Origin of the sequence: Haladaptatus litoreus (assembly GCF_900156425.1) — an archaeon.
In the GTDB taxonomy this organism is placed as follows: Archaea; Halobacteriota; Halobacteria; order Halobacteriales; family Haladaptataceae; genus Haladaptatus; species Haladaptatus litoreus.
This window is the reverse complement of sequence record NZ_FTNO01000002.1, coordinates 439,238-495,417: the sequence shown is the minus strand read 5'-3', so window position 1 is coordinate 495,417 and position 56,180 is coordinate 439,238. Positions and strand designations below refer to the sequence as shown.

General features: G+C 58.3%; 57 protein-coding genes (2 of these 57 running past the window's edge). 25 read left to right on the top strand and 32 right to left on the bottom strand.

Translation table 11 applies throughout. The features are described from left to right. From BW974_RS13615 to BW974_RS13605, 3 genes are all read left to right on the top strand, one after another. Nucleotides 1–204, top strand: the end of a protein-coding gene (locus tag BW974_RS13615) for a DUF3238 domain-containing protein (protein WP_076430801.1). The gene continues 384 nt to the left of window position 1, outside the view; 204 of the gene's 588 nt are visible here — the last part of the coding sequence; the start codon falls outside the window, past its left edge; its stop codon occupies nt 202–204. A gap of 79 nt (nt 205–283) precedes the next feature. Then, nucleotides 284–1,360, top strand: a complete 1,077-nt coding sequence (locus BW974_RS13610; protein WP_076430800.1) for an ABC transporter ATP-binding protein — start codon at nt 284–286, stop codon at nt 1,358–1,360. Then, the gene (locus BW974_RS13605; protein ID WP_076430799.1) at nt 1,357–2,238 is read left to right on the top strand and encodes an ABC transporter permease; all 882 of its coding nucleotides are present in this window, start codon (nt 1,357–1,359) and stop codon (nt 2,236–2,238) included. Before BW974_RS13610 ends, BW974_RS13605 begins: the two co-directional genes overlap by 4 nt. 90 nt (nt 2,239–2,328) lie before the next feature. Here the strand turns inward: BW974_RS13605 and fer are convergent, their stop codons facing one another. Continuing rightward, entirely contained in the window at nt 2,329–2,718 is a 390-nt protein-coding gene (gene fer / locus BW974_RS13600; RefSeq protein ID WP_076430798.1) for a ferredoxin Fer, read from the bottom strand. Between the two features lie 72 nt (nt 2,719–2,790). Then, complete coding sequence (locus tag BW974_RS13595; RefSeq protein ID WP_076430797.1) at nt 2,791–3,978, bottom strand: inorganic phosphate transporter; 1,188 nt, start codon at nt 3,976–3,978, stop codon at nt 2,791–2,793. Between the two features lie 76 nt (nt 3,979–4,054). Between BW974_RS13595 and hisA the strand changes: the two genes are divergently transcribed. Beyond that, complete coding sequence (hisA, locus tag BW974_RS13590) at nt 4,055–4,777, top strand: 1-(5-phosphoribosyl)-5-[(5-phosphoribosylamino)methylideneamino]imidazole-4-carboxamide isomerase (protein ID WP_076430796.1); 723 nt, start codon at nt 4,055–4,057, stop codon at nt 4,775–4,777. Here hisA and BW974_RS25700 read toward each other — a convergent pair. Beyond that, nucleotides 4,774–4,950, bottom strand: coding sequence for a hypothetical protein (locus BW974_RS25700; protein WP_175609699.1), 177 nt, complete (start codon nt 4,948–4,950; stop codon nt 4,774–4,776). The genes hisA and BW974_RS25700 overlap by 4 nt on opposite strands. 102 nt (nt 4,951–5,052) lie before the next feature. Here BW974_RS25700 and hisB point away from each other — a divergent pair, with 102 nt between their 5' ends. Continuing rightward, nucleotides 5,053–5,640 (top strand): imidazoleglycerol-phosphate dehydratase HisB, encoded by a 588-nt coding sequence (hisB, locus tag BW974_RS13585; protein ID WP_076430795.1) that lies wholly within the window; start codon nt 5,053–5,055, stop codon nt 5,638–5,640. Between the two features lie 361 nt (nt 5,641–6,001). Here the strand turns inward: hisB and BW974_RS13575 are convergent, their stop codons facing one another. After that, nucleotides 6,002–6,571 carry a putative glycolipid-binding domain-containing protein gene (locus BW974_RS13575; RefSeq protein WP_076430961.1) on the bottom strand — a complete coding sequence of 190 codons (570 nt, stop codon included), beginning with the start codon at nt 6,569–6,571 and terminating at the stop codon, nt 6,002–6,004. A gap of 101 nt (nt 6,572–6,672) precedes the next feature. On the opposite strand from BW974_RS13575, the gene BW974_RS13570 reads away from it, so the two are divergent. Together BW974_RS13570 and BW974_RS13565 are read left to right on the top strand one after the other, a co-directional pair. Then, nucleotides 6,673–7,176, top strand: a complete 504-nt coding sequence (locus BW974_RS13570) for a TrpY family transcription regulator (protein WP_076430793.1) — start codon at nt 6,673–6,675, stop codon at nt 7,174–7,176. A gap of 82 nt (nt 7,177–7,258) precedes the next feature. After that, nucleotides 7,259–7,909, top strand: a complete 651-nt coding sequence (locus tag BW974_RS13565; protein ID WP_076430792.1) for an IMPACT family protein — start codon at nt 7,259–7,261, stop codon at nt 7,907–7,909. Between the two features lie 21 nt (nt 7,910–7,930). Here BW974_RS13565 and BW974_RS13560 read toward each other — a convergent pair whose 3' ends face one another. The 4 genes from BW974_RS13560 to BW974_RS13545 all read right to left on the bottom strand — a co-directional run bounded on the left by BW974_RS13560 (nt 7,931) and on the right by BW974_RS13545 (nt 10,990). Next, complete coding sequence (locus tag BW974_RS13560; protein WP_076430791.1) at nt 7,931–9,118, bottom strand: inorganic phosphate transporter; 1,188 nt, start codon at nt 9,116–9,118, stop codon at nt 7,931–7,933. A 59-nt stretch (nt 9,119–9,177) separates the two neighbouring features. Further along, nucleotides 9,178–9,867 (bottom strand): DUF5828 family protein, encoded by a 690-nt coding sequence (locus tag BW974_RS13555; protein ID WP_076430790.1) that lies wholly within the window; start codon nt 9,865–9,867, stop codon nt 9,178–9,180. 108 nt (nt 9,868–9,975) lie between these two features. Then, nucleotides 9,976–10,200, bottom strand: coding sequence for a DUF8007 family protein (locus BW974_RS13550; RefSeq protein WP_076430789.1), 225 nt, complete (start codon nt 10,198–10,200; stop codon nt 9,976–9,978). A 25-nt stretch (nt 10,201–10,225) separates the two neighbouring features. Beyond that, nucleotides 10,226–10,990, bottom strand: a complete 765-nt coding sequence (locus tag BW974_RS13545) for a class I SAM-dependent methyltransferase (protein ID WP_076430788.1) — start codon at nt 10,988–10,990, stop codon at nt 10,226–10,228. Nucleotides 10,991–11,095: 105 nt separating this feature from the next. On the opposite strand from BW974_RS13545, the gene BW974_RS13540 reads away from it, so the two are divergent. Further along, nucleotides 11,096–11,719, top strand: a complete 624-nt coding sequence (locus BW974_RS13540) for a DUF8052 family protein (RefSeq protein WP_076430787.1) — start codon at nt 11,096–11,098, stop codon at nt 11,717–11,719. A gap of 21 nt (nt 11,720–11,740) precedes the next feature. Here BW974_RS13540 and BW974_RS13535 read toward each other — a convergent pair whose 3' ends face one another. From BW974_RS13535 to BW974_RS13525, 3 genes are all read right to left on the bottom strand, one after another. Next, nucleotides 11,741–13,516: a carbon starvation CstA family protein gene (locus BW974_RS13535; protein WP_245800081.1), complete on the bottom strand. Its 1,776-nt coding sequence runs from the start codon at nt 13,514–13,516 to the stop codon at nt 11,741–11,743. Nucleotides 13,517–13,618: 102 nt separating this feature from the next. Beyond that, complete coding sequence (locus BW974_RS13530; RefSeq protein WP_076430785.1) at nt 13,619–14,593, bottom strand: ArsA family ATPase; 975 nt, start codon at nt 14,591–14,593, stop codon at nt 13,619–13,621. 22 nt (nt 14,594–14,615) lie between these two features. Continuing rightward, nucleotides 14,616–14,912: a DUF7990 family protein gene (locus BW974_RS13525; protein WP_076430784.1), complete on the bottom strand. Its 297-nt coding sequence runs from the start codon at nt 14,910–14,912 to the stop codon at nt 14,616–14,618. Nucleotides 14,913–15,033: 121 nt separating this feature from the next. Between BW974_RS13525 and BW974_RS13520 the strand changes: the two genes are divergently transcribed. The 5 genes from BW974_RS13520 (at nt 15,034) to BW974_RS13500 (ending at nt 19,636) form a co-directional block, all read left to right on the top strand. Continuing rightward, nucleotides 15,034–16,323, top strand: coding sequence for a GTP-binding protein (locus tag BW974_RS13520; RefSeq protein ID WP_076430783.1), 1,290 nt, complete (start codon nt 15,034–15,036; stop codon nt 16,321–16,323). 92 nt (nt 16,324–16,415) lie between these two features. Beyond that, nucleotides 16,416–17,093 (top strand): uracil phosphoribosyltransferase, encoded by a 678-nt coding sequence (upp, locus tag BW974_RS13515; protein ID WP_076430782.1) that lies wholly within the window; start codon nt 16,416–16,418, stop codon nt 17,091–17,093. A 96-nt stretch (nt 17,094–17,189) separates the two neighbouring features. Further along, entirely contained in the window at nt 17,190–18,056 is an 867-nt protein-coding gene (locus tag BW974_RS13510; RefSeq protein WP_076430781.1) for a polysaccharide deacetylase family protein, read from the top strand. Nucleotides 18,057–18,118: 62 nt separating this feature from the next. Continuing rightward, nucleotides 18,119–18,514, top strand: coding sequence for a phosphoribosyl-AMP cyclohydrolase (gene hisI, locus BW974_RS13505; protein ID WP_076430780.1), 396 nt, complete (start codon nt 18,119–18,121; stop codon nt 18,512–18,514). A gap of 9 nt (nt 18,515–18,523) precedes the next feature. After that, nucleotides 18,524–19,636 carry a DUF7118 family protein gene (locus tag BW974_RS13500; protein WP_076430779.1) on the top strand — a complete coding sequence of 371 codons (1,113 nt, stop codon included), beginning with the start codon at nt 18,524–18,526 and terminating at the stop codon, nt 19,634–19,636. A 20-nt stretch (nt 19,637–19,656) separates the two neighbouring features. On the opposite strand, the gene glmM is transcribed toward BW974_RS13500, so the two are convergent. Further along, the gene (glmM, locus tag BW974_RS13495) at nt 19,657–21,021 is read right to left on the bottom strand and encodes a phosphoglucosamine mutase (RefSeq protein ID WP_076430778.1); all 1,365 of its coding nucleotides are present in this window, start codon (nt 21,019–21,021) and stop codon (nt 19,657–19,659) included. Between the two features lie 47 nt (nt 21,022–21,068). After that, nucleotides 21,069–22,292 carry an MFS transporter gene (locus tag BW974_RS13490; protein ID WP_076430777.1) on the bottom strand — a complete coding sequence of 408 codons (1,224 nt, stop codon included), beginning with the start codon at nt 22,290–22,292 and terminating at the stop codon, nt 21,069–21,071. 108 nt (nt 22,293–22,400) lie between these two features. Here BW974_RS13490 and BW974_RS13485 point away from each other — a divergent pair, with 108 nt between their 5' ends. Together BW974_RS13485 and BW974_RS13480 are read left to right on the top strand one after the other, a co-directional pair. Beyond that, on the top strand, nt 22,401–23,270 hold the full coding sequence (locus BW974_RS13485; protein WP_076430776.1) for a DUF7351 domain-containing protein: 870 nt from the start codon (nt 22,401–22,403) through the stop codon (nt 23,268–23,270). Nucleotides 23,271–23,326: 56 nt separating this feature from the next. Further along, entirely contained in the window at nt 23,327–24,121 is a 795-nt protein-coding gene (locus BW974_RS13480) for an HVO_0234 family beta-propeller protein (RefSeq protein WP_076430775.1), read from the top strand. A gap of 32 nt (nt 24,122–24,153) precedes the next feature. On the opposite strand, the gene BW974_RS13475 is transcribed toward BW974_RS13480, so the two are convergent. Continuing rightward, nucleotides 24,154–24,654 (bottom strand): hypothetical protein, encoded by a 501-nt coding sequence (locus BW974_RS13475; RefSeq protein ID WP_076430774.1) that lies wholly within the window; start codon nt 24,652–24,654, stop codon nt 24,154–24,156. 184 nt (nt 24,655–24,838) lie between these two features. Here BW974_RS13475 and BW974_RS13470 point away from each other — a divergent pair, with 184 nt between their 5' ends. Next, a complete protein-coding gene (locus BW974_RS13470) occupies nt 24,839–25,687 on the top strand; it encodes a ribose-phosphate diphosphokinase (RefSeq protein ID WP_076430773.1) in 849 nt (282 codons plus the stop codon). A gap of 1 nt (nt 25,688) precedes the next feature. On the opposite strand, the gene BW974_RS13465 is transcribed toward BW974_RS13470, so the two are convergent. The 5 genes from BW974_RS13465 to BW974_RS13445 all read right to left on the bottom strand — a co-directional run bounded on the left by BW974_RS13465 (nt 25,689) and on the right by BW974_RS13445 (nt 32,743). Further along, entirely contained in the window at nt 25,689–27,782 is a 2,094-nt protein-coding gene (locus tag BW974_RS13465; protein ID WP_076430772.1) for a hypothetical protein, read from the bottom strand. Between the two features lie 144 nt (nt 27,783–27,926). Further along, nucleotides 27,927–31,124 carry an isoleucine--tRNA ligase gene (ileS, locus tag BW974_RS13460; protein WP_076430771.1) on the bottom strand — a complete coding sequence of 1,066 codons (3,198 nt, stop codon included), beginning with the start codon at nt 31,122–31,124 and terminating at the stop codon, nt 27,927–27,929. 181 nt (nt 31,125–31,305) lie between these two features. Then, the gene (locus tag BW974_RS13455; protein WP_076430770.1) at nt 31,306–31,764 is read right to left on the bottom strand and encodes a hypothetical protein; all 459 of its coding nucleotides are present in this window, start codon (nt 31,762–31,764) and stop codon (nt 31,306–31,308) included. Continuing rightward, the gene (locus BW974_RS13450) at nt 31,761–32,351 is read right to left on the bottom strand and encodes a hypothetical protein (RefSeq protein WP_139328875.1); all 591 of its coding nucleotides are present in this window, start codon (nt 32,349–32,351) and stop codon (nt 31,761–31,763) included. The genes BW974_RS13455 and BW974_RS13450 overlap by 4 nt, the downstream gene beginning before the upstream one ends. A 65-nt stretch (nt 32,352–32,416) precedes the next feature. Next, nucleotides 32,417–32,743, bottom strand: coding sequence for a hypothetical protein (locus BW974_RS13445; RefSeq protein ID WP_076430768.1), 327 nt, complete (start codon nt 32,741–32,743; stop codon nt 32,417–32,419). A 362-nt stretch (nt 32,744–33,105) separates the two neighbouring features. On the opposite strand from BW974_RS13445, the gene BW974_RS13440 reads away from it, so the two are divergent. After that, nucleotides 33,106–33,945: a hypothetical protein gene (locus tag BW974_RS13440; protein WP_076430767.1), complete on the top strand. Its 840-nt coding sequence runs from the start codon at nt 33,106–33,108 to the stop codon at nt 33,943–33,945. A 51-nt stretch (nt 33,946–33,996) separates the two neighbouring features. Here BW974_RS13440 and prf1 read toward each other — a convergent pair whose 3' ends face one another. The 3 genes from prf1 to BW974_RS13425 form a co-directional block, all read right to left on the bottom strand. Beyond that, a complete protein-coding gene (prf1, locus tag BW974_RS13435) occupies nt 33,997–35,238 on the bottom strand; it encodes a peptide chain release factor aRF-1 (protein ID WP_076430766.1) in 1,242 nt (413 codons plus the stop codon). Nucleotides 35,239–35,323: 85 nt separating this feature from the next. Then, nucleotides 35,324–35,905, bottom strand: coding sequence for a cysteine hydrolase family protein (locus BW974_RS13430; RefSeq protein WP_175609698.1), 582 nt, complete (start codon nt 35,903–35,905; stop codon nt 35,324–35,326). Beyond that, complete coding sequence (locus tag BW974_RS13425) at nt 35,902–36,696, bottom strand: YqcI/YcgG family protein (RefSeq protein ID WP_076430765.1); 795 nt, start codon at nt 36,694–36,696, stop codon at nt 35,902–35,904. The genes BW974_RS13430 and BW974_RS13425 overlap by 4 nt, the downstream gene beginning before the upstream one ends. Before the next feature lie 110 nt (nt 36,697–36,806). Between BW974_RS13425 and minD the strand changes: the two genes are divergently transcribed. Further along, complete coding sequence (gene minD / locus BW974_RS13420; protein WP_076430959.1) at nt 36,807–38,378, top strand: cell division ATPase MinD; 1,572 nt, start codon at nt 36,807–36,809, stop codon at nt 38,376–38,378. 165 nt (nt 38,379–38,543) lie between these two features. Here the strand turns inward: minD and argS are convergent, their stop codons facing one another. The 3 genes from argS to BW974_RS13405 all read right to left on the bottom strand — a co-directional run bounded on the left by argS (nt 38,544) and on the right by BW974_RS13405 (nt 42,620). Beyond that, a complete protein-coding gene (argS, locus tag BW974_RS13415) occupies nt 38,544–40,295 on the bottom strand; it encodes an arginine--tRNA ligase (RefSeq protein ID WP_076430764.1) in 1,752 nt (583 codons plus the stop codon). A gap of 62 nt (nt 40,296–40,357) precedes the next feature. Further along, a complete protein-coding gene (locus BW974_RS13410) occupies nt 40,358–42,211 on the bottom strand; it encodes a twin-arginine translocase subunit TatC (protein ID WP_245800080.1) in 1,854 nt (617 codons plus the stop codon). Between the two features lie 70 nt (nt 42,212–42,281). Continuing rightward, the gene (locus BW974_RS13405) at nt 42,282–42,620 is read right to left on the bottom strand and encodes a DUF8159 domain-containing protein (RefSeq protein WP_076430957.1); all 339 of its coding nucleotides are present in this window, start codon (nt 42,618–42,620) and stop codon (nt 42,282–42,284) included. 155 nt (nt 42,621–42,775) lie between these two features. On the opposite strand from BW974_RS13405, the gene BW974_RS13400 reads away from it, so the two are divergent. Together BW974_RS13400 and twy1 are read left to right on the top strand one after the other, a co-directional pair. After that, on the top strand, nt 42,776–43,573 hold the full coding sequence (locus BW974_RS13400) for a hypothetical protein (protein ID WP_076430763.1): 798 nt from the start codon (nt 42,776–42,778) through the stop codon (nt 43,571–43,573). 54 nt (nt 43,574–43,627) lie between these two features. Then, nucleotides 43,628–44,671 (top strand): 4-demethylwyosine synthase TYW1, encoded by a 1,044-nt coding sequence (gene twy1, locus BW974_RS13395; protein ID WP_076430762.1) that lies wholly within the window; start codon nt 43,628–43,630, stop codon nt 44,669–44,671. A gap of 30 nt (nt 44,672–44,701) precedes the next feature. Here twy1 and BW974_RS13390 read toward each other — a convergent pair whose 3' ends face one another. Continuing rightward, nucleotides 44,702–46,060: an alpha-amylase domain-containing protein gene (locus BW974_RS13390; protein ID WP_084186275.1), complete on the bottom strand. Its 1,359-nt coding sequence runs from the start codon at nt 46,058–46,060 to the stop codon at nt 44,702–44,704. A 245-nt stretch (nt 46,061–46,305) separates the two neighbouring features. On the opposite strand from BW974_RS13390, the gene BW974_RS13385 reads away from it, so the two are divergent. From BW974_RS13385 to BW974_RS13365, 5 genes are all read left to right on the top strand, one after another. After that, on the top strand, nt 46,306–47,010 hold the full coding sequence (locus BW974_RS13385; protein WP_076430761.1) for a DUF120 domain-containing protein: 705 nt from the start codon (nt 46,306–46,308) through the stop codon (nt 47,008–47,010). Continuing rightward, a complete protein-coding gene (gene ribB / locus BW974_RS13380; protein ID WP_076430760.1) occupies nt 47,007–47,666 on the top strand; it encodes a 3,4-dihydroxy-2-butanone-4-phosphate synthase in 660 nt (219 codons plus the stop codon). Before BW974_RS13385 ends, ribB begins: the two co-directional genes overlap by 4 nt. 137 nt (nt 47,667–47,803) lie before the next feature. Further along, entirely contained in the window at nt 47,804–48,202 is a 399-nt protein-coding gene (locus tag BW974_RS13375) for a DUF5518 domain-containing protein (protein ID WP_076430759.1), read from the top strand. A gap of 104 nt (nt 48,203–48,306) precedes the next feature. After that, nucleotides 48,307–49,092: a sugar phosphate isomerase/epimerase family protein gene (locus BW974_RS13370; protein WP_076430955.1), complete on the top strand. Its 786-nt coding sequence runs from the start codon at nt 48,307–48,309 to the stop codon at nt 49,090–49,092. 65 nt (nt 49,093–49,157) lie between these two features. Then, complete coding sequence (locus BW974_RS13365) at nt 49,158–50,087, top strand: branched-chain amino acid transaminase (RefSeq protein WP_076430758.1); 930 nt, start codon at nt 49,158–49,160, stop codon at nt 50,085–50,087. 397 nt (nt 50,088–50,484) lie between these two features. Here the strand turns inward: BW974_RS13365 and BW974_RS13360 are convergent, their stop codons facing one another. The 6 genes from BW974_RS13360 to BW974_RS13335 all read right to left on the bottom strand — a co-directional run. Then, nucleotides 50,485–51,177: a V-type ATP synthase subunit D gene (locus BW974_RS13360; RefSeq protein WP_076430757.1), complete on the bottom strand. Its 693-nt coding sequence runs from the start codon at nt 51,175–51,177 to the stop codon at nt 50,485–50,487. 153 nt (nt 51,178–51,330) lie between these two features. Next, nucleotides 51,331–52,743 (bottom strand): ATP synthase subunit B, encoded by a 1,413-nt coding sequence (locus BW974_RS13355; RefSeq protein WP_076430756.1) that lies wholly within the window; start codon nt 52,741–52,743, stop codon nt 51,331–51,333. Beyond that, nucleotides 52,743–54,503 (bottom strand): ATP synthase subunit A, encoded by a 1,761-nt coding sequence (locus BW974_RS13350; RefSeq protein WP_076430755.1) that lies wholly within the window; start codon nt 54,501–54,503, stop codon nt 52,743–52,745. Before BW974_RS13350 ends, BW974_RS13355 begins: the two co-directional genes overlap by 1 nt. Then, entirely contained in the window at nt 54,500–54,841 is a 342-nt protein-coding gene (locus BW974_RS13345) for a V-type ATP synthase subunit F (protein WP_076430754.1), read from the bottom strand. The genes BW974_RS13350 and BW974_RS13345 overlap by 4 nt, the downstream gene beginning before the upstream one ends. Then, nucleotides 54,838–55,893 (bottom strand): V-type ATP synthase subunit C, encoded by a 1,056-nt coding sequence (locus BW974_RS13340; protein ID WP_076430753.1) that lies wholly within the window; start codon nt 55,891–55,893, stop codon nt 54,838–54,840. The genes BW974_RS13345 and BW974_RS13340 overlap by 4 nt, the downstream gene beginning before the upstream one ends. Continuing rightward, nucleotides 55,890–56,180, bottom strand: the end of a protein-coding gene (locus BW974_RS13335) for a V-type ATP synthase subunit E (RefSeq protein ID WP_076430752.1). 291 nt of this gene lie beyond the right edge of the window; only the last 291 of its 582 coding nucleotides appear in the window; its start codon lies off the right edge, out of view; its stop codon occupies nt 55,890–55,892. Before BW974_RS13335 ends, BW974_RS13340 begins: the two co-directional genes overlap by 4 nt.

Below are 56,180 nucleotides of genomic sequence, written 5' to 3'. Positions count from 1 at the left end.
GTCGATTACGTCCTCGAACTCACGGTACGGCGCGATGGCGTCGAAGTTCGCGGGCAACACGACGGCTTCCCATGTTTCGAATTTTACGTCAAAACCGATTTCGGGCCGTTCGAGACGCTGTATCGCCACGATTTCCGCGAAACTGGCGACGAATCGACTGCGTTGGCGGGGGCGATGGAGTACGAGTTCGAAGCACACGTATAGGCGACCTGCTCCTGTCCAGGGGAAAATTTCACTCGGGCGTATTTGTGGCTCGTTCCCGTACCATACGTGAGGCACAGATATGACTACACGGGATTCAGCACTGGGTGAGCAAGGACACCCATCGAATGCGGAGCAAGAGACGAGGGGGGAGAAAGCGACGAGAGGGCCGCCAGCAATCGAAACAGACGGGTTAGAACTGACGTATTCCGATGGCACGCAAGCTGTAAAGAACGTTTCACTGACGGTACCGAGAGGGGAGTTTTTTGGCTTTCTCGGGCCGAACGGGGCCGGAAAAACGACGGCCATCAAGGTTCTAGCGACCTTGCTCCGACCCACGGCGGGGGAGGTACGAGTGAACGGGTTCGACGTACAAACTGAAGCGCGAAAGGTTCGCGAATCAATCGGCTACATGGCCCAAGAGACAAGCGTTGACCTCGAACTGACAGCCCGGGAAAACATCCAGTTCGCGTGTGAAGCATACGGTGTCCCTCGAAACGAGCGGTCACGCCGAATCGACGAGCTCCTCGACCTCGCGGATTTGGCAGACGTAGCCGACAAGCGAGCCGAGGATTTTTCGGGCGGAATGAAAAAACGCCTCGACACCGCAACTGCCCTCGTGCATCGGCCTCCGCTCGTCTTCTTGGACGAACCGACGACCGGCCTCGATCCGAAGGCGCGGTTGCGGCTGTGGGACTATTTCAGGCGCATAAACGACGAGGGAACCACGATATTTCTCACGACGCAGTATTTAGAGGAAGCAGACCAACTCTGTGATCGAATCGGCGTCATCCTCGACGGCGAAATCGTCGCCATGGGGTCGCCCGAAGCACTGAAACGGCGCGTCGGCGGCGAAATACTCGATCTCGAATTGGACGACGACGGCACCCGGGAACGTGCCATCGAAGTTGCCCGCAAATCGGGACTCTTCGGCTCGGATGCGACCATCGAGCGCACCGACGACGGAATCAGCGTGACGGCGCAGTCGGCACGGGCGAACGGCACCGACCTCCTCGTCGCACTCCGTGATGCCGGATTGACCGTCACAGGTTTCAACGTTCGCGCGCCGACGCTGGACGACGTATTCCTCGCGATTACGGGCGAACACGTCGAGGAGGCGGAACCGATGGCGGATTCGATGCAGGGAGGCGACCGATGAGTTCTCCAATGGGAGAGTCGCCGTCCACGACCGACGGCGTTCGTCGGTCGAGTAACTCCTTTTTCGGCGACGTGTGGGTAAACTTCAAACGCTGGAATCTCAAGGCGGTCAGAAACCCGTTCGTTCTCGTCGTCTCGCTCGTCCAACCGATAATCTTCCTCGTGCTGTTCACGCAGGTGTTCGGACAGGTCGCAACAGGCGCGGTCAACCGCGGCGGGTCGAGCATCTCCTACGAGACGTACCTCGTCCCGGCCATCTGTATTCAGGTCGCACTCGCCGCGGCGGCGACTTCCGGGGTCGGATTGGTCAACGACATCGAGAACGGAATGTTCGAAAAGGTGCTGGTAACGCCGATGAACCGAACCGCCGTCTTCGTCGGGAAGACAGCAGCAGAGGTACTCCGCATTGCATTGCAAATTGCCATCATCATCGGCCTCGGCGTCCTTTTGGGTGCAGAAGTCGCAACCGGATTTGTCGGCGCAATAGGTATCGTCCTCGTCGGGGTTCTCTTTTCGCTCTGGTTTACGTCGCTGTCGAACACGCTCGCCGTATTGACGAAAGACCAAGAGTCGACCATCATCGGCGCGAATCTGCTCCAGTTTCCCTTGCTGTTCGTCTCGACTGCATTCCTGCCGCTGAATGTACTTCCCGACTGGATTCAGACGGTCGCAAAATACAACCCCGTCACCTACGGCGTGGACGCCGCGAGGGCGATTATGCTCGACGCGGACGTGATGGAAGTCGTGCAGATTACTCAGTTCGACGGTTTGTGGAATGCGGTCATTCCGGGTGTCGTCGTCCTCGTCGCGCTAGATTTGGTGTTAGGTTCGATTGCCGTCTACATGCTCCGGCGGGCATCGAGTTCGAACGTGCAGTAGGCTCTACCTAACACACTCCGTGCAGCTCACTCTATTCGGCTGGCACATTACTCGCGGATAAAAGGAAAACCCCCTAAAACCCGATGGGGTTTATATAACGCGGTTCTGCAGGTAGTCGAGGTGCTTTGCGTTGTAGACGATTTTGACCTCGTCCGTCGCCGCACTGCCGATGCAGGTCAGGCGAACGTTTTTGTCGTCAACTTCCTCGTCGCTGAGGATTTGTTGCATGTCCATGTCGATTTCGCCTTGTTTGACGATGGCAGCACAGTTCGCACAGGCACCTGCGCGGCACGAGAAGGGCCAGTCGTAGCCCTGCGCCTCTGCGGCTTCGAGGATGTACTCGCCTTCGTTGACATCGAGCGTGCCGTAATCCTCGGCGTCGAGGCCAGCGTCTGCGGCGGTGTCGAACAGGTCATCATCGTCCAAGTCCCAGCCTTGGTCGTCCAGCACTTCGTAGTTAAGGTATTCTACGGTGGGCATCACCCGGGGATTCGTCGGGGGGATGGTTAGTAGTTGTTGTTTCGATTCCCCCCGTTATGAATCAGGAACGACTCACATGGAGAGTGGAACGAACGAGAACAAGAGATAGGACGCGATTGCGGAAATCGACGGGGTGAGAATCCACAGTCCAACGACGCGGGCCGTCGTTGATGGGTCGAACAGGTCACTGGCATCGAGGGTATCCGGGTCTTCTTCACCGATTTTTGCCACCTCTTTCTGTTTGGCGGTCAGCGCGTTGACCGACATGCCGGGGCCTTTTTCTTCGCCCTCATCCCGCCCGCGAACTGCGACGGCGGCGGCGTCGGAAATTCGAACGGTTCGAGTTGCCCGACCCCAACCCAGTCCGACGATGCACATGGTCGCGCTCACCGCGAGACTGGCTGGAATCCCGATGAGTGAAAGACCTGTGATGAGACTCGCGCTGACGACTTCCACGATGAGCGCCGCGAGAAGGGGTAAATCGGTCAGGTCGTTGCCGACCGTGTCGAGTGTTCGACGTGCGATAGTGAACGCACCCAAGCCGATTGCTCCTGCCGCGAGCAGAACACCCTCGCTCTCCCCAATAGCGCCGCTCCCGACGAGCGGCGCGACGGCGTTGGCGACGTTCGACGCGCCAGCGGAGAACGCCATGTAACAGCCGATTCCGACGACGAGAACGGTCACGAACAGTTCCTTTCTCGTCGCATTTGCCGAGACGGCCGGATACGGTATCGACCCGACGCGGTTGAATTCGAACAGCGGCCCTTCGGATTGTTCGAGTCTGAACCACACGTCCAGATACGGGTAGAGATAGCGTCCGATGACGGCACAGAGCCAGAACGCAAGAACGGGAGCGATGAGCCACCACGAGACGATTTCGAACATCACGTCCTCGTTGAGTGTCCCAGTCGCGACTCCCAATCCGGCAATCGCGCCGACCGCGGTCATCGAGGTGGACGCGGGGACGCCGAACAGATTGGAAATGAGGAGGGCCATCCCGACGAAAAAGAGGACGCCGACGCTCATCCCGAGGGTAAACTGCATACTGACGATTTCCCCACCCATCGTTTCGATGACGTTTCGACCGACCGTCCACCCACCGAGGAGGGCGAACCCGGACATCAGCCCGGCAGCACCGAGTTTTGTGACAGTTTGGCTCCCGACCGCGGGGCCGAACGCAACGCCAGTCGAGGAGCCACCGATGTTAAATCCGACAAATACCGCGACGGCAAGACCGACGACCAGCAAGAGTTCGACCATACTCGTACATTCTCCCCTAGCTCTTAAACGGTACCGACTCGTTGGGTTTAGACCACTCCCCGCCTAATGATTGGGTATGTTCCCTACGTTCGCTGTCGTTCCCGCGGTCGATATGCAAAACGGTGAAGTCGTCCAACTTGTGCAGGGCGAGAAAGGCACGGAGACAACGTATGGCGACCCGGTCGAGGCCGCAGAAGAGTGGATAGAACAGGGAGCAGAAACGCTCCACCTCGTCGATTTGGACGGCGCATTCGACGGCGAGCGAAAAAACGCCGATGCTGTCGATGCAATTCTGAACGCCGTCGATGTCGATGTCCAACTCGGCGGTGGCATCCGCACTGCAGACGATGCATTCGACCTCCTTTCTCGCGGCGTAGACCGCGTCATACTCGGCACCGCCGCAATCGAGAATCCGGACATCGTCGCCAAAATCAGTGAGAAATATCCGGGTTCTGTGATGGTGAGTCTCGATGCTAAGGACGGCGAAGTTCTCGTCTCCGGATGGACGGAATCGACCGGCCTCGACCCGGCTGAGGCTGCACAAAAATACGAGGAACTCGGGGCTGGCGCGATTCTGTTCACCGATGTGGACGTAGAAGGCCAGATGGACGGCGTTCAAACCGACCCTGTCCGGAGAGTCGCCGAGGCCGTGGACATTCCCGTCGTGGCGAGCGGCGGCGTCACCACGGTCGAAGACGTGGTGACGCTCCGCGAGACGGGTGCCGCCGCAGTCGTCGTCGGGAGTGCGCTCTATCAGGGGGCGTTCACGCTGGCGGACGCACGGGACGCACTGGACTAACGGGTTTTGCTCGCTATCCGTTGCAGTATGTCGGTTTGTTTCCCGAGTCGTGGCTCGATCAGTAGAAAGCCACCGGCGGTGGCCATCGGCGCACCGAGCACGAGCCCGGGCACTGTTCCACTCAAGAGAATACCGATGGTGATCATCAGCCCACTCAAAACGTCACGTTTCATGATCTACCTGTTGTTTCGCACTCCACATAAATATATTTACGTCAGACGATTCCGTTCGAATCGAACGAAAACCACCTTGTAGCCACGGACGAATAGGTGACCATGAGCGACCGAACCGCCGCCGTTACCCGAGAAACGGCGGAGACGACCATCGAAGTGACACTCAACGTGGACGGCGACGGCGACGCCACTATCGAAACCGGAATCGGCTTTTTCGACCACATGCTCAACAGTTTCGCCCGTCACGGCCTGTTCGACCTGACTGTGCGAGCAGACGGCGACCTGCACATCGACGACCATCACACGGTTGAGGATGTGGCAATCACCCTCGGCGAAGCATTTGACGAGGCACTCGGCGACCGCCGGGCAATCCACCGCTTCGCCGACCGAAAAGTCCCGCTGGACGAGGCAGTCGCCGACATCGTGGTTGACGTAAGCGGCAGGCCGCTATTCGGGTTCGACGGCGAATTTTCGCAGGAGCAGGTTGGTGACTTGACCAGCCACATGGCTAAACACTTCCTTCGCTCGTTTGCGATGAACGCCGGACTAACGCTTCACGCTGGTGTTGTGGGCGAAAACGCGCACCACGAAATCGAGGCGCTGTTCAAGGCAACTGCGCGAGCGATGGACGATGCGACACAGATTGACGAACGGCGGGGTGATGTAGCGAGTACGAAAGAGAGTTTGTAGTGCTGTTTGTCGATTCAGCGTTACTTGACCATTGATCCAGTATTGCTGTCGTTTTCGAAGTTCCTATTCCTCATTTTCTTCCTGTCCTGAGTTGCTTGCCTTCTCTTTTCCTTTCTTATACTGCTTCGGAGCCTCGTTAAGTGCAGAAATCCACCGAAGTAGCGGACTTCCCCACACCAATACACCGAGTAAAGGGAGTAATAGCATGAGAAGAAAAATGACGAACTGTTCCGACTGGTTTGGAACTGGCCCAAACAGGAGCATGATTGTATATTTGATACTTTAACTGACATATTGATTGGCTACATTTAGCAGTAGCACGGATTCGATACTAGATTAAAAAATATATAGAATCTGATACCTACAACTCTACACGCCGAAACACGCCCGGATAATCCTCCACAACTCCATCAGAATCTACCGGCAACTCAGCAGTAAATCCGCTCTCCAGACTCTCGTACTGGAACATACCACTATCAGAACCCACTGGTTCCAAACAGGTGTACTGTTGCTCGACTGCTTTCGCAGTCATCGCTGACACGTCGAGATAGACGACCGAAATCGTCTCGCTCTCGCCGGATTTCCAATCCAGTCGCCGAATCGGAATCGTGTTCGTGAACGGCGTGACTGCAATGTCCACGTCACGACAGTCCGCGAGTTCCGGCACAGGTTTTCCGTTTTTGATCCAGTTGCCCTCACCGTCGTGTTCGAGTTCGATTCCTGAATCCTTGTCAAGACCACCGATTTCGACTCCACGAACCGTTCCGGAGTCGTCACACTGCACGCGATAGCGAACCCGAAACGGTTCGTTCGTTTCCTCGTCTTCCGCGACCCCGATGACGACCCCGTCCGCGCGAACGGGGTCGAACTCCACAGTGAGATGTTCGGTGCTGACGCCATCGACCAACTCCCAGACGATATGTCGTTTCATGGGAACTCCGACGAAGCACGACCTGATGAAGCCCATTGTCCGAACTCCGCTCCCCGAACCCCACAGGACTAAATCGTCGGGCGCGCCTACCATCGACAAGGATGTTCGACAGAATCATGCAGAAGTTCGAGGGGAGTCCGAGTCAACAGCAGGTCATCCGACTACTCCTCGAACGCGGCTTTTCGGTGAGTGACGAGGGGCGCGTCGTCTCTGGCGGTATCGAGATTCCGAACACGCAAATCGCCCGCGAAATCGGGGTTGACCGCAGAGTCGTGGATTCGACCACGGACGCGATTCTGGCGGACGAGGAACTCCGGCGCATCTTTCAAAACATCTCCTCGATTCCGAGTTTGATGGATTTGGCTCCCGTGCTGGATTTGTCGGTGCTGACCATCGAAGTCATGGACGCCGACGAACCGGGAATCGTCGCCACGGTTACGTCCCTGTTGGCGGACAACGACATCTCGATTCGCCAGACGATAAGCGAAGACCCGGAGTTCACGGACGACCCGCGACTGTACCTCGTCACCGACGAAGACCTGCCGGGTGACGTGCTGAACGACCTGAAAAACCTCGACTTCGTCCGGCAGATTCAGCTGAGCTAATCGCGGATTTCGTGTTTCGACCCGCTATTTTATCTGCTCGAAATCCGGGCCTTTTCGGTGTTCGACCCCGAACTTTGCGCAAATGGGTGGCACAACGTACCGAACCGTGGCGGGACACGGAGAAGCCGTCTTCGAGGTTCGGGGGTCCGAGTTCATCGGCTACATCGCGCCAGTCGAGAGCGTCGAAACAGCCGAATCGTTCGTGGAGCGAATCGAGGAACGCCATCCCGATGCAACCCACAACGTGCCCGCGTATCGAGTTCGGGCCGGGAATGCCGAGAAAGCCGACAGCGGCTTTCTCCGTGAATATTCCAGCGACGACGGCGAACCCTCCGGAAGCGCCGGAAAACCGATGTTGAACGTCCTCCAGCAACGCGAGATAGAGAACGTGGCCGCCGTCGTCACGCGCTACTACGGCGGCACCAACCTCGGCGTCGGTGGTTTGGTTCGGGCGTACTCCCGCGCTGTCAAGGAAGCAGTTGACGACGCCGAAATCGTTGAGGAACGGCCACACGAACGACTCGAAATCGCGGTCACCTACGACGATTCAGGAACCGTTCGCGGAATTATCGAGAGCGAAGGGGTAGAGTTCGAGGCGGAGTACGGCGAAAACGTGCAGTTTTCGGTTCGCGTACCAATCCAAGAGACGGACGCCCTCTGTGACCGTCTTCGAAGTGCAACCAGTGGTCGGGCCGAAATCGGCGCCGATACCGATTCGAATGCGGACGACTAATTCGAAACACTGCCAGAATTCTCAGAACACTGCCTGAACCGCGAGGAACACGCCGTAAGAGACGCCCAACGCGAGTGCGAGCGAGAGAATCCACGCAAGCACCGTGTATATCATTTTCTTCGCGCTGACGCCGCCGTCCGAGGCGGCATACCCGCTTCCGATGATGGTGCTGACGATAATTTCGTTGAACGAGACGGGGATGCCGAAGAAGACGGCGGCCTGTGCGATGGCGAACGCCGGAATCAGTGCGGAAATCGACCGACGCGGCCCGAGCGCCGAGTAATCTTGTGCAAGCGCTTTTATCATCCGTGGAGCACCAGTCCACGACCCGATGAGGAGGCCGAGTCCACCGCCGACGAGTACCGGAACCAACGGAATCGAGTATGGTTCTAATAGGGGAAGTAGCGGCCCGATTGCGAGTCCAACCTGACTCCCTCCCGCCGAAAACGCGACCAATCCGCCGAGAACGAGAAGGAATCGGCGCTGACCGCGAGTCATGTCGATGACGAGTTCTCGTCTGAGTGCGCCCCCGACCAATCCGGCGAGGGCGAGCGACACGAGGACGATTCCCGAATCGAATCCACCTATCGTGGGAAGCGAAACTGCCCCGGCAACGGCTTCCGCAATCGACGCGCTCACCCCGGCAGGGCCGAGAAAAACGAACCCGATGTTAGCGACGATGAGTCCGACGACGCCGCCGAGAATCGGAATCGCGACCTTTTCGGGAACGTCCTCGTGTCGAAGCGTTCGGGCGGTTGCGTAGGCGACTCCACCGCCGACGAAGGGGGTGAGCACCCATAGCGAGACGATTTGCTGGTATTTAGCCCACGCTGGGACACCGCCGAGGGCCAATCCGACCCCGACGATTGCCCCAGTAACCGTGAACGCTGTCGCTATGGGATAGCCGGTAAAGACGCCGATTGCGACCAGTATCGCAGCGGTGAGCAGTCCCGTAGTCGCGGCGAGTGGCGACAGTTGGACACCGAGAATCAACTCCCGTCCGACCGCCTCGGAGACGTTCGCACCCTGTAGTGCCGCACCGAGAAAGCCGAGAATACCGACGAGAAACCCGGCACGCATCACGGAAAGGGCGTTCGCTCCGACAGCAGGGGCGAACGGCGTCGAACCACTCGACCCGGCACCGATGGCCCACGCCATAAACAGGCTCGCAAACCCGGCAATAATCAACGTCAGCAACCCGCCATCCATGTCTGGCCAGTTTACCCCCGCAGGTCAATAGTGTACCGACTCAAAAATGTATGATTTTTTTATGTTGTGTCGGCTCGCGGGCCGTCGCCTTGTTTTGGGGCTTCGACGCCTTCCGCGGCCTCGACGGTTTCCGTCTTCTTTTCGACATCGACGTGCCAGCGGTCGATTTCGTCCTCGTAGGTTGTGAGCAGGTTCGAAACCCTGTCCTTGAGTTCGTCGTCGTTGACGTTCACCTCGAAGATGAACCCCTCCTCGCCGTTTTCCATCCGACTCGTCTGCTGGATGTTCGCGCTGACGAGGTCGTTGTCGAAGTAGTAGGGCGCGAGTTGCGTCATCACTCGCTGGTACACCGTGTCCTCGACTTTTCGAATCGCCTTCCTGCTCGCCGAGTCCGCGGCGCGGGCGACGTAGTTCACCGAGTCCTGCCACCTGTCCATCGCGCCTTCGGTGTCGTCGTCCTCTAGTTTCTCGTACGATTCGGTCAGTTTTTCTCCTGCTGTCCGGAGGTCATCGTCCGGCGATTCACCCGCCTGTTCACCCCTTCCTTCAGCGACGTGCGCTTGCTCGGCAGTCTTCTCGGAAACGTCTTCGCCGAGTCGTTCGTGTGATTTCGGCCGCCACTCGTCCCACTCTTCGAATGCTGCGCCAGAGACGTCTGCGTCACGAAGGGCCTGCGTGATTCGCTCGCCGTGCTCGACGATGTCTCCCCAGCTACCGCGGAGTTTGAAGCCAGAGATACTCTCTTCCATTCGGTCGATGGGTAGTATGTCACGCAGGGTTTTATCTCTTGCCGCCATTCCGCCATGAATGACCGTTTCGCAGTCCAAAATGAGGATTTGACGAATCTAGTCGATGGATTATCTGTCTCGAACGGTTCCGTATGTGAGTCGCTCCGCGAACGAGTTCAGCCCGTTTTTCACCCTGCCGAGAAATTCCGTATGCCTGCTGACCGCTCGCATCTCCGACTCGGAAACTTCGATTCGCTCGTCGCCGTAGATGTCGCGCTCGTTTCCGTCCGAGGCGGCGTCCACGACGGACGACAGGCCACATCTGCCACACGTTTCCGTTCGTTTTCCACCCATAACTCCTGATACGGATTCCGGCGTGTTATGTGTTATCCCTGTTCTGTTCCCCTTCGTTTTCGTCTCTCTTTCGCGCTGGTTTTCGCAGAACCGACCTGTAGTAAACGCCGTCTGTGTGCACTTCTGCGACGTACCACCGCGTCCCGACCGTCACGTCCTGTAGTCTCTCCGGCGAAAAAATCACAAAATGAAGATTTCGTCCGACCTCGCGCTCCCCGTCGCGGACGTACTCGACATGGAAGGTTCGGTGTGCCACACCGCGTCGCGGGTCGGATCGATAGCCAAAAAATCTCTCAGGGTCGAACTCCGTGGGTTCGTAGTTATCTACGATTGCGACGCCGTCCTCGTCCGTGATTCGAGCGAGGTCGGAGAGAAAGTCGCGCGCGCCAGCGAGCGACTGCGCCAGTCCGATTTGGGTTCCGTTGACGAGCGCCGACTGGAATCTGTCCCGCGAAAATTCCAACTCGAACATATCCATCACGCGGGCGTCTTCGACGCCGCGTTCTGCGGCGGCCTTGACCGCGCCCGGACTCACGTCGATTGCGACGACTTCGCCCGATTTTTGCAGAAATTCGGCGTACTGGCCGGAACCACAACCGATGTCCACGATGGGATAGTCGAGCGAGTTGAGACGACTTTTCCACTCGTCGCTCCACTCCTCGCTCGGCGTGAAATAATTCTCGTGGATATGACCGTCTTGGCTGTCCGCACCGTCTCGGTACTGGCAGTCGCCGCGCAATTCCCCTCGCTGGTAGTCGAGTATGGCTTTGCCGAGTGGGTCTGCACTCATCACAGTGTGTCACACACCATCATTTGTAATAAAACTGTAATGAGGCTCGGTACCGACGCACGTCCCAACAGTGGATATTTACCGCTCCCGACCAACCGATTGAGCATGGATGGCGGTATCGAGTCACACGACTCGGCCCGGCGGGACGATTCCGAGACGCGAGAGGAACCCGACGTGCCCGATTGGGACGACGAATACGTGGACAGGGTGAGCGACCGACTGTTCGTCAACTACGATTTGAAAAAATCTCATTCGGTTCACGGCCAGCAGTTCACGCTCTACGGCCAACTGCTGATGGAGAATCGGAAACATTTCTTCCACGAGTCGCTCAACTACGCCAATCACGCCTCGGTCGAACATCTGTTCGTCCGCCGAACCGATTCGGTTCGAGTTTCCGACCTCGAAGCGCTCGGCGAGTTCGGCCACGAACTCGCCGACGAGTGGATAGAGGCCGACGAGGAACACTTCGGCACCGACTTCACCTTCGTCGTAATCGTCCCCGAAATTCCGGACGACGTTCGGGAGTTCGTCTCGGGATTCCGCGACCGGACGCTGCTCAAATACGGCTACTATGGTCGCTACGAAATCAATCTCGTCGTCGTCGCTCCCGACCGAGAAGACATCGTCGCCAGCACGAACGCCGACGTGAGTCAGGCGTTCGTGCTATGGCAACGAATCGAACCACAAAAATCCGGACTGCTGTCGCGCGTCGTGCGACGATTCAAGTAAAATTCAAACGCTACTTCTCTTTCAGTCGTCGGACTCACCCCCGTCCGTAACCGGCGTTCCGGGACGCTCTTGTCGGACTGCGGAGATATTCTTGTACCCCTTCCAGACGAGCGAGAGCGCGAGTCCGATGAGGACGAACGCGATGGCCGTCTGCAATCCTGCGGAAATCATGCCGCTGAGCGTCGCACCGCCGTCGCCCCAGTTACCTTGCACGAACTTCTGAAGCAGGTTCTGGACGAGTGCAAGGTAGAGCAGGCCACAGATGGTTACGAACGTCATCAGCACCATTGGGACGCCGGTGCTGATGAGTTGTTTGTTCTTGCTCCAGTTTGCCAACCAGACCGTCGCCGTCAGAAGCGCGAGCGCGGCGAGCAGTTGGTTCGCGCCGCCGAACAACGGCCAGAGGTCTTCCCACGTTCCGGTTGCGACGAGTCCGAACGCGATGACACACTGGAATCCGGCGTTGACGTACCGGTTCGACGCGGTACTCTGGATGGTCGTCTCCGGCGTCCCGACGATCTCCTCGAACATGTACCGACCAAGACGGAGCGCCGTGTCGGTGGACGTGAGCAGGAAACTGACCATGACGAGCGCCATGAACGGTTCGCCGAAGCCCTGCGGGATGCCGAAACTGGTGAGCATAATGCCGCCACCTTGCGCGAAGTTCGGCAGTGCTTGGCCGACACCGCCGCCTTCCGAGGTGAACCCGACCAGTGCTACGGTCGAGAGCGCGAGAACCGCGAGCAGTCCTTCGCCGAGCATGCCACCGTAGCCGATGATTCGGGCGTCGGATTCGCGGTTGAGTTGCTTCGCCGTCGTTCCCGACGACACCAGCGAGTGGAACCCGCTGATGGTACCACACGCGATGGTGATGAACAGCACCGGAAACAGCGGTTGCCCGGTTACACCCATGAATCCGCTGTAGGCGTCCAAGTTGACGGTCAGCGGTTGGCTCGGCGTAATCGCGCCGATACCCATCGCGCTTCCCACCGTGCCGACGATGACCGCCAACAGCGCGCCGCCGACCCCCGCGTACAGGAGGAACGACGACAGGTAGTCACGTGGTTGCAGGAGCGTCCAAACCGGGAGAACGCTCGCGGTGAACGCGTACACGAGGATGATCGGAATCCACGTCGTCGCGGCGAGTTGAATGGGGTACAGCATCCCGACATACACGCTGGCGAACACGCCGGCGACGAACACGACAGTCCCCGGGATGAATGGTAAGTCGAGTTGATACAGGTACACCCCGAAAATCATCGCGAGGGCGATGTACAGGATGCTCGCCGTCGCGGCGCTCGGGTACGCCTCGAAGACGACGCCGACGACGAACGCGAACACGCCGACGACGAGAATGATGGTCAGGAACGCGAACCACAACAGCATGTTCTTGCCGCCCTCACCGACGTATTCCCCGATGATATAGCCGATTGACTTCCCTTCGTGTCGGAGACTGCTCGACAGAGAAATGAAGTCGTGAACCGCGCCCATCAGCGGATTGCCGATGGCAATCCACAGCAGGGCAGGCACCCATCCCCAGATGACGCCTGCCGTAATCGGGCCGACGATGGGTGCGCCGCCCGCGATGCTCGAATAGTGATGTCCTAACAGTACTGGTTTCTTCGCCGGAACGTACTCCTGCCCGTCTTCGTACTTATGTGCTGGTGTATCACGACTGTCGTCCAGATCGACGAACCGCGCGAGATAGCGCGAATAGCCGACGTATCCGACAGTAAAAAGCACGAGAACAGCGAGTACTAGCCATATGATTGCGGTCGCCATGGTATTATGCCTCATGGCTCAAAATATGACGAACGGTAATAAGTGTTATTTTAGTTCTTCGCAGTATGATGCGTTTGACTTGCCACTTTCTGTGACAATGCCCCTTTCGTTCGACAGCTATCCGGCAGATTTTGGTGTCGCTTCCACCGTCACATCTAAATCCTTTGCCACGTCTGCGAGCAACGAACCTTTCACTTCTTCGACACGGGATTCGATGACCGCGACGACAGGTTCCTCGAAGGAGTCCCGAATATGCTCGATTCGCTCGCGTTCGGTTCGACAGCGGTCACGAAGGTATTTCGCACCTCTTCCGGATTCGTCCTCGTCGGGTTCCGGCGTGACCTTGTTGATAACGAGTCCGGAGACGGCGAGGTCGTATTCGGTCAGTTCTTCCACAGCACGGCCCGTTTCACGAATCGAGAGTTCGTCAGGATTGAGGACGAGGAAGTACGCAGACTCGGTGCGAAGCACCTCGCCAGCGAACTCGAACATCTCTTTTCGTTCCTGCAGCCGGGCGATAATCGGGTCGCCTTCCGCCATTCGTCGCGGTTCTCGGCCACCGATTGCCGCTTTCTCGTACAGGTCGATGCTTCGTTTCCGTTTGTGAAGCAGGCGTTCTATCCACCCTTCGAGGAATTCGGGAAGCGACAGCAGTCGAAGCGTTCCTCCTGTCGGTGATGTGTCAAATACAACGCGGTCATACTCCTCGGAATTTTGCATCACATCGACAAATCGGTCGAACAGCGCGGATTCGTGCGCGCCGGGAGTCTGATGCGACATCTCGATTTGCCGGTCGATTGCGTTGACCATCCCCGGACTCACTTGGTCGCCCATCGCCCGCTTTATCTCTATCAGGTGGTTTTCGACTTCTTGCTCGGGGTCGATTTCCATCGCCCAGAGGTTGTCGTGGCCATCGACCGGCGCGGGTTCGTCGCCGAACTGTTGGTCGAACACGTCGGAGGTGCTGTGTGCTGGGTCGGTCGAAACGACGAGCGTTTTCAGCCCTGCGTTCGCGCTTTTGAGGCCATACGCGCTGGAAACCGTCGTCTTGCCGACGCCACCCTTCCCGCCGAAGAAAACGAACTTCTTCATGGTAGAACTCGTATCCATCGTGTTAGAAGTGGTACTGCTGACCCTTGCGTTCGATGAGCGATTCGCGGTCCCACATCCGGCGTTCCCACGCTTCGAACTCGTCGGTCAGGTACGGAAGCAGTTCGGCGGTGTAGTACGAAATCGGACTCGGGACGCCGAACACGTCGGGAAAACACGCGAGCATAAATTCGTCCTCTACGTCCTCGGCTTCCTTCTCTATCAGTTCGTACGCGGGGTGGGAAATCATCCCGTGATAGAGACCGCGAAGCCACTCCGAGACGTACTCGCGGTACGTCTCGATTCTGTCCGCTAGTGACATACTACCACAGTGTCGTCCTCGCTATTTAAGCAACCGGGTCGGGGAAGAACGACGAGTGAAGCAAACCGTCTCCTCCTGCGGATACGTTTAAGACGTTCCGGTGCGTGCGACGCGATACCAAATGAGCAAGGGTCGAATCCCGGTCACGATTTTAAGCGGTAATCTCGGTGCAGGCAAGACGACGACGCTCAACCATCTCCTCAGCCAAAGCAACGATAGGGACATCGCGGTGCTCGTCAACGACATGGGCACGATAAACGTCGATGCCGAACTGATACAGGACGGAACCGAACTCACGGCCGAAAACGGCGTCGCGGAACTCTCAAACGGCTGTATCTGCTGTGAATTGCAGGACGACCTCCGAACCGAGGTCAGCCGACTCGCCCGCGAATGGGAGTTCGACACCCTCGTCGTGGAATCCTCGGGAATCAGCGAACCTGCCCCCGTCGCTCGACTGTTCACGACCGAATCGCGCGCCGCGGCCCGATACGACGTGGATACGACGGTTACCCTCGTCAGCGCGCGCCAGTTCCGCGACTTCTTCGACGGCGATTCACCAGTCCAGCGAACCGAAACCGAAGACGGCGAAACGCGCCCCCTCTCCGACCTCGTCATCGAGCAAATCGAGTTCTGCGACGTGCTCGTGCTCAACAAATGCGACCTCGTGGACGAGGAAGAACTAGACGAAATCGAGGCGACCCTTCGCGCACTCCAACCGCGGGCGGAACTGATTCGAACCGAACACGGGCAAATTTCGCCCGACGCAGTCCTCCAACGCGGGCTGTTCGACAGGGATGCAGTCAGCGATTCGGCAGGGTGGAAACGAGCGATGGAACACGCTGGCGAGCATACAGAAGGCGGGAATGGTCGTGAACACGACCATTCCCACGAAGAGGGCGACTACAATCACGACCACAGCCACGATGACCATCGCAGCGACACTCACAGCCACGCCCACCGCCACCCGGAGGAAACCTACGGCGTGTCGTCGGTCGCGTATCGTCGCCGAAGACCGTTCCATCCCAAACGGCTCTCGGACTTCTTCGAGTCGCTTCCCGACGGAATCATTCGAGCGAAGGGAACCTTCTGGCTCGCCGGGCAGGAGTGGGTGATGGAGTACGGCCAAGCCGGGTCGTCCGCCCGCGTTGAAACTGCGGGTAGGTGGATTGCAAGCCTTCCAAAAATCGACCAGAAGCTCTACCGCGACAACCGTTCTGACCTCGACTGGGACGACGAGTGGGGCGACCGTGAAACGAAACTCGTCTTCATCGGAACCGACTTGGACGAGGAGACGATTCTCGCCCGACTGGACGACTGCTTACTGACCGACGAGGAGATGGACACGGAGTGGCACGAGTTCGAAAACCCGTTTCCGCAGTCCGAAGACGGCCTGCTGACCTTCGGCGAATAACCGAAATCGCGGCGTTTTCGTCCCGTGTCAAATCTTCCCGATGCTTCGGGCGTATCGTTAGCTTATAGCCACTCGCCACGCACGAATCGCATATGACTATCGAGCAGCGAGGTGACGCCCACCTCATCACGCACGCGATGGCGAAGGACACGCTCTCGAAGATTCGAGACGAGAACACGGAACAGGTCGGTTTCCGCAAGGGCCTCGTCAAACTCGGCCGTATCTGCGGCTACGAAATCATCGACGGCGCGATGGACACGGAGTACGTCTCCATCAACACGCCACTCACCGAAACGACGGGCGAGCGCGTCAAAGGACTGGACAACGTGGTCATCATCAACGTTCTGCGTGCCGCGACGCCGTTCGTTGAAGGCCTGCTGAAGGCGTTCCCCCGCGCGAAACAGGGAGTCATTAGCGCCGGCCGGAACGAGGATGCCGGAATGAACGAAAACGGCGAATTCCCCATCACCATCGACTACGTGAAACTCCCCGAAATCACGGAGAAGGACACGGTCATCGTGGCCGACCCGATGCTCGCCACGGGTAGCACGATGTGCGCAGTCCTCGAAGAGGTTCTGAACGAGCAACCGAACCCGGAGAACTTCTTCGTCCTCTCGGCGGTCAGCGCCCCTGACGGACTTCTCAACGTCCACGAAAAGTTCCCACAAGCAGACCTGCTAACCGTGAGTATCGACGACCGACTCAACGACGACGGTTTCATCGTCCCCGGACTGGGCGACGCTGGCGACCGTGCATTCCGCACCACGTAGCTCTCTCGCTATCCGATTTTCCCTCGCTAATCCAACGACAGGCGACGACTCACGAATGAGATAGAGATATTTCACTTTCGGTCGTCTCCGTTTGCGATGCCCAACGCGACCGTCTGCCTGACCTACGATTTCGACGCCGTGTCCGTCTGGATACACACCTTCGGTGCGTCAAACGCGCCCACGCAACTGTCTCGCGGAATCTACGGCGCGTGGGTTGGCGCGCCGCGCCTCCTCGACCTGCACGACAAACACGATATTCCGGCAACGTGGTTCGTCCCCGGGCACACGATAGAGAGCTTTCCCGACCGCGTGGGGGAAGTCCACGACAGAGGCTACGACATACAATGCCACGGCTGGCGGCACGTCAATCCGGCCACGTTCGACGGCAAGGAAGCCGAGCAGTCTGAATACGAACGGGCGATTTCGAACATCGAGGACGTGACGGGGCGCAAACCGACGGGATTTCGCTCGCCTGCATGGGAGTTCTCGGAACACACGTTGGAAATCATCGAGGAACTTGGATTCGAGTGGGATTCGAGCCAGATGGGGAACGACTTCGCGCCGTACCACCTCCGCAAAAACTGGAAGGCACCCGATTCCGACCCCTTCGAACTCGGTGACTCGACCGACATCATCGAAGTGCCGATTTCGTGGAAACGGGCCGACTTCCCGGCGCTGATGTTCGTCTGGGAGCAGTCGATTCTGTGGGGCTACGCGAACGAACGAGCGGTTTTCGACCTCTGGAAAACCCAGTTCGATTGGATGTACGAGAACGTAGAAGACGGGATTTTCACCCTCGCCATGCATCCGCAGGTCATCGGACAACCGCCGCGAACGCGACGATTGGAGGAGTTGATTCAGCACATGCAGACGAAACCGGGCGTCGAATTTGCCGGTGTGGACACTGTCGTCACCGAAATTCGGGACGGCGAGCGCGAGGTTTTCGACGTGATGGGAACATAGACGATTCGGTTGCCGCGTTCCTCACGAAAAAGCCTATTCCGAACCAATCCCTTCGCTCAAGCATGACCGAAGAAGTCGCGCTAGCATTCGATGACGCAGACCTGCTCCCCGCAATCGCCCAAGACGCCGATTCCGGCGACGTGCTCATGCTGGCCTACGTCTCGCCGGAAGCAGTCAAGCAAACCGTCGAAACCGGCCTCGCACACTACTACTCCAGAAGCCGGGACGAACTCTGGAAGAAAGGCGGCACCAGCGGCCACGTCCAACACGTCGAAAACGTTCGTGTCGATTGCGACGGCGACACGTTTCTCTACCTCGTCGAACAAGAGGGCGGCGCGTGCCACACGGGCTACGAGTCCTGCTTCTACCGCCAAATCGAGGAACTGAATGGCGACGAAACCGCCGAAATCGAAGTCGTCGCGGAGAAGGTGTACGACCCGGATGAAGTCTACGAATGACGAACTGGTATGAGCGACCTACTCACTGACCTTCGGAACGCGGACGAAGCCTGTCGAGAGGCCGAATCTGCGGTTTCGGAGCACGGAAAGACACGAATCGAGGCGGTCGCCGACGCCCACGACCGCGCGATGACACTGCTCAGTCGGTACGAGGGCAAAGCCACCGGAACCGGCGATTTCAAGGCGTTCGTGGAGTTTCAAGGCCAATTTGCGGATTTGGTCGAGAACCTTCCCGACGACCTGCCCGCTCGCGAGTCATTCGAGCGGGCGGAAGACATCTCAGACAAACGACGCCTCAGCGAGGGCGATTTCGACCGGATTCGACAGACGCTCGAACCCGCCGACGAAATCGCGTCCCGCCTCGACGAGCGCCGGGAAGCAAACAAGCAATACCACGACGTGCGCCGCTCTGTCGCCGACAGAATCGCCGAACTGGACGAGAAAATCGACGATTTGGAACGGTTACAGGAATTGGGCGAAGCCGATTTGGACGCCCCGACGGAGGAACTAAGCGAACCAATCCAAGCCGCGGACGACGCGATTTCGTCGGCCTTCGTCGCGTTCAAACGTGATTCGAGCGCCCGCGAGGTGATGCAATTTCTCACCGCGACTGAACAGTATCCGCTGGTCGAGTTCGATTCGCCGCCGGAGGAACTCAGAAGCTACCTGCTCGAAAACGAGGTTGGCGAGAAGTCGATTCCCGACCTGCTCGAACTCGCCCGCTACTCTCGGTCGAAACTCGACCACTACGTCTCCGACCCTGACGAACTGAAACGCACCGTCTCCACAAACGAAACGTATCTCGACCGACTCGGCGCAGACCCACTCCTCATCGGCTGGCCGCCAGCCCCCGCCAACGAACTTCGCTGGTGGTGTGAGGAGGCGATTCGGGTTGCAGACCGCTTCGCGCCCGCCGAAGCGGTCGCTCGCCTCCGTGAAGTCCAGCGACTCACGCACGACTCCAGATTCGACACGCTACGAATCGCGGCACAAGCACGAGCGGAGTTGACTGACGAGGAACGCGAGCGACTCGCTCGCGGTGCTGTCGAGGACGAACTGCAACAGATTCGTGAGCGAAAAACCGAACTGAACGACGCGCTCTCTGACTATCCGAAACGGTAGATTCCAGACGAGATTTTAATTCATACGCTCGCTTTTGCCGTTCTCAGCGCTTCTTCCATCTCTTCGGATAGTTCTTCGGCGCGGTGTTGCTCGCGTGCTTCGGCGTAGATTCGAACCATCGGTTCGGTGCCGCTCGATCGTGCGAGCACCCACGCATCGCCGAAGTCGAGTCGGTAGCCGTCGCGAGTGTTGAGTTCTGCGTCGGATTCCTTTGCTTTCCGCTCAGCCGCGGAAAGGAGCGCGTCGTGTTCCGCGTCCGTCGTGTACGAGATGTTCGTTCGGATGTTGTGATAGCCGCTGTACGGCTCTACCACGTCGCTGGCTTTGCGACCAACCAGCAGTTCGAGGAACTTCGCGGCGGTGTAGGCTCCGTCGCGGGTCAGGCGGTAGTTCGGAAAGAAGATGCCGCCGTTGCCCTCGCCAGCGACCGGAACCGACACGTTCTGGTCTTGCAGTTCGCGGATTCGGGTGATAATGTTCGTACTGCCGATTGGCGTTAGTTCGAGCGTCGAACCGGTTTCGCGAGCCACGTCCACGAGGCGCTGAGAGACGTTGACCGCGGAGACGACGGCATCGCCGGCTTCCAATTGTGCGGCGGCGAGCGCGGCCAGCGTGGCATCGCCCTCGATGTAGTCGCCGGTTTCGTCGTAGAAGATGGCGCGGTCTGCGTCCCCGTCGTGTGCGATTCCGACATCTGCGTCGGTCGATTCGACCAATCGCCCGAGGTCGCGGAGATTTTTGGGAACCGGTTCCGGGTTGCGTCCGGGGAAGTGTCCGTCGGGTTGGCTGTTCGCCGTGACGACCTCGCAGCCGAGTTTGCGGAAGAACTCGGGCGAGGTGAGCGACCCTGCGCCGTGTCCCGGGTCGAGCGCGACGGTCAGGTTCGCGTCGGCAATTTTCTCGGTGTCGATGTGTTCGAGCAGTTGCGAGACGTACCAGTCGCGGGCGTCTTCGATGTGGTGGCTGTGTCCCGTTTCGCTCCAGCGAACCTCTTCGAACGCTTCGGTCAGGAACTTGTCTTCGATGCGCTCTAAACTCCCGACGGCGAGTTCGATACCGTCCTCGCCGATGAGTTTCACGCCGTTGTATTCCGGCGGGTTGTGACTCGCAGTTATCATCAACGCTGGAACGCCCTTGCGCTCCGCGTAGGCCTGTGCCCCGGGCGTCGGAACGACACCGAGACGGTCTACATCCGCCCCGATACTGGCCAACCCGCTGGCGGCGGCGTCGGCGAGCATGTCGCCGGTAGCCCGCGTATCTCGGGCGAGAGCGACTCGGTCGGAGCGCCACACCGTCCCTGCCGCCTTCGCAATCTTGAGTACGAACTCGGGGGTCAACTCGTCGTTCGCGACCCCTCGCGTTCCACTCGACCCGAACACCTTCATGTTCGGTTCTGCGGATTCTGTGTTCAAAGAGATTCCGAATACCGGTGCTACTCCGCCTCTGCCGGGCGTCCCGTGACCGTCTTGACCGGTGATTCCCACGCGAGAACGACGAACGACCCGGCTATCAGCACCCCGCCAGCGGCCGCGAGCGCAGTGAGCGGCGACGATACGTCCGAAATCACGCCGCTTCCGAGTTGGAACGGAATCACCGTCACGGAACTCACCATGGCAAGCGCGGAGAGCACGGTTGCCCGTCCGAGGGTGTCGATTCTATCGTTGACGTACTGCGAGGCCAGCGAGCGCGTCGTTTCGGAAATTCCACGAGCGAACAGGAACGCGGGAATCGCTAGAATCGGCATCGTCCAAAGCGCGATGAGTCCGACTCCGACGACGAAGGGAATCACGAGGAACCAGCGCCGAAGTCCGACACGTTCCCGAATCGTTCCGGTATGATAGCTCAACCCGGCCGAAAGAAGACTGATCGCCGCGTAGAACCAGCCCAGGAGCGGTTCGACCTCTCCCTGTGGAACCCCGACCTTTGGAAGAACGGTTTCGAGAACCGGCTGAACGTACATGAAGACGAGATACGAAACTGCCGAAAACAGGACGAAGTAGTACACCACGAACGAACGCAGTTTTGGGTGTGAAAGCGTCTCGCCGACGACGCCGACCGCTTCCCGCAGGCCGAGTTCGTCGGCGTCGTTTTCCTCGTAACTCGCCGGTTCCTCCCAACTCAGCAGAATCGGAATCCCCGCGCCCGACACCACTGCTGCCACCAGAAACGGATACGAGAGGTCGATGTTGCCGAGATAGCCGCCAGCAACGCTGCCGACGACGCCGACCAGTAGGGCGACGGATTGTCCCCGCCCCCGAATGTGTACGAATTGGTCTTCCGACAGTTCGTCCGCGAGTGTGTCGTAAAGCCACGCGTCGTCGCTTCCCGACCGGAAGTTGTAGCCCATCGACCAGCAGGCGTACAGCACAGCGAGTTCGAAGAACGTTTCTGTGAAACCGATTCCGACGAGCGTAACCGTGATAATCGTCGTTCCGACGAGCAGGCTGTTTCTGCGCCCGATTCGGTCGCCGACGTACCCCGTCGGAATTTCCCCCAGAACGGTCGTGACGTTGTAAATCCCTTCGAGAAGTGCGATGGCCGTGAAATCCACGCCGAGCGAGAGGAAGTAGAGATACATTATCGGGCGGTAGAACTCGATTGCCTTGGTCGCCTTGTAGGCGTAGTAAAGCCCGATATTCCGGCTTAAACCCTCCATAGGAAAGTAAAGACACTGCTGTTCTGAAACCGTTCTGCGCAAGCAGTTGCACATAGAATACTGACATTTTTCGGGAGAGATATACATCCGCAAAGTCGAACAATCGGTATGGACGACGCCCGCCCAGACCCCGCCGACGCGCTCGCCGCAATCGGCAACGAGCGTCGGGTGTCGATGATATACGAACTTCAGCAGGCGTTCCGCGAAGGCGAGTACGCACTTCCCTACGCGGAACTCAAACGACGCGTCGGCGTGCGCGACAGCGGGAATTTCAACTACCACCTTCAGCGACTTGTCGGGCAGTACGTTCGGAAAACCGCGGATGGGTACACGCTCACCTACGCCGGGCGGAAAGTCGCAAGCGCGTTGACCGCCGGAATCTTCACGAAACAAGCAGACGGAACCACGCTATCCGCATCCGGAACCTGCTACAACTGCCACGAAGAATCCCTCGTGGCACGATACGAACACGAACGAGTTTGCATCGCCTGTGCCGACTGCGGCGAGGAACTCCTCCACAATCCGTTTCCGCCCGCTCCGACCACTCGCAGAAACGACCTTCTTTCCGCCTTCGACGCGTGGACTCGTCGCTGGAACGCGCTCGCATTCGCGCGGACGTGTTCGGAATGTGGTTCCCGGATGGACGGAGAATTGACCGACGCAACTCCCACTTTGAGCGTCGGTGACGTGCCGTATCGACTTCGGGTGACCTGTCGGGAGTGCTGGGCCATGTCAAACCTCCCGCCCGGTCTGCTCGTCCGCGACCATCCGAAAGTCGTCGAATTTCACGCCTCCCACGGCGTCGATATTGCGTCTATCCCATCGTGGAACCTCGATTGGGCGCTCCATCACGACTATCTCGGTGTCGTTTCTGACGACCCACTCAGGATTCGACTACGAATCCCGCTCGAAGACGAAGAACTGCAACTAACGTTCGACAGGAAAGGAACCGTCGTTTCGACCGCAACCACGCGATAATCGAAGTCGGGGCGGTAACCCGAACGTTTTCCCCGATTCGCATCGCTGATTCGGATATGACCAGCATCGACGAAAAACGGGTGTACAGCGACCGGGAGGGGACGACGACCGTCTTCGTCGCCACGGAACTCGGCGTTGCTCGCGTCGAAGCGTCCGGAGACATTGTCGGAGAGTTCGCCATCGCCCATCGTTGTGTCGCCCGTGACGTAGCGACAGCAGACGGTTCCCTCGCAGTCGCGACCGACGAAGACGTTCTCGACGGCGATTTCTCGCCCCTCGACTTCGGCCCGGCAGTCGCCGTTGGATTCGACGGCGACGACCTCGTCACTGCGGGCGAAGACGGAACGTTGGCCCGCTACGACGGCGATTGGCACGAACTGGCGTCACTCCCCGAAGTGCGCGCTATCGACGGCAATCTCGTGGCGACTGCTGACGGTGTCTATCAAATCGTGGACGATGGTGTCCGGCACGTTGGTCTGGACGACGTTCGGGACGTTTCCACCGACGGTGTCCCGTTGGCCGCGACTGCCGACGGACTGTACCGGCTCGGCAACGGCTGGATGGACGCTATGGCGGGCGATTTTCGCGTCGTGAATGCGACGGATGAACCCACCGAAACCGCATATGCTGGAACTGCCGACACGTTGTTTTCGAAATCGGGTGGCGAGTGGGGCGAGAGCGTCGAGTGGGAAGAAGTCGCACTCCCAGTGGACGAACCAATCGTTGATCTCGAATTCGGTAACGGCGTGCACGCCGTTACCGAATCTGGAACGTTCCTTTCGTCTGTCGGTGACGGCTGGCGAAGTCGTCATCTTGGGCTGAAAGGCGTCCGAGCACTCGCGGTTCGCTAATTCACATTCACTGTCGACAGCGATAATCGACATCAAGCCCGCCGATTCGTATCGAGTTCGTACAGTCCGCGGTGTACTTTTCGCACGAGTCCGAGTCGGGTGAGGTCACGGAGGCGGTCTTTGACACACTCTTGGGTGACACCGAGTTCCTGTGCGAGATAGGCCGGTATCGCCCGTCCTTCCGAGAGGAGATTGAGGACGCCTCGTTCACTCGGCGTGAACTCGTCATCTTCGAATGGAACGTCGATGAGGAGCGTTTCCGTCGTTCTGTATTTCGAGCTATCGGCACGCTCGGGATTTTCGAGGCGAAGTTCGTACAGACCGCGATAAGGCTTCGATACGAGTCCGAGTTCCCGCAATCCGTCGAGCGTCTTTCTGGCTGTATTTGCTCCGACTGCAAGTTCGGTAGCGACGTATGCGGGCGTGCAACGACCTTCTGCGAGCAGGTTCAAAATACCCGTCTCGGCGGGCGTGAGGTCGGATTCGTCCACCGACCGCGATACGTCGATACTGAGCCGAGTTACCGAAACCATTGTCCGACAGTACTACTTTACTCCATAAATAATATACTCTTGTCTTTATATATGTATAAGAACCACTACCAACTGAAATATATTTGTTAGAACGGTTCCAGAGCGACTTCGTGATTCGAGATGGATTTGTCGCCCTTCGCTCCGAGTGAAAACGGGTTTAAACGGGGGTATCCAGTCTTCTCGTATGATACTCAGTGGGTCTGCCTCCCAGTCGTTGGCGGCCACACTCGCCGACGAAATGGACGAATCGCTCGCGTCCGTGGAGTATCGGTCGTTTCCGGACGGCGAACTGCTCGCCAGCGCCCCCGGATTCGAGGATACCCGTGCTATCATCGTCGCTTCGACGATTTCTAGCGACGCTCACCTCGAACTGCTGCAACTACAGGACGCTGTCCGCGAATGGGGTGCCGAGGAAGTCGTCACCGTCCTCCCCTACATGGGCTACGCCCGGCAGGATAAGACGTTCGAGCGCGGCCAGCCGATTTCCTCTCGCGCAGTCGCCCGCGCAATCAGCACCGGAACCGACCGTGTGCTGACGGTCAATCCCCACGAAACTGCCGTCTGTGACTTTTTTGACGTACCCGCTGAACCCGTGGACGCCGCAGGCCGACTTGCCGACCCGCTCCCCGACGACCTGACGGAACCGGTTTTCCTCTCACCGGACGAAGGCGCGCTCGACATCGCCGACACGGTGCAGGCCACGTATGGCCGCGGCGTTACGGATTACTTCGAGAAGAAACGACTCTCCGGAACCGAGGTCGAAATGACGCCGAGCGATACCGACGTGACCGGGCGAGACGTGGTCATCACCGACGACATCATCGCCACCGGTTCGACCATGAGCGAGGCTGTTTCCCTTCTCCAGAACCGGGATGTCGGTCGCGTGTTCGTCACCTGCGTTCACCCGATGTTAGCACGAAATGCTCGAACGAAACTCGCAAAAGCGGGCGTTGAGGCTGTGTACGGCACGGACACTATCGAACGAGCAGTGAGTCAGGTGTCGGTTGCACCTGCCATCGCCGACGCGCTGTAATCTACAGCACTTCCGCTACGTCATCCGCCGAGATTTCATCGCTCCAATACAGATCGCCGTCGATTTCGACCGGCATTGGTTTTTTGCTGAAAAAGTCATTCAGTTCTGTGGGTGACAGTTCAACGGTCGTAGTTTCCCCACCGGGCAAATGGTACCGCGCTTCTTTCTCCGCAGACAGTTCCACAAACGACCCTTGCTGGAAATAGTTATTTACGAATGTGTCAATTCTGATGTTGAAACAGCCACTATCGGCGGATTCGATGACCAAACGATGAACGACTCCGCTTTCGCTCTGACAGAGTGTTGCGTCCCCATCACCGATTGCGGTGTAGTTGTAGCCTGTCAAGAAATATCGATGAATCAGTGATAGTGCTGTCTGAACCGAGAACCCCGTACTCAGCATTCGAACGAACGACTGACCGACCTTCGTCGCGGTGGTGTTTCCGATTTTGGAGAGGGTCACGGCACCTGCGACTGCGCCACGCTCGACGAGCGTCCTTCCTTGCACATAGGAACTACACGCATTGAGAAGGAACGTTGTGGCGTCTATATTCGAGATAGTTCGGGCGTCTAGATAGCCATCCTCGCATTTGATGCCATCATCCGAGATATGGCCGATGTAATGGAAAAAATCCGTCTGCGTGGTGAGATGGTCACGTAACTTCTCTTTCGTGATTTGATGATAGATGGAAACATCGAATCGTGGGAGGTCACGGAGGTTGTAGTAGCGGGCAACATGGCTTTCACTCTGCATCGATGGGTCGTTACAGACGATGGTCACGGAAATCGTCGCTGTCGCGGCTCTGTTGTCCCCTTGTTTGTTCATTGCACTCGCGTACAGACTTTCATATGTCAGTTTGCTCCGCTGGTATGGATACCCCGGGCCGACCCATGCATGCTGTAACGCATCGGGTTCCCCGTCCATTTCGAATATGTTTGGGGGCGTCTTCGTACCAACATCCATCTGGGGAGTCGATTCTCGCAAAAAGTCTTGAAGCGTTTCTGGTCGCTGTGCTTTTGGCTTCCCTCCATTTGGCGTCTGTGCCATCCGAACGAACGCGAGTTTATCGGCTACGAACGGAAGTATCTGGACGTTCTCGGTTGTTGGCACCATGTCGATGACCTGATGCCACGGTGAAATGGCATGTTCGAGCGCAGCAAACGGCACATCGAGATACGCAGGAAGCCGGGCTTCCAACGGTGCGTCGAAAAGCGAATCGAAATCAAGCGACACCCGTGGCTCAACCAACTCTCGTTCGTGGAGCGTGATGGGATAAAATCCATCTATCCGGGTCAGACACTCCAAAAAGAAGACTTTCTGAAGGACATGTTCAACTGTTCGTTCGTACCCATCCTTGCCATCTAATTCGTATTCGAAATCACCAGCGATGAGTCGTGGCTGGGTTCCCGAGACAACCGAGGAGTTGAGATAGTACGCAAGCGGTGTTGCAGGATACAGATACTCCAGCTCTGGTGGAAGAACGAGCGTCGTTTCCGATTCTCCCGGTTCAATCGCGGATGAGACGTGGAACTGCTCACCACGCTCGATAAGCGGCGGATGTCCCCGGCGCGATGGGTACGACCGCTCGGGGCTGGTCGTTTTCAACAACGACCCAAGTAGTGACAGTGCCCGCATGATGTCGTCAGGGTCGTTAGTGACCGTGATGGTTCCAGCGGGCTTCCGCGTTGTTGACCGAATGCCGAGAATCACCCGACTGCTCCCGTCGAACGACAGCGTTGACCCTGAATCAGTTCGTTGGAACCGTATCGAACTCGACACTGAAAAGTACACCTTCATCGGTGCGTTGCCGAACTCGACGATATATTCGTCATCTGGGAGACGCGCCGTATCGTCGTCTCCGGCGCTCTCGAAGCGAAGCGACCCGTCCGTGTCTCGAATGAAAATTCCCCGCCGCCGTGGACTGTTGATAGCCGACGTTTGCATCTCGACAGCCGTTTCGACCGGGAAGTCGAGCGCTTCCGTATCAACCAGCGTCGGCGAAACTGGTGCTGGCGTTCGAAGCACGAACCGAGCTTTTCGAATCGGGTCAGTGAGTTCGACTCCAGATTCGCCCACAAGCGGTTCGATATTCATTGTTGTATAATCCTGTGACCATGAGGTATCTTTTCTTACTGGAAGAGGCTTTCCGAACCACTCAATGATGATTATTCCGGATAATTCAATAATATTGATACGAAAGGGTTCGGAACGATATGGATTGCCGCTTCCGCCAGACCTCTACACTTCCGCTTCAGCCAGCGGCACGATTGCAATCGTCATCGTGACGCCTTCGACATCCCACTCTTTACGGTGACCGTCTTCGACTTTGCCGACGCTTTCTGCGCGAACTTCGTCTGTCACGAGTTCCATGTGGTCTTCGACGAAGTCAGCTACTCGGTCGTCGTGAACGTCGAGTTCGAGGCGGATTTCCTCCTCGATATCGAGGTCCATCTCCTTTCGCATCTCCTGTACGCGCCGGATGACTTCGCGGGCGTAGCCCTCGCTCTCGATGTCTTCCGTGAGCGTCGTATCGACGTAGACGACGCCGAGTTGGTCGCCGTTCACGTCGAAGGACGTGCCGCTCACGTCGTCCGGCGTCTGGGTGACGAACTCGACCATCTCGTCGTCAAGTTCGACTTTCTCGCCGAGTGCATCCGCGACTGCATCTTCGAGTTCCGCGAGACTCGCATCGGAGACGCGGGCCTCGTTGAGCGCGTTCATGACTTTCCCTGCATCGCCGCCGAAGGCCGGGCCGAGAACGCTCATATCCGCCTCGGCGCTGTAGGCCAGTTCGCCCCAGCCTTCGTCGGGCGAGACGAGTTCGACTTCGCGGGCGTTCAGGCGGTCTGCCAGCAAGTCACCGTGGTTTTCGACCGCGCGGACGACTGAGTCGTCTCGCGCGTCCACCACGATTCGTGAGACGGGCCAGCGAAGTTTTCGCTCGGCCTGCTGGCGGGCGTTCGCGCCCGCTTCCTCGACGGCGCGAAGCACTGCCACGTCGGCCTCCATCTCCTCGTCGTGCCAAAACTCGTCGACTTCGGGCCAGTCGAGCATGTGGACGCTGTCCTCGCCCTCGTCGCCCGTAAGGGTCTGGTAGATTTTCTCGCTGACGAAGGGAGCGAAGGGGGAGAGCAGGGCGACCACCGTCTTCAGGACGTGGTGGAACGTCGCGTAGGCGGCCTGTTTGCTTTCACTGTCCTCTTCTTCCCACATTCGTTCACGGACGACCTGAATGTAGAACCGCGACACGTCTTCCACGACGAAGTCGAGTAGTGCGCGAAGCGCGCGGTCTTGGCGGTAGTCGTCCCACTGCTCGGTCATCTCGGCGGTCACGCTCTGAAGCCGCGATAGAACCCATTCGTCCACGAGTTCGGTTTCGGCGTCTTTGACATCGATTGCGTCCGGGTCGAAGTCGTCCAACCGCATGTAGGGGAGCGGGAACCGGAACACGTTCCAGAGGATGTTGAGGCTCCGCTGCATGTTCTGCATCTCGTCCCACGAGAATCGCATATCCTCACCCTGTGGGTTCTGCGAGAGCAGGAACAGACGCATCGGGTCTGCCCCGTGGCGCTCGATTGCCTCCTCTGGGGCGACGATGTTCCCGATGGATTTCGACATCTTGCGCCCGTCTTCCGCGAGTGCCCATCCGTGCATCAGCACGTCGTCGTATGGCACGTCGCCGAGTGCGGCGGTACCCATGCCGAGTTGCGACCAGAACCAACCGCGGGTCTGGTCGTGGGCCTCCATGATGAGGTCGGCGGGCCACAGTTCCTCGAAGTCCTCCTCGTTGCTGGGGTAATCGAGCGTCCCCCACGACGCGACGGAAGAATCGAGCCACACGTCGAACACGTCCGGAACGCGGGTGTAAGTCGTGCCGTCTCTCGTGATGGTCAGGTCGTCAACCGTCGGTCGGTGGAGGTCAACTTCCTCGGGGTCAACGTCTTGGTCGACCGCTTCAGCTAACTCCTCGCGCGTGCCGACGACCACGACGTTGCTCATGTCGCCATCCCAATTTTCCGGCGCCCAGATTGGGATTGGCACACCCCAGTAACGCTGGCGCGAAACGTTCCAGTCCGGCGAGTTCTCCACGAAGTTGTAGAACCGCTCGTCGCGGGCCTCCTGTGGATGCCACTCGCTGTCCTCGATGTTGTCGAGAAGTTCATCCTTGATGTCCGTCACCGTGATGAACCACTGGTCGGTGACGATTTGCAGGATGCCCGTGTCACACCGCCAGCAGTGGCCATAACTGTGGTGGACGGTGCCCGATGCGAGGAGGTGGCCTTCCGATTCGAGGTCGGCCATGATTTCATCGTCGGCGTCCTTGACGAACTGTCCCTCGTATTTGCCACCTGCTTTTCCGTAAACGCCGTCGCCGCCGACGGGACAGAAAACGTCCAGACCGAGTTCCGTCCCGCGGTTGAAGTCCTCCTCACCGTGGCCGGGTGCGGAGTGGACGAGTCCGGTACCGTCGCCATCGACTTCGACGTAATCGGCTTCGTACACTTGGAGCGTGCCTTCGCCGCTCGGGTGTTCCGGTACTTCGTCGTCCAGTGGATGTTCGTACTCCCAGCCGAGCAGTTCTTCGCCGGTGAGTTCGGCAACGACTTCGTAGTCGTCGTAGCGTCCTTCTTTGAGGACTTCCTCGACCTTCGGTTCGCCGACGTAGAGCGTCTCGCTCTCGCCGTCTTTGGTCGCCTCGACTTTCGCGTAGGTGCCTTCCGCATCGACGGCGACAAAGGTGTTCGCCGGAACCGTCCACGGTGTCGTCGTCCAGATGACGAGGCTTCCGTCCTCGTCTTTCAGCGGGAACTTCACGTAGATCGACGGGTCGTCCACGTCTTCGTATTCGACCTCGTTGTTGGCGATGGCGGTTTCACAGCGCGGACACTGACTGATGGAACGTTTGCCCTGTTCCACCAATCCGCGTTCGTGGGCCTGCTGGAAGCCCCACCACGCGGCTTCCATGTATTCGGGGCTGACCGTTTTATAGGGGTTGTCCCAATCCATCCAGACACCGAAGGATTTGAAGTCGTTCTGGAGGCCGTCGAGCTGCTCGTCGGCGAACTCCTTGCACTCCTCGATGAAGTTCTCCATCCCGAACTCTTCGATGTCTTTCTTGTTCTCGAAGCCCATCTTCTCCTCGACTTTCGTCTCGATGGGGAGGCCGTGCATGTCGTAGCCCGGGCGGTCGGTCACGTCGTAGCCCGACATCCGCAGGTACCGGATGTAGGCGTCCTTCAGCGACTTGTTCCACGTCGTTCCCATGTGCGCCGCCCCGGAGGTGTACGGTGGGCCGTCAACGAAGAAGAATCGTTCCGCGCCCTCCCGGTTCGCCTTCGTTTTCTCGTAGGCGTCCACCTCGTCCCAGTAGTCGAACACCCGGTCTTCGACCGAATCGGGTTCGTACTGGTCGTTTACTTCCGCGAATCTACTCATGTGCGATGTGAGTGCCCCCGACAATAAAGTGGGTTCGGTTATGCAGTTGACCTGTAGGACGTGATTTGGTCGCCTCTCGGGCCGGAGATAACGGCGGTTATTCGATTTCAGTGCTATTCTCGAACTCCACTGCCCAACTGACTACCGATGAAAATAATCCCGACCTTCGTTCGATTCGAGTTTACCCCGACTCAGACCGCTGTCTGAGTTGTTCTTGCAGGTCAGTCGCAAGCGACTGTAGTTCCTCGTCCGACATCTCTTCGAGGGATGGGCCTCCTTCGTCTTCTTCCTCTCCTGCTTCTTCACCTTCCTCCTCGGTTTCCTCTTCGCTCGTTTCTTCCTCACTTTCGCCTTCTTCCTGCTCGCTCTCCTCCGATTCTTTCTCCTCGCCATTTCCGTTCTCACTCTTCGACCTCGATTCGGACAGTAGATTTCCGACCTTTGTCCCGATTCGTCGGCCGAGGATAGCACCGAGGCGGCGACCCAGTTTTTCGCCGAGCGAACCCAGTTTGTCCGTTCCGGGTGTCGGCGTCGGAACCGAATCGAGGAGTTCGGAATCGTCGTCATCACTACTGCCACCGAGTCCCAACTGGTCGGTCAGTTGGGAGAGTTTTTCCTGTGTTTTTTCTTTTTCACTCATGAGTTACTCGCCTCCTCGTCAGTAGATTCCTCGTCTCCAAGCGCCTCAAGAAGCATATCCAGAACTTCGTTTATCATTCGGTAGACCATGTTGGATATCCCACCTCCTTCCCCGCCGCTCGGTAGAAGATCTGATACCGACGGGAGTTCGAATTTGGGCATCGACGGAAGTTCGAAACCTGATATTGCATCGCTAAGGCGGCTCAACGGCCCTTTATCCAGCAACCCTGCAACCCCCGAGAGTAGGTTTCCAAGCAGTCCACCGGGACGGGGAATGGCGGAAATATCCAGTTCGACCTCGTTTAGGTCTACTTCGAGTCCCAAGAGGTTGAGAAACAGCCCCTCCAAATCGAGATAGAGAACAGTCGTCCCTTCCTCCTCTCCCTCTGCTTCTTCTTCGTCCTCGGATTCCTCTTCAGATTCTTCATCTGTAGAGGATTCTCCTTCCTCGTCCGGTGCTTCCGCTTCGTTGGTTTCTTTTTCCTCTTCGTTTGTTTCTTCCTCAGCTTCACCCCCATCCGTCAGTAGTCGATGTTCCGAGAACGATAGCTCTGTCACCGCTCCATCCCGCCGTGACTCCCCCCTCATCTGTGTACACCCTGTCAACCTTCTCCTGTATATAACTAGTCGGAGGTTCAGGCAGATGGGTTGCCCTACGCTTCGGAGTCGATACCTAACTCGTCGGCGACGTTTTCGACCATCTCATCCTTTTTGGTGTTCGCTTTGACGCCGACTTCCTTTGCGACTTGTTGGAGTTCCCTGTACGACAACCCCTCCAGTTCTTCCCTGCTGCTCGGCATTTCAGATGCGGTTTTGGTGTCTGCCTTGTCGCCGGTGACGCTACTATTCTGTTTGGAAATATCTCTCCCCTCGTGATTTTCGCTGTTGAACTGTTGTCCCAACCATTCACCAAGCGCACGACCGATCTTGCCGCCGAGTTTTCGGCCGATTCGCTCGCCTGCCGATTCCCACCCACTCATTTGCTGAAACAACGGCGTCACTGCTCATTAACGTCCACCATCATTGAATTGCCGTATCTATCTGATATTACAATTGTGTGAGAGGGAACTACGCGTAAATCTACTGCACCACGTTGTTTTGCAGTGTTTCATCCTTCAAACCCATTCGAACGACGATTTCGGACATCCGTCGAAAATACGGTTTTCTATAGTCCGAAATAGATGGCAGCGGGATTTCAAACCTAGCAATCAATTTATATTCATTCATCTCGTCCCTCCGGAGACGGACTCGGGGTGGGGGCTCCGACTAGATGTTCGTGACATTCCGAACGCACCGGTAGTCCGGCACCCGCGTCGAGATTCCCTGAAATCCCGTGATTACGATGTCCAACGAACAACTCACCGAAACCGCCGACGAGTTAGAACAGTCATTGACGGAGTTCGAGAGCAAACGAGCCGTCACGGACGAACCCGACGACAGTTCGTTCACGGAGTTCGCGGAACGAGTGCGAACTGCCATCGAACATCTCGAAACGGTCTTCGAATCCGCCGAATCGTTCAACGAGGTGACGAGCGCGGCGGACGACCTCTGGTCAGTCCTCGACGATGGACAGGACGTACTCGATTCGTTCGATTCGGAATCGTTTCTCAAAACGGTGGACGTTTCTGAACTTCCGGACGTGATAGAACTCTCCGACGTACCTGAGGCGGTCGAGAGCGGAAATCTCCGGAAAGCAATCGACTACAAGGCGCTGATGAAAGCCATCGACTTTCGCGAGTTCTGGAGTTCCGAAGAGATGCAGAACTTGTGGGAGGAGGGAAAGGGGCTATCCGACGTTCTCGGTAGTGACGATTCCAACGGCGACGAAGACGATTCGGATCTTGTCGAATCGACCAAGGAGAAAACCGAAATGGCGTCGGAGGCCACCGAAGGAAAACTCCAATCCGAACTGGCGGAGAACGCAGAAGAGTTCCGCGAAAAAATCGATACGGCTCGTGACCAACTCAAAGAGCAGATAGAACAGAGCGAACTGGGTTCCGGTGGCGAAAGCGAATCCGCGGCAGAAAGCGTCACCGCCAAATCGACAATGCCGGAAAATCGTCCGGATATGGGCGTTAGCACCGCGTTTTCGACCATGCAGAGCGATAGACCGGACGTCGACGTGACGATGCACTACTCTACGATGCCGAAAGGGCGAAACAAGCGGTCGAACGACGAGTGAGACGAGTCGCCGAAGCAGAAACAGAATGCAGAAATGGAAGGACGACCCGGCTTACACGCCGGTCGAGTAGCGAAGGATGCCAGCGACGCCGCCGAAAGCGTTCAGCAGTTGTTCGCCTTTCTCGAAGTCTGTGCTGATGAACTTCGTCTCGGTGCCGCGCTGTTCGGCGAGGGTCATCAGATACTCGATGGCGTCTTCGCGTTCCACCAGTTCGGCGTCCGACCCGTCGCCGCAGGTGTGTTCCGGCGTGTTCTTGCGGCGGTCGATGAACTCGTACTCCTCCTTGTCGCCACAGTCGAAGACGACCACGTCTTTGCGGAGGTCTTCGGAGAGGAGCAGGCGGTCTACCGACCCCATCACGAGGTTCTTCCGCGTCGGTTCGAACCCGTAGGTCGCGAGGTCACCCTCGTGGAGTTCCTTGAAGAACGTCTCCATCTCTTGTTTGTCCTTCATCACCTCCGCGTCGGCCAGCGTCTCCGACGCGGCGTCTACGATGTCGTAGAGTCCGGATTCGTCGGTGTAGGAGACGTCGAACTTCCCGAGAACCATATCCTGTAGTTCGTGGTGGAGGTAGCCGCCGTCCAAGAACTCGTCCTTCGTTGGCGACGGGCCACCAACGAGAATGCCGTCCATGTCGTGTCGTTTCGGAACGAACAGGTCGTTCGCCATCCCTGCAACCTCCTGATAGAAGTTGTCGATGGCTTCCAGTCGAAGGCGGGCGAAACGCTGGGCGGACTGGCCACCTTTCCTCTGCTTGCCCGGCACGAGCGACGAGGCGGATTTGACCGGTTCGACCCGTTTGCCTTTCAGCCACCCGACGTTGGCCTCGCGTCGGTCGAGGACGACCAGACCGTACAGGCCTTTGTCGCCGAGCATCTCCTCAAGCGGTTCGGTGAGGAACTCGGAGTCGCAGTGATACCGGAACGATTCGACCGGTTCCGGTGGGTCCTCCAACGCTTTGGTGACCATGGTGGTCTGGCCGCCGCCGGAGTTAATCGCCCCGCTGAAGATGACGATACCGTTGTCCGGCGGGAACGTATCGTAGTACCGCAGACGGTCTTTGATGGACGTAAGTGCGTCCTGCACATTGGTTCGCGTCTGTTTCGACTTGATGTTGCTCGCTTCACTGTGCTCCTGCGTGACGTGCGCGACCACGTCGCTGATTTGTTTGTCCGATGGGATGTAGATGGTAACGAGTTGCGTCCCAGAGCCTTCGTACTGTTTTAGGTCTTCGATGACCTTCTGGAACTCGTATCGTTTCCTATCGGACTGTCCTTCCTCCTGCTGGCTCATTACTCCCTTCTAGCCGCCCCAACTGGTAAGTAACCTTTGACCTTGCGTGCGAGTTGCTACCGATGTTTCTGCCGATTCGAACGGCTCAGCGTATCGCCTGCAGTATCTCGTCGGCCTCCGCAATCGTAGCGAACTCACCACGAAGATGTGCGAGTGCGACCTGATGATTCGTTTCGGCGTCGATTTCGGTTCCGTCCGGCGAAATACGGTCGAAGGTTGCGGTTGCATCGGACACGACGATTGGCCGAAAGCCGAGGTTTTCGGCCATTCTGGTACTCGTGGAAACGCAGTGGTCGGTGGTCAACCCGACCACGACGAGGGTTTCGTACCCGCCCTCGCGGAGCCACGATTCGAGGTCGGTGCCGATGAAGGCACTGTTGACTTCCTTTTCGAACACCGGTTCGTCTTCCTCCGGTTCCATCTCCGGAAGGAATGCGAATCCGTCGCTGTCGCCGCGGAGTGGGGAACTTTCTTCCTGCGAATCGTGGCGGACGTGAACGACGGGACGGCCAGAATCCCGCCACGCGACGAGCAGTTCGTTCGCACGTTCTTCTGCCTCGGGATTGTTTCGCGCTCCCCACGAATCATCTCGAAATCCCTGCTGGAAGTCGATGGCGAGCAAGACGGCGTCAGAGAGGTCGATGTCGGATGGCAATTCGAGGCTCATGCGTCGATGAGGAAGGTACTTTTCGGGTGTTCACGAGTGATTCGAATCGGACATTCGTCCGGCGATTTTTGTTCGTCTTCCGAGAACAGATACTGCACCCATTCGCGGTCACCCTCAACGCCCCAATCGCCGAGGTCTGCGTGCGGGCAGACGCCGTCGTAGTCCTTCATTCGCTCCTGAATGACCTTCCGAGCGGTCTGCCCTGCCTGCGTGTCCGCTGTCACGCCCTCGAACAGGGAGCGCGGTTGGAACGTGATTTCCAATCCGACTGGGCAGTATCGACTCTTTCTGTCCTCGTAGAACGGTGCCCGACAGGTCGGAAACATCGGTTCACCGCCGAAACAGAACTCCCAGCGTTCGTCGTCGGGATTGGTCGGAATCCCCTCCGGCCACGGTTCCGGGTCGTGAACGTGCAGAAATTGGAGGATGTGCCACAGCGCTTCGTGATAGCCGGACTCGTCTAGCGACTCCTCCGGCGGTTCGAAAAACACCGTCAGGGGTGCGCGCTCGGCGTGGTCTTCGTAGATGTCGAGATATTCGATGATGGTGTCGCCGAGCGCGAGAAGCGCGTCTTTGTCGGTCATCGAGGAACAGAAGGAGTACAGACCATCACCCTCTCGCTCGGTTTCGATACCGAAGTAGCACGGAAACGGCGCGTCGTTTCGCTCGCCGAGCAGGCCGTCACGAAAGCTCTCGTAATGTGCGACGCCCCAGTCGGGTACCTTCCCCGAGTCGATACGACGTTGCACCGTCGCCTGATTCATCAGCACGTCGATGCCCGGTTCGTTCATGCGTCGTCTTACGACTGAATCCTCCTATCGTTGTCGCAATGGACAATCGTTTCGTCCCGCCAACGGACTAGGTTTATATACGTGCTGTTGTTCGGTTTGACGTAATGACCATGACCGGGACAGTATACGCGGTTGCAAGCGGGAAGGGAGGTGTGGGGAAGACGACGACCGCAATCAACCTCGGCGCGATGCTCGCGTCGGCGAAACACGAGGTAATCGTTGTGGACACCGACCTCGGAATGGCGAACGTCGAGAGCTATCTCGATTTCGAACAGACGGATTCGACGCTCCACGAGGTGCTCGCAGGCGAGGCGACCATCGAGGATTCGATTTACGAAGCGCCGGGAGACATCCACGTGCTTCCGAGTAGTACGGATATTCACGCCTTCGCACAGTCACAAACGGCGAAATTACAGCAGGTCGTCGCCCAACTGCGCGAGGAGTACGAGTACGTCCTGCTCGACACTGGCGCAGGCATCAGCTACGATACGATTCTTCCGCTCTCGCTCTCTGACGGCGTTCTTCTCGTCACTACGCCGGACGTTGCCGCGGTGCGCGACACCGCCAAAACCGCGGAACTTACCGCCCGCGTCGAAGGAACCGTTCGTGGTGCAGTTCTCACTCATCGAAGCAACGACATTCTGAACGCGGACGATGTAGAAGGAACCCTCGACACGGACGTTCTCACCGTGGTTCCCGACGACGAGACGGTTCCGATGGGAATCGACGCGGGCCGACCGCTGGCCGTGTTCGCACCGACCTCGCCCGCCGCGACTGCGTACCGCGAACTCGCCGACATTCTCACCGGCGAGACGGACACCCCGGAACTCTCCGGGGAACCGAACTCGACGAAATCCTCCGACTCGATGTTCGAAGACGAGGAGTCGGCGCAGTCTGAATTCGAACGTGCCGAACGAAAAGACACTGACTCCGTGGAGTCCGAGCACCCAGATTCGCCACCGACTGGGCCGGATTCACCACCGACTGCCGAACAGGGCGGCTCAGACCCCAACGCTGATTCTGCGCCCGGTACCGACCCGGTTCACGACCTCATCGACAGGCGCGTCATCAAAACCGGCGACCAGACCGAGGACGGCGAACCGACTGTCGAAGCAGTTCCGGACGACGGTTCGGCGGTCGCCGAACCGTCGTCCGGATCCGATGACGAACCGGCGTTTGAGAAAAGCTTTGACGAACTGGACGACGCCCCGGACGACGACCTTCAGGCACCATTTACCGACGATGCGGACGACGAAGACGACGTTGTCGACGGCAATCAGGAAAACGAGCCCAACACCGTTCTCGCCGACTCCACAGAAGACCCCGAAAACCCGAGCCAGCAATCGACTGAGGAAAGAAATCCAACGACGACTGACCCCGATTCGACTGCGAACGACTCTGAACCGACTGCGAACGAGTCTGAATCGACTCCAGACGAATCTATTCCGACTGCGGGGGACGGCGACTCGAACGCCGACATTTTGGACGAAACTCCGGAGGACTCCTCCGACTTACCGGACGAAATCGTCGAAGCGGAACCCGAGAACGAGGACATCGACGCGGTTCCGTTTCAGGACGAACCGGTTCGGCCGCACCTGAACGACGAAGATGAAGTGGATTCCGAGGAAGAGGACGAGGAGAAAAACGGCCTGTTCGGTCGAATCGGTTCTTTGTTCCGGTAGTGCGACAATAACCAAGTGTCCTGCCGTGGTCTTCGGATACAGAATGGCGGAAGAGGGTTCGGTTCCGTTGTGGTGGATAGCGCTGTTCGTACTGCTGACACTCGGGTTTGGAGCGGGTGCGATACTGTTCGTGGGCGGTGATTTGTTCGCCAGCCTCCGAGTTCTCTACATCGACTCCGGCGCTTCGATGCCGATGACGTTCAGCGCGTTCGCGATGGTGTGTTTCGATGCGGCGACGAGCGCGAGGCGAGCATCGCGCAGGTCGTCGTCCTCGGCGGTGAGAACCGGACATTCGCGGTAGAACGTGTTGAACGTCTCCGCGAACTGGCGCGTGTAGGTCGCGACGGCGTGCGGTTCGAGGTCGTCCGCGGCCTCCTCGATGACGTGAGGGAAGCGCGCGACGACTTCGATAAGTTCCTGCTCCGCGTCGCTGTCGAGAAGCGACGGGTCGATTTCGGTTGGAACTTCTCCCCCCGCCTCTTCGATGATTCCGCAGGTTCGTGCGTGGACGTACTGGACGTATGGTGCGCTCTGAGCCTCGAAATCCAACGCGCGCTCCCATTCGAACGTGATGGTTTTCGTCGGCTGTTTCGAGATGATGTCGTAGCGCACTGCGCCGATTCCGACCTGTCGGGCGATGCGGTCTACGTCCGCCTCGGTGAGGTCGTCGTCACGGATGCGGGTGTCCATGCGCTTTTCGACCTCCTCGCGGGCGCGCTTTTCGGCCTCGTCGAGCAGGTCGTCCATGTCGATGCCGGTTCCCTCGCGAGTACTCATTCCACCCTCGGGGAGGTTAACCCACGAGTAGTGGAACGCGGTCAGGTTTTCGGTGTCGTTGCCGAGGATTTCGAGTGCCTGCGCGAGTTGCTCGGCCTGTAGTTTGTGGTCTTCGCCGATGACCGTCACGGCGCGGTCGTAGTTGTCCAGTTTCCACTCGTGGTGGGCTAAGTCGCGGGTCGTGTACAGACTCGTGTCGTCCGAGCGTAGGAAGACGAGGTTCTTCTCGAAGCCGAACTCCGAGAGGTCGAGTTGCCACGCGTCTTCCTCGTACACCGAATATTCGCTCTCTTTGAGGCGGGAAACCACATCGTCCGTGCTCCCGTCGAACATGAACCGGGTTTCCTTGACGAACTCGTCGAACTCCGCGGGCAAGCGGTCTAGCGTGACTCGCATGCCCGAGAGGACGGTATCGACCACTTCGCTGACGCGCTCGTAGGTCGCCTCGTCGCCTTCTTCGAGTCCTTGCAGGATGGACTGAATCTCGGTTTCGGCCTTCTCCACGGCTTCGGGGTCTGCCTCTTCGAGATACGAATTTCCTTTGCGGTAGTAGCGCACAAGGTCGTAATCGGCACGTTCGCGCTCCGGTTTCGGCAGGTCGTCCTCATCAAACGTTTCGTAGGCCCACGTGAACACCGCGATTTGTCGGCCAGCGTCGTTGACGTAGTAGTGGCGGTCAACGTCGTTGCCAGCGAAGTCCAAAATTCGCGCGACTGCGTCCCCCGTAATCGGGTTGCGGGCGCGCCCGACGTGAACCGGGCCGGTCGGGTTCGCGCTGGTGTGTTCGACAACGACTTTGTCGCCGGTCGATTCCAGACGACCGTATTCATCGTCCTGTCCCGCGGTGACCGTCTCATCGTAGTACGCACCACTCGGCAGGAAGTTGACGTAGGGACCTTGTGGCGTGGCCTCGGCGATGTAGTCGAACTCGCTTGCGTCGATTTCTTCTGCGATGTCAACCGCGACTTTCGGCGGCGGTGCGCCGACTTCCCCGGCGAGTCGGAACGCCGCGCTGGAGGCGAGGACGGCGTCTACACCCTCCGGGGGTGTTTCGATTCCGAGGTCATCAGTTGGGAGCGAAAGGGACGAGAGCGCCCCGTGAAGGGCGTCTTCGACTTCCTCCCTGAACGTCAGGAACATACCCACTGGTTTCTGGTGCGCCAGTAAATGGGTTTCTGAATATGACGATGTTCGGATGACGCTCAGGTGGTCGCCCGAACCAATCGCTCGCCGAGCGAATCGACCCAGAGCGCCCCCAAACCGACCCAGTACGCCAGCATGACCGCGAATCCGACGCTGACCATCAACAGCACGCCACCTGGCAGAAGCGAAGAGACGACCAGCACGCCGACCGCGACCTGCCGCCAGTAGGTTCGCATGGTTCGATAGCGGACGACACCGCCGTGGTGGAACAGCAGCATCGTCACCGGCACTTCGATCCAGAGGCCGACGCCGACGGTCGTGGCGAAGACCAACCAGAAGAACGCGGCGGTTCGGTACGCGATTATCATGTCCGCGGCTAGCGCGTCGGCGACGAGGTACGACATCACGTTCGGCGCGACGAACCGATAGCCGACGAAACTCCCGCCGAGGAGTCCAAGGGCGAGGACGCCAGCCCAGACGAAGAACACGTTTCGGTTGGCGCGCGCCAGTTCCCGCGTTTCGATGGCCGGCCACGCGTAGTACAGCATGAGCGGGAGTACTGCCACGGCGCCGACGAGGAGGCTGACCTTCATCTCGAACGCGAGTGCTTCGACGGGATGCAGGAGGACGATGTTCACTTCGCTCGTCGGCGTCCCCGGTGGCAGGTGAATCAGGAAATCGCGCTTGATTGCGCCGATACCACCTCGGTAGAGATAGGTGAACACCAGCGCGACGACGGCCATGAAAACTCCAATAATACGAAATGATTTGCTCCGGAGGCTTCCGACGACAAACCGCAGGTCGTAGTAGTAGCCGCCGATGTCGTCTTCTGTCGTCTCCTCTTCGGCGAACGCCGCGGCCATTCTGCCCGCAGTTCGTTCGACCGTGCCAGAGACGTTCGGATTCTCGTTTCCTCCCTCCTTCTCGCCGTTCTGTTCCTCGTTCGCGGCGAGTCCGCTGGACTCGTCGCGTTCATCAAACCGGTCGAGAATCGCCTCCGCTTTTTTCGAATCTCCTGCATCGAGTGCATCGTCCGCGAGTTCCAGCGCCTCGTGTTCCGAGAGAGTAGCGAAGGCTTCCGGCGGTGCGGTTCGAATCCCCTTCGCATCGAGGTCGGAAAGGTCGATTTCGGCAGGGACGGCGCTCTGGGAGCGCCGTCCCTGCGAACTTGGATTACCGCTTGCTCGTCCGACGACTTTTGCGGTACCTAATCCGACGAAATACAGCGCCGTCATCGGAATCGCCACGAGGGACATGGAAAACGGGTCTGGCGACCCATTTACCATCGAACTGATGACGACGATGGCGAAAACGGCGTGTCGCCAGTACTCTCGAAACAGGTCCGGAGAGACGATGTCGGCGTACACCACTCCACCCATAATCAGCGGGAGTTCCGCTGTCAGACCGAGGACGAAGACCAGCAGGAAAACGAACTGCGTCCAATCCACGATGGAGTAGGTCGGCTGAAACCCCGCCATAATCGCGTTGCTAATCAAGAATCCGAACAGTAGCGGGAGGAAGACGAAGTAAGCGTAGACGACGCCGCCCGCGAACAGCGCGATGGCCAGTATTCCGACGAGAAAATGCGTCTTCCGTCGTCCCGGAAGCGACACTCCGCGTGCTTCGAACCGCTCCCGAGAGCGATACAGAATCCACCCCCCAGCGAACAACAACCCGGCAAAGAGGCCGATTTTCGCCTGCAACAGCACCACGTCGAACGGTGTGACCGCGACGACCACCGCCTTCGTTCCGAGCAGTTGCCCCTCAAGTTCCGGCCAGATGAACAGTCGGAGGGCGTAAAACGTCGCGAGAAATCCGACGACGCCCACGACGAACGCGATTCGTAGTTCAGACCGTACGCTCCTGAGCGCAGTACCCAACACTCCCTCTAATCGAAGTCTCTCTTCCCCCATTGGAACCCCCGCGTAATCGCACTACGTAGTATCGTTTCGCACAATCATCAACTTTCCTCGTCTGTCGTTTCTATTCCTCGCGGATGCTCTCGATTACTCGCTCCGAAAAATCCACCTCGGACAGTTCGTCTTCTTCGAGTTCCCGAAACCACTCGGCCTTTGCTCGCCAGTTCCCCACCCGATCGCCGTCGAGGTCGGTGACTTCTCCGCGAACGTCCCTCTGCTTCTCGGCCAAGTCACGAACCACGTTGATGACGCGGCCGATTTCCCGATGGGGGACTGCGCCCGTGTTCCCCGCTTTTATCGACTCGTACTCGATTTCGATTCGCTCTTCGTCCGCATCGAGCGACATGACGTAGACGCCGTGGCTCATCAGTCGCGCTTCGAGTTGGTCGGGGTCGAAAGTCATAGCGGAAGGCGCGTCGCCCATAGGTAAAGTGATTGTGTGAACGAAGCGCATCGATGTCGCCGAAATCACGAAACTCGTTCCGATTTTCTCTGTTTTTTCGTCCCGTTCGCCTTATTTTCGCATCACTGATATTATTGGGGAAATAAGAGTTCGATATGCGCCCTCGCCCTCCTCGATTGCAGGCATTCAGCATCGCTCTCGGTGTTGTTGCCGGGACTGCTGTCTTCCTGTTACTTCTGTGGCTGTCCCTCATCTCGCTCCAATACGCCCTCGGAATCGGTCTTCTCGTCGCATTTCTCGGCTGGATAGTCGCCGAACAGGTACCTGACCAACTCGACTGGGCAGTCGTTTCTCGCCTCCACTGGTTGCTCACGCTCGCTGGCATTCTCCCTTTTGTCGGCATTTTCGGAGCAATGGTTCTCGCCGAGTACACTCCCTCGGACGAACTCGTTCTATACTCGTGCATCTTCGCGTTCGTCGCCATCATCGGAACTGCTTGTGGTTCTCGGCGGAACGCAAAGATTCAGCACCGAACGCAGACGATTCACGTTGCAGTCAGTGGCACGAAGCTACGCCGATATTACATCCCGCTCACGCTCGTTCCCAGCATCATCGGGGTTGCTCTGGTTCACCTCGCACTCAGTGGACGCCTTTCAGTCGGAACGTTCGTCGGACAAATCATCGGGACATTCATCGGCATGACAATTGGGTATTCCGTGTCCGACGATAGAACGGTCACACTCACCGCACTCGACGACTGTTTCCTCGTTGGCACGGTCGAAAAAGCCGGCGGAACTGCCGTCCCATGGCGGCGAATCCGCGGGATCAGTGTTGAAGACGATACCTTGCGAGTCGCCCGAGGATTGCCATGGCCGATGGTCTACGAGGTTGACCTCTCGGGGGTTTCGAACCGTGATACGGTCCTCGAAGCGTTTCGCCCCCGACTCCGGTGACGGTTCATTCCCAGACCCGACATCTTTTGACGCCACGACGCTTACGCCGTCCTAATGAGCGAATCGGACACCGTCGAGGAAACCTCGACGAGCAATCAGAACTCGAAGCGTTCTGATGACGGGCCAAAACAGGTCGACAACCCGGACTACCACAACGAGAACCACACTGCAACGCAAACCTGCGGGTGGACGGCCAACGCCCTGCGAGGCGAGGGAAAATGCTATAAAAATATCTGGTACGGCATCGAGTCCCACCGCTGTATTCAGATGACACCTGTGGTAAAATGCAACGAACGCTGTGTCTTCTGCTGGCGCGACCATCGCGGCCATTCCTACGAACTCGGCGACGTGGAGTGGGACGACCCGGAAGCAGTCGTTGATGCGAGCATTCGCCTTCAGCGGAAACTCCTCTCTGGATTCGGCGGGAACGACGAAGTTCCCCGCGAAATCTTCGAGGAGTCGATGGAACCCCGCCACGTCGCAATCAGTCTCGACGGCGAACCGACGCTGTACCCCTATCTACCGGAACTCATCGAGGCGTTCCACGACCGGGACATCACCACGTTCCTCGTGAGCAACGGAACGAATCCGGAGATGCTGGCAGAGTGCGACCCGACTCAACTCTACGTCAGCGTGGATGCCGCAGACCGCGCTACCTTCGACCGCGTTGTTCGCGCGGTGGACGACGACGCGTGGGAAAACCTCATCGACACGATGGACGTGCTCGCCGAGAAGGAGGACACGAGAACCGTTCTCCGAACCACACTCGTCGGCGGCGAGAACGTCGAAAATCCGGACTGGTACGGCGCATTTTACGAGCGCGCCGACCCGGATTTCGTGGAACTCAAGGCGTACATGCATGTCGGCCACTCCCGCGGTCGACTCGACCGCGACGCGATGTTAGATCACGAGGAAGTCGTGGAATTTTCCGAGCGAGTTCAAGAATACATGCCGGAACACGACGTGCTAAAAGAGGTTCCTGCTTCGCGGGTCGCTCTGTTGTCGAAAACCAAGGATACGTGGGTTCCGAAACTGAAAAAGGACAGTGAGTTTTGGGCGCGTGATTCGGTGACTGGTGAGTGGAAAAAGACCAACTGACTTCTCTCTAATTCTGTATTCCGTTTTAGCTCAGTACGGCGCGTAGAACACCCAGCCCTCCGCCGGAACCGTAATATCGACCCAGCCGTTTCCGTCGGTCGTGATGTCGCCGCCCGTTCCGCTGTAATCTTTGAGTGTCGTGTTCGTCCACGAGGTGTACACCGACTGCGTGCGGGAACTCCCGCCGTTGTTGATGCCGACGAGGAGATTGTTGTATCGCTCGTACACGCCGAGGTCACCGTCTGTGTGTCGCCAGTAAGTTTCGCCGCCCGCGAGGTTCTTTTTCACCCAGACCATGTTGTTCACCTCGCTGTCGTCTAAAATGGCGTTCGGATAGAGATTGTAAATCATCGGGACGCCCTCGCTCGTGAGGACGAAGGCATGCGCGAGGTGGTACTGGGATGGTGCGCCCTCGTCGTGATTTTGGACGAAGGGACGGGCGTGCCACGGGTCTTGGGCCACTACGCCCGCACCTTGGAGTCTGCTCATGTCGCCGCCGGAGAACACGTCCTTCAGGATGTAGTACAGTGGGTAGTCGAAGGCGTCCATTCCGGTGTCGATGTAGCCTTGAACGTAATCGACGCTTCCGTCGAACACCTCGCCGATGCGTTTCATGCCGAGTTCGTCAGCTTTGGGATTCGCGTAATCGCGCCAGTACTTCTCTTCGACGTGTTTCACCGCGTCGTAGCGGTAGCCGTCCGCGCCGAAGGACGCGATTTTCTCCATATAGTTCATCAACTCGCCGCGGACGTAGTCGGAGGAGTACGATTCGTACTGCGCGAGGTCGGGCAGGCCGAGGAGTTCGCCGTGTTCGACCTGATGATCGTCGTTCCAGTCGTCGATAGAACCGACATCGTGGTGGAAGTCGTCGTAGGAGAATCGCGGGAAGTCGTAGTCGTAGCCGACCGCCATGTGGTTCATGACACAATCGACGTACACCTCCAGCCCTCGATTGTGGGCCTCGTCGATGAGCGCTTGCAGGTCGGCTTCCGTGCCGAACTCGCTGTCGAACGTCGTGAAATCCACCGGCTGATAGCCGAGCGGCGGGTCGTTTCGTCCACTCTGGTCTTCCCACGTCAAGCCACTCTTCTGTGGTGCCTGTATCCAAATTGCATCGTAGCCCCGGTCGGCAACCTTCGAGAGGTTGCTGGTGATGGTCGGCCACGTCTCGTGGAAGTACTGGAAATGAACCGATTCTCCCGCGGCCTCCGCCGTTCCCGAAAATCCGGACAGACCAGCGCCGAGTCCGACGACTGAGAGTCCACCGACGAACGTCCGGCGCGTCAGAGTCGAATGTCGTGGTTTGTATTCATCTGTCGTATTCTCTCGGCCTGCTTCCTTTTGCTTTTGACCGTCGTCGCCACGCTGTGAGCCATCCTCTGTAGACATGCATTTATGATGTACTATCACCACAAACATTAATCTAGTCCTCAGAATATTAAATTTCAAAATAAGTTGGGGAAATATTGGTGGCGAAATCGTAGAAGACTCATTCTCCGCTGAAACCAGCAAATTTAGATGTAGCGGGGGACAACATACTATTCCAACTACGGAATGATGTCGTCCTCCGTCTCATTTCTGCTATGCGTTCCATTTCCGGTACGCTTAAACGACCGAAGCTCTCACTATCGTGTATGCCAGCGACATCGCTCGTGGTCGGGTACGACGAACTCGCCGCGCTGAAACTGCTCGCCCTCGACGGGGCGCTCGAAAGCGAGGTCAAAGTGTCGTGTGCCGACCTCGCAGACCGTCTGGATGCCTCAAATCAGACGGCATCACGTCGCCTCCAACGACTTGACGATGCGGGCCTCATTACCCGCGAAATCGTCAGCAACGGCCAGTGGATTGCCATCACCGACGACGGCGCGTGGGAACTGAAACGCGAATACGAGGATTATCGACGTATCTTCGAAAATCTCTCTGGCGTTGACCTCTCGGGCACCGTCACGGGTGGCATGGGCGAGGGTCGTCACTACATCTCCCTGTCGGGCTACATGGCGCAGTTCACGGAACGATTGGGTTACGAACCGTTCCCCGGAACGTTGAACGTCGAACTGACCACGGAAAGCGTCCGCGCTCGTTCGGCGATGGAAGCACTCGACCCGGTCCCAATCGACGGTTGGGAAGACGGCGACCGGACGTACGGCCCTGCAGTTTGCTACCCTGCCACCGTGGAAACGGCGGACGGCGACTCTTACGAGCAGGCTCACGTCATCGCACCCGAGCGAACCCACCACGACGAAGACCAAGTCGAACTCATCGCTCCCACAAAACTCCGCGACGAACTCGGACTGGACGACGAGGACCACGTCACGGTTCACGTTGAGGAGGCACCATGAGCCAGACGACTTCCGCGACAGTCGAACAAGCAATCGAGGCGTTTCAAGCCGGGTCGCCTCTGCTCGTTCACGACGCCGAAGACCGCGAGGGCGAAACCGACCTCATCTACCCCGCGGAAGCAGTCTCCTCGGAAGCGGTTTCCCGCCTTCGCAACGACGCAGGCGGCCTGATTTGTGTCGCGCTTTCACACGACGTTGCGAACGCGTTCGACCTCGCATACATGGACGAAATAATCGACCATCCGGCGAGCGACGGCCACGACCTCGGCTACGACTCCCGTTCTTCGTTCTCTCTGACGGTGAACCACCGCGATACCTACACCGGAATCACCGACGACGACCGCGCCCTGACCATTACCGAACTGGCACACGCGGCGAGTACGGCCGACGAACTCGACTTCGCCGACGAGTTCCGCGCGCCGGGACACGTCCACCTCCTGCGGGCCGCACCCGGATTGCTCGCCGAGCGACAGGGACACACCGAACTCGGCGTCGCATTGGCGAACGCCGCGGAACTGTCTCCTGCCGTCGTCGTTTGCGAGATGCTGGACGACCAAACTGGCGGCGCGCTTTCTCCGGACGACGCGCGGGCATACGCGGAACGCCACGGATTCCCGTATCTCGAAGGTGCGCAGATTATCGAGACGCTGGCGTAAGTCGTCTTATTAGCTTTTAATTAGACCGCAATCAGTTTCATCTGTAACGAAATTTATCGCGCTTGATTGCGATAACGACCGAATACGTATCGTAATTATGAAAAATACTCATCTTACTACAAATCCATCTTATGTGTATGGACTTCAAACTCAGAGCGGTCGTATACGGAATCGTCGCAACCATCATCGTCGGCCTGTTCAGCGGGGCTGCCGTCCCATTCACCGACATGACTCTTCCCATCGTGGGTGCAGGGTTGACCGGCATTATCGGCGGTATCGTCGCCGGATACGTCGCCGGAAGTAGACTCGGTGACGGCGCGCTCAACGGCGGCGTGGCGACTGCTGCAGGGGCTATCGTGGCGCTCGTCCTGTTGACCTTCGCAGGGCTGATGGCCGGGCCAGTTCCGGCCATTGGACTGTTCGGCTTCGGCGTGTTGTTCGTCGTCGTCGCCGCGATTCCCGGCATCGTCGGCGGTGCCCTCGGGTCGTGGTTGCACGGACGGTCGGAGCGCCGCGCGGCCGGACGACCCGCCTAAGGCTGAACGACCTCGACTTCATTTTCGACCGACTCAACCGACCGACTCGAGCGGTCGGTACGCATTTTCCGAACTTTGATACCCGTGTCTATCAATCGACAACCATGACGATTCGGCAGGGTTTGATGGTGTGTGGAACCGTTCCCGATGAAGACGCGTTCTCGTTCGCCGCCGAGCAGGGCTTCGATTTCGTCGAACTCGACATGGAGCAGGCGTTTCCACCACAAGCAATCGACATCCCGTCCGTTTGCCGAACGCTGACGAACCACGACCTCGACGTCGTCGTCCACCTCCCGTATCGACTCGACCCCGGTTCCCCTCACGACCACGTTCGTGACGGGGCGTGTCGGCAACTCGAACGTGCTATCGATACGGCGGTGGAACTGGGTGCGGAGAAAGGTATCTTCCACGCAGAGTCACGAGGATTCCCGCACGTCTGGGGCCACGAAACGCTTCGAGAGTCCCTATACGAATCGGTGCGTCGTCTCACGAGGTACGCTCGTGAGCGAGATTTTGAGGTCTGCGTCGAGAATCTCAAAAAGGACTTCTTCGACTGCGGGGACTTTCCCACCCTCTTTGCGGAGACGAATGCAGTCGCCTGTCTGGACACTGGCCACGCCTACGTGACCGGTCACGACGCGGATTCACAAGCCGCTCTGCTCCGGAACCACGGCAACCGAATCTCCCATCTCCACCTCAACGATACCCGACAGACAGACGACGACGAACACCTGCCCGTCGGCCTCGGCAAACTGAATTTCGAAGCGCTCGCGACGGCGATGCGAGAAACCGATTGGTCGGGAACCTGCACCCACGAGGTGTATCTCTTCGATATCGAGTACGCCGGTCGTGGCAAGTCGTCCTTCGACCGATTACTCTCCCCCGAGTAATTCCGACCAATCGTTCGGGGACAATCGCCAAAACTGATTACCTTGGCCTTCATTGGGGAGAGCGTATGAGCTTTGACGAGATGGATGTGGATACGATATGGATGAACGGCGAGTTCGTCGATTGGGACGACGCAAAAGTCCACGTCCTCACGCACGGACTACACTACGGAACTGGCGTTTTCGAAGGTGTGCGGTGCTACGATACCGAAAACGGCCCGGCAATTTTCCGCTGGGAAGAACACCTCCAGCGCCTCTACGATTCCTGCAAGCCGTACAACATGGAAATCGAGTACGAACCGGAGGAACTCACGGAGGCCACGCTCGAACTCATCGACCGCCAAGACCTCCATTCCTGCTACATCCGGCCAATCGCCTACTACGGCTACGACAGCCTCGGCGTCAGCCCCGGTGACTGTCCGACCGACGTAACCATCGCGGCGTGGCCGTGGGGCGCGTACCTCGGCGACGAAGCCCTCGAAAACGGCGTCAAGGTGATGGTTTCCTCGTGGCGCAAACACTCCTCCAGCCAGATTCCGACGAACGCCAAGACGACCGGCCTGTACGTCAACAGCCTCCTCGCTGGCGAGGAAGCCCGACGAAACGGCTTCGTCGAGGCAATCGTGCTGAACAAGGAAGGTAACGTCGCGGAAGGCCCCGGCGAGAACATCTTCCTCGTGCGCGACGGCGAGATTTACACGCCCGGCCTCTCCCAGAGCATCCTCGACGGCATCACCCGCGACAGCGTCATCGAAGTTGCACGTGAAATGGGCTACACGGTTCACGACGATGCGACCATCAGCCGTGGCGAACTCCACACCGCCGACGAACTGTTCTTCACCGGCAGTGCCGCGGAAGTCACCCCAATCCGGCAAGTTGACAACGTCGAAATCGGCAACGGAAGCCGTGGCCCTGTGACCGAGGAAATCCAGTCGAAATTCTTCGACCTCGTCAACCGGCGCATCGACGACCACGAAGAGTGGTTCACCTACATCTAACAACCCACCTTTTGCTCGCACCTTTTTTGTTCGTCGGGTACTGCGAGAGCCGACGGCTTTCGCGTACCACTCCTCGAAAAAATCTGCACCGTCAGAGCGAAGCCCTGACGAACCGTCCGTTCGCTCCTCCATCGCTCACGGAGAAACCAAAAACCACGCGGACGAGCGGAAAGCGCGCCGCATCTTCGATTTGCTTGTGGTATTGCCGAATTCAGGGAGCCGATAATCAGAAGACATTCACAATGCAGTAGACGAGCGAGAGCAGAAAAACCACCGAACTGTACCGGTCAAACCGATTCCAACGCCTTCGATTTTCCATTACCTCAACATGACCGTCAGCATAATCCACAGTTGTGGCTACTGGTAACAGAGAAACACAGAAGAAAATTCGCAGAGATTAGCTCGTGACGGCGACTTCGCCTTCGACGGGTTCCGGTTCGCTGGCCTCTTTTTCGGCCTTCTCTTCTTCTTCCTTCTTGGCCTTGATTTTCTTCATCCGGAAGATTTCCTCACGTTCCTGCTCTTCGAGTTTCTGCTCGATGTAGTCTTGCGCTTCGTGCAGTTCGGGGAGCAGTTTGAACTCAAGCGCGTTGACACGGCGCTTAGTCGTCTCGATTTCGGTGAGCATCTTCTTCATCGCCGTTTCGACTTCGGCGGCGAGGATGATACTTTCGAGCAGTTCCTCGTAGGCATCTGCGGTTTCGTCGATTCGGGCGCTCGTACCGAGAACACCGTAGCCTCGTTCGTCGAGCGATTTCTTGACCTTCGAGGACTCGATTTGCGGGACGACGACACCCATGATGTTTTTCGATTCGGTCGTAATCTCCGGGTGTTCTTGCAGTGCGGCGGCGGCCCCACGAACGGCAACGTCGCCTTCCATCGCGCGAGCCATGTTGATGGTCTGCTGTGCGCGCTGATAATCCTCGTCCAGACCGGAGCGCACGTCCTGCGCTTGGTCGAGGATGTCCATGAACTCCATGATGAGACCGTCACGCTTCTTCTCCAGCGTGTCGTGGCCCCGCTCGGAGAGGTCGATTCGGTCCTCAATCGCCATGAGGTTCTTCCGAGTGGGTTTAACGTCCTTAGCCATCTTGGTTGACCATAAAAACTGGAAGGGGATAATACTTTACAGTCGAGATTCCTTGGCCGAGGGTATTCGACTGCGAACTGCTGGTCAAATAGGAGGATAGACGGTCGTCTCTCGGTCGGTTACTGCTGAAAAATCAAACCGCAGAATACCGATTCAGTCAGCCGTGACTTCTTCGGCCTGCTCTTCTGGGTAATACTTCTCGATGAACTCCTCGTCGATACGATTGAGTTCTTCTTTCGGAAGCATCGAGAGCAGTTCCCAGCCAATCGTCAGCGTCTCTTCGATGGTTCGGTTCGTCTCGAAGCCTTGGTCGATGAACTCCTTCTCGAACCGGTCTGCGAAGTCGAGGTACTGGTTGTCACGTTCGCTCAGTGCTTCGCGACCGACGATGTTCACGAGGTCACGAAGGTCTTCACCTTGTGCGTACGCGGCGTACATCTGGTCGGACACACCGGAGTGGTCTTCGCGGGTAAGCCCCTCACCGATACCGTCGTCCATCAGGCGCGACAGCGACGGAAGCGGGTTGATAGGTGGCTGAATACCCTGCGAGTTCAGGTCACGGTCGATGTAAATCTGACCCTCGGTGATGTATCCGGTTAGGTCAGGAATCGGGTGCGTGTCGTCGTCGCCGGGCATCGTGAGAATCGGAATCTGCGTAACAGACCCTTCACGGCCTTCGATACGACCTGCGCGCTCGTACAACTGCGCAAGGTCAGTGTACATGTAACCCGGGTATCCACGTCGGCCCGGAACCTCTTCACGCGCGGCACCGATTTCTCGCAGTGCCTCACAGTAGTTCGTCATGTCCGTCAGGATAACCAGCACGTGGTAATCCTTGTCGAACGCGAGGTACTCTGCCGTGGTGAGCGCGAGACGCGGCGTGACCGTCCGCTCGACTGCGGGGTCGTCCGCGAGGTTCATGAAGACGACGGAGCGCTCCAGCGCACCGGTTCGCTCGAAGTCCTCCATGAACTCGTTCGCCTCTTCGGCGGTGATTCCCATCGCACCGAAGACAACTGCGAACTCGCTTCCTTCGTCGTCGCCGCCCTCGTCGTCTTCCGGCACACTTGCCTGTCGCGCAATCTGAAGCGCGAGTTCGTTGTGCGGCAGACCGGACGCCGAGAAGATAGGCAGTTTCTGTCCACGAACCAGTGTGTTCATGCCGTCGATGGCGGACACACCGGACTGGATGAACTCTTCGGGGTACTCGCGGGCGTACGGGTTGATAGCCGCACCGACGATGTCACGTCGCTCGTCCGGAACGATTTCCGGACCACCGTCGATTGGGTTGCCGGAACCGTCGAGCACGCGCCCGAGCAGTTCTTCCGTGACGGGCATCTTCATCGTCTCGCCGAGGAATCGAACCGAGGACCGTCGGTCGATACCTTCGGTTCCCTCGAACACCTGAATCGAGACGAGACCGTCGCTCGATTCGAGCACCTGTCCGCGCAGTGTGTCGCCGTCAGGCGTCTCGATTTCGACGATTTCGTCGTATCCGATTGGCTCGTCAACCTCGGCGAACACCAGCGGGCCGCTGATTTCCGTAATTGTCTGGTATTCTTTCATTAGTATTTCTCCCTGAGCTGTTCAGTGATGCTTTCTTCGACTTCGCTGATGAAGCCTTCCCACTCCTCGGCCGTCCCCATTCGGTTCAGGCGAGGTGCGGCGTCGATAGCCGTGATTTCTTCGACTGGAACGCCCGCTTCGAGTGCGGAGAACGCCTCCTCGTTGAAGGTCTGAATGGCTTCGAGCATCCGGTAGGTCTTCTCCGGCGCACAGAACATGTCCACGTCGTGGAATGCGTTCTGCTGGAGCCATCCCTCACGCAGGTAGCGTGCGACTTCGAGCGTGAGTTGCTGGTCTTCCGGCAGTGCGTCCTTACCGACGAGCTGAACGATTTCTTGGAGTTCGTCCTCCTCGTCGAGCACGTCAACTGCCCACTGACGCTTCTCCGGGAAGTCCGGCTCGACGTTCTGTTCGTACCACGGGTCGAGCTGGTCCTTGTAGAGCGAGTACGACTCGTTCCAGTTAATCGACGGGAAGTGCCGACGTTCCGCGAGGTCGGCATCCAGTGCCCAGAACGTTTTCACGATACGCAGGGTGTTCTGCGTGACCGGTTCGGAGAAGTCGCCGCCGGGTGGCGACACTGCACCGATAACCGACACCGAACCCTCCGTGCCGTTGATGTTCTCGAATTTGCCTGCGCGCTCGTAGAACTCTGCGAGACGGGCGGCGAGGTACGCCGGGTAGCCCTCTTCGCCGGGCATCTCTTCGAGACGCGAGGAAATCTCACGCATTGCCTCTGCCCACCGCGAGGTGGAGTCGGCCATCAGCGCAACGTCGTATCCCATGTCGCGGTAGTACTCCGCGATGGTGACTCCCGTGTAAATGCACGACTCTCGTGCGGCCACGGGCATGTTCGACGTGTTCGCAATGAGGCACGTCCGCGACATCAGCGGTTTGCCGGTGCGCGGGTCTTCGAGTTCCGGGAAGTCCTCGATAACTTCCGTCATCTCGTTTCCGCGCTCACCACAGCCGACGTAGACGACGATGTCCGCGTCCGCCCACTTTGCGAGCGAGTGCTGGGTTACCGTCTTTCCGGAGCCAAACGGCCCCGGAATCGCGGCGGTACCACCTTTTGCGATCGGGAACAGACCGTCGAGAATACGCTGACCGGACACGAGCGGCGTCCGAGGCGTCTGTTTATCGACGGACGGGCGCGGTTCACGAACCGGCCACTCCTGTTGCATCTGGACTTCTTCGCCGTTGTCGAGTTCGACGACGGTGTCCGTGACGGCGTAGTTGCCGTCTTCGACGGCGACGACTTCGCCACCCTCGTAGTCCGGCGGCACCATCACTTTGTGGTCGATGCTCTCGGTTTCGGGGACGATACCGACGACGTCGCCGGGTTCGACCTCGTCACCTGCTTCGACTTCGGGGTTGAACTCCCAGGTCTTCTCCTGGTCGATACCGGGTGCGTCAACACCGCGGTCGAGGAACGCGCCCATCTTGTCTTCGAGCACGTCGAGCGGGCGCTGGACACCATCGTAGATGGAGTACAGCATGCCCGGCCCGAGGTCAACGGAAAGCGGTTCGCCCGTGTTCTCGACGGGTTCGCCGGGTGCGACGTTCGAGGTTTCTTCGTACACCTGAATCGTCGTCTGGTTGCCTTCGATTTCGATAACCTCGCCCATGAGCCCTTCTTCACCGACGTACACAACGTCGTTCATCCGGGCACCGAGGTCCGTGGCGGTCACGACCGGACCACTCACGCTCTGAATGACGCCGTCCTCACGGACGACGTCGCTGTCTGTTGCCTGGCTCATTCGTTATCACCTTGTTCGTCTTCGTCCATAAGGTCGATACCGATTGCGCGCTTGATTTTGTCGCGGAGTCCGCCGCTTCCCGCGCCACCACCCAGCGTCACGAGGGTGGGTTCCACGCTCGTCTCGACGTCGTTCCTGACGTTTCGAGAGAGGTGTGCAAGGTCGTCGTCGTGCATCACGATGATGCCAACGTCGTCGTCAGTCAATATTTGAGAAACAGCGTCGTCCAACTCCGCGTCCTTTTCGTCGTCCGGAACGTTTGCGAACTTCCGAACCCCTGCGAGTCGGAATCCGGTGGTAAAGTCCGGACTTCCGATAACGGCGATTTCCTGGCTCATAGTATCACCAGTTCGTCTTCGATCTCGTCTTCGGACAGTCCTGCTTCGCGTCCGCGTGCGATGGCACGGATGTTGTCCACTTCTTTCTGCTTTGCGAGTATGTACGCAAGCACCGGACACACCGACAGCGGGAATACGTGCGACAGATGGTCGGAGTATTCGAGCAGCGCCGCGTCTAAGGCGTGCTCGAATCCAATGAGACTGTCGGCGCGCTCCAGTTCGTCGAGTGCTTCGTCTAGGTCGCTCCCATACGTGCTCTCTCGAACTCGGCTGATCAGTTCGTCCGTATTTCCGGCGAGCTGTGACAGCTCTGTGGCCTTGAACAATCGTCCGCCCGAAATGAAGTATTCCGAGGGGTCGATGTCTGCACCGCTTCGACTGATTCGCAGGGCGTTTCGGATGTTCCGGAAGTCGATTTCTGCTTGCAGAAATTCGACGTACAACTGCGTTGCACGGTTTTCCGTCTCCGTGACGCCTTCCATCAGCCCTTCGTAGTACGCGCGGTCAACCGCGTTCTCCAGCGGAATCAGCAGCCCAGTGGAGTCGTAATCCTCGTATGCTGCTTCGAGGTGGTCGCCGAAAATCGTTCCGTGGAGCATTTCGACAACGTCTTCGATTGCTCCCGCGTCGGCCAATCGGTCGAGGAACGACCGTTCGAACTCACCTGCGTGAATCAGGTCGTCACGAACCGATTGGCTGTCTGCATCCGCGTAGATGCCGCGAAGCACCGTTTTGACGTTCCACGCGTCGAACTTTCGTAGGTACCGCGCGATGAGGGTGTACAGCTTCCCGCCGGACCAATCCAACAGGTCGTCGAAGTGTTTGGCAAGGTTGCGATTGAGTGCGTACTCCACGAGGTCGACACCGTCGTAGCGCGCACCGAGTGCGTTAACTTCGGATTCGTACTCCGTCTCCTCCATGTAGCGGGCGATTTCGCCCGGCCCCATTCGGAGGAGTTTCCGGTAATCCTCGTCGTCGAACAGCGCGGCTCGTCGTGCCCGGACGCGGGCATTGACGTACTCGTAGTTCGATGTACCGTCTGCCGTGCTCATTGCTCGAACAACCGCGAACTGATTGCTTGGAGGTTGTCCTCCCACACGTCTTCGAGTATCGAATCGAACGTGTTGTTCACGCGAACGCGGGACGCCTCGCTCTCGGCGACGATGCCGCCGAGGCAGTCGTATTCGCCCGCGTACTCGAAGCCGTCGTAGTCCGTGACGACGTCGGTGAGCAGTTCCTCGTCGTCGGCTCGTCCGTAGATTCGGACGGTGTTGCCGGAGTCGAACTCCTCTGCCGCCGCGTCAAGCAGTGTGCGCGTCAGTTCCTCGCGGTCGTCACC

Bases quoted from the DNA above. Each gene is read 5' to 3' on its own strand.
- BW974_RS13610 (WP_076430800.1), top strand. From the start codon at position 284: ATGACTACACGGGATTCAGCACTGGGTGAGCAAGGACACCCATCGAAT.
- BW974_RS13605 (WP_076430799.1), top strand. From the start codon at position 1,357: ATGAGTTCTCCAATGGGAGAGTCGCCGTCCACGACCGACGGCGTTCGT.
- fer (WP_076430798.1), bottom strand. From the start codon at position 2,718: ATGCCCACCGTAGAATACCTTAACTACGAAGTGCTGGACGACCAAGGC.
- BW974_RS13595 (WP_076430797.1), bottom strand. From the start codon at position 3,978: ATGGTCGAACTCTTGCTGGTCGTCGGTCTTGCCGTCGCGGTATTTGTC.
- hisA (WP_076430796.1), top strand. From the start codon at position 4,055: ATGTTCCCTACGTTCGCTGTCGTTCCCGCGGTCGATATGCAAAACGGT.
- BW974_RS25700 (WP_175609699.1), bottom strand. From the start codon at position 4,950: ATGAAACGTGACGTTTTGAGTGGGCTGATGATCACCATCGGTATTCTC.
- hisB (WP_076430795.1), top strand. From the start codon at position 5,053: ATGAGCGACCGAACCGCCGCCGTTACCCGAGAAACGGCGGAGACGACC.
- BW974_RS13575 (WP_076430961.1), bottom strand. From the start codon at position 6,571: ATGAAACGACATATCGTCTGGGAGTTGGTCGATGGCGTCAGCACCGAA.
- BW974_RS13570 (WP_076430793.1), top strand. From the start codon at position 6,673: ATGTTCGACAGAATCATGCAGAAGTTCGAGGGGAGTCCGAGTCAACAG.
- BW974_RS13565 (WP_076430792.1), top strand. From the start codon at position 7,259: ATGGGTGGCACAACGTACCGAACCGTGGCGGGACACGGAGAAGCCGTC.
- BW974_RS13560 (WP_076430791.1), bottom strand. From the start codon at position 9,118: ATGGATGGCGGGTTGCTGACGTTGATTATTGCCGGGTTTGCGAGCCTG.
- BW974_RS13555 (WP_076430790.1), bottom strand. From the start codon at position 9,867: ATGGAAGAGAGTATCTCTGGCTTCAAACTCCGCGGTAGCTGGGGAGAC.
- BW974_RS13550 (WP_076430789.1), bottom strand. From the start codon at position 10,200: ATGGGTGGAAAACGAACGGAAACGTGTGGCAGATGTGGCCTGTCGTCC.
- BW974_RS13545 (WP_076430788.1), bottom strand. From the start codon at position 10,990: ATGAGTGCAGACCCACTCGGCAAAGCCATACTCGACTACCAGCGAGGG.
- BW974_RS13540 (WP_076430787.1), top strand. From the start codon at position 11,096: ATGGATGGCGGTATCGAGTCACACGACTCGGCCCGGCGGGACGATTCC.
- BW974_RS13535 (WP_245800081.1), bottom strand. From the start codon at position 13,516: ATGAGGCATAATACCATGGCGACCGCAATCATATGGCTAGTACTCGCT.
- BW974_RS13530 (WP_076430785.1), bottom strand. From the start codon at position 14,593: ATGAAGAAGTTCGTTTTCTTCGGCGGGAAGGGTGGCGTCGGCAAGACG.
- BW974_RS13525 (WP_076430784.1), bottom strand. From the start codon at position 14,912: ATGTCACTAGCGGACAGAATCGAGACGTACCGCGAGTACGTCTCGGAG.
- BW974_RS13520 (WP_076430783.1), top strand. From the start codon at position 15,034: ATGAGCAAGGGTCGAATCCCGGTCACGATTTTAAGCGGTAATCTCGGT.
- upp (WP_076430782.1), top strand. From the start codon at position 16,416: ATGACTATCGAGCAGCGAGGTGACGCCCACCTCATCACGCACGCGATG.
- BW974_RS13510 (WP_076430781.1), top strand. From the start codon at position 17,190: ATGCCCAACGCGACCGTCTGCCTGACCTACGATTTCGACGCCGTGTCC.
- hisI (WP_076430780.1), top strand. From the start codon at position 18,119: ATGACCGAAGAAGTCGCGCTAGCATTCGATGACGCAGACCTGCTCCCC.
- BW974_RS13500 (WP_076430779.1), top strand. From the start codon at position 18,524: ATGAGCGACCTACTCACTGACCTTCGGAACGCGGACGAAGCCTGTCGA.
- glmM (WP_076430778.1), bottom strand. From the start codon at position 21,021: ATGAAGGTGTTCGGGTCGAGTGGAACGCGAGGGGTCGCGAACGACGAG.
- BW974_RS13490 (WP_076430777.1), bottom strand. From the start codon at position 22,292: ATGGAGGGTTTAAGCCGGAATATCGGGCTTTACTACGCCTACAAGGCG.
- BW974_RS13485 (WP_076430776.1), top strand. From the start codon at position 22,401: ATGGACGACGCCCGCCCAGACCCCGCCGACGCGCTCGCCGCAATCGGC.
- BW974_RS13480 (WP_076430775.1), top strand. From the start codon at position 23,327: ATGACCAGCATCGACGAAAAACGGGTGTACAGCGACCGGGAGGGGACG.
- BW974_RS13475 (WP_076430774.1), bottom strand. From the start codon at position 24,654: ATGGTTTCGGTAACTCGGCTCAGTATCGACGTATCGCGGTCGGTGGAC.
- BW974_RS13470 (WP_076430773.1), top strand. From the start codon at position 24,839: ATGATACTCAGTGGGTCTGCCTCCCAGTCGTTGGCGGCCACACTCGCC.
- BW974_RS13465 (WP_076430772.1), bottom strand. From the start codon at position 27,782: ATGAATATCGAACCGCTTGTGGGCGAATCTGGAGTCGAACTCACTGAC.
- ileS (WP_076430771.1), bottom strand. From the start codon at position 31,124: ATGAGTAGATTCGCGGAAGTAAACGACCAGTACGAACCCGATTCGGTC.
- BW974_RS13455 (WP_076430770.1), bottom strand. From the start codon at position 31,764: ATGAGTGAAAAAGAAAAAACACAGGAAAAACTCTCCCAACTGACCGAC.
- BW974_RS13450 (WP_139328875.1), bottom strand. From the start codon at position 32,351: ATGAGGGGGGAGTCACGGCGGGATGGAGCGGTGACAGAGCTATCGTTC.
- BW974_RS13445 (WP_076430768.1), bottom strand. From the start codon at position 32,743: ATGAGTGGGTGGGAATCGGCAGGCGAGCGAATCGGCCGAAAACTCGGC.
- BW974_RS13440 (WP_076430767.1), top strand. From the start codon at position 33,106: ATGTCCAACGAACAACTCACCGAAACCGCCGACGAGTTAGAACAGTCA.
- prf1 (WP_076430766.1), bottom strand. From the start codon at position 35,238: ATGAGCCAGCAGGAGGAAGGACAGTCCGATAGGAAACGATACGAGTTC.
- BW974_RS13430 (WP_175609698.1), bottom strand. From the start codon at position 35,905: ATGAGCCTCGAATTGCCATCCGACATCGACCTCTCTGACGCCGTCTTG.
- BW974_RS13425 (WP_076430765.1), bottom strand. From the start codon at position 36,696: ATGAACGAACCGGGCATCGACGTGCTGATGAATCAGGCGACGGTGCAA.
- minD (WP_076430959.1), top strand. From the start codon at position 36,807: ATGACCGGGACAGTATACGCGGTTGCAAGCGGGAAGGGAGGTGTGGGG.
- argS (WP_076430764.1), bottom strand. From the start codon at position 40,295: ATGTTCCTGACGTTCAGGGAGGAAGTCGAAGACGCCCTTCACGGGGCG.
- BW974_RS13410 (WP_245800080.1), bottom strand. From the start codon at position 42,211: ATGGGGGAAGAGAGACTTCGATTAGAGGGAGTGTTGGGTACTGCGCTC.
- BW974_RS13405 (WP_076430957.1), bottom strand. From the start codon at position 42,620: ATGACTTTCGACCCCGACCAACTCGAAGCGCGACTGATGAGCCACGGC.
- BW974_RS13400 (WP_076430763.1), top strand. From the start codon at position 42,776: ATGCGCCCTCGCCCTCCTCGATTGCAGGCATTCAGCATCGCTCTCGGT.
- twy1 (WP_076430762.1), top strand. From the start codon at position 43,628: ATGAGCGAATCGGACACCGTCGAGGAAACCTCGACGAGCAATCAGAAC.
- BW974_RS13390 (WP_084186275.1), bottom strand. From the start codon at position 46,060: ATGTCTACAGAGGATGGCTCACAGCGTGGCGACGACGGTCAAAAGCAA.
- BW974_RS13385 (WP_076430761.1), top strand. From the start codon at position 46,306: ATGCCAGCGACATCGCTCGTGGTCGGGTACGACGAACTCGCCGCGCTG.
- ribB (WP_076430760.1), top strand. From the start codon at position 47,007: ATGAGCCAGACGACTTCCGCGACAGTCGAACAAGCAATCGAGGCGTTT.
- BW974_RS13375 (WP_076430759.1), top strand. From the start codon at position 47,804: ATGGACTTCAAACTCAGAGCGGTCGTATACGGAATCGTCGCAACCATC.
- BW974_RS13370 (WP_076430955.1), top strand. From the start codon at position 48,307: ATGACGATTCGGCAGGGTTTGATGGTGTGTGGAACCGTTCCCGATGAA.
- BW974_RS13365 (WP_076430758.1), top strand. From the start codon at position 49,158: ATGAGCTTTGACGAGATGGATGTGGATACGATATGGATGAACGGCGAG.
- BW974_RS13360 (WP_076430757.1), bottom strand. From the start codon at position 51,177: ATGGCTAAGGACGTTAAACCCACTCGGAAGAACCTCATGGCGATTGAG.
- BW974_RS13355 (WP_076430756.1), bottom strand. From the start codon at position 52,743: ATGAAAGAATACCAGACAATTACGGAAATCAGCGGCCCGCTGGTGTTC.
- BW974_RS13350 (WP_076430755.1), bottom strand. From the start codon at position 54,503: ATGAGCCAGGCAACAGACAGCGACGTCGTCCGTGAGGACGGCGTCATT.
- BW974_RS13345 (WP_076430754.1), bottom strand. From the start codon at position 54,841: ATGAGCCAGGAAATCGCCGTTATCGGAAGTCCGGACTTTACCACCGGA.
- BW974_RS13340 (WP_076430753.1), bottom strand. From the start codon at position 55,893: ATGAGCACGGCAGACGGTACATCGAACTACGAGTACGTCAATGCCCGC.